This is a genomic window from Pseudomonas sp. 3MA1 (assembly GCF_029237275.1).
GTDB lineage: Bacteria > Pseudomonadota > Gammaproteobacteria > Pseudomonadales > Pseudomonadaceae > Aquipseudomonas > Aquipseudomonas fluorescens_AP.
This window is the reverse complement of record NZ_JAACFX010000010.1, coordinates 1-56,624: the sequence shown is the minus strand read 5'-3', so window position 1 is coordinate 56,624 and position 56,624 is coordinate 1. Positions and strand designations below refer to the sequence as shown.

General features: G+C 66.2%; 49 protein-coding genes and 1 pseudogene (1 of these 50 running past the window's edge). 29 read left to right on the top strand and 21 right to left on the bottom strand.

Annotated features, from left to right (window positions below; genetic code table 11):
- From chrA to GWQ44_RS24035, 7 genes are all read right to left on the bottom strand, one after another.
- Positions 1-271: the 5' end (the start) of a chromate efflux transporter gene (gene chrA, locus GWQ44_RS24065; protein ID WP_275928407.1), read on the bottom strand. Its footprint begins 923 nt before the window's first position; only the first 271 of its 1,194 coding nucleotides appear in the window; its start codon is at positions 269-271; its stop codon lies beyond the left edge, outside the window.
- Positions 271-762, bottom strand: a complete 492-nt coding sequence (locus tag GWQ44_RS24060) for a GNAT family N-acetyltransferase (protein WP_275928406.1) — start codon at positions 760-762, stop codon at positions 271-273. Before GWQ44_RS24060 ends, chrA begins: the two co-directional genes overlap by 1 nt.
- 158 nt (positions 763-920) lie before the next feature.
- Entirely contained in the window at positions 921-2,048 is a 1,128-nt protein-coding gene (gene zapE, locus GWQ44_RS24055; RefSeq protein WP_275928405.1) for a cell division protein ZapE, read from the bottom strand.
- Between the two features lie 158 nt (positions 2,049-2,206).
- Positions 2,207-2,536, bottom strand: a complete 330-nt coding sequence (locus GWQ44_RS24050) for a ketosteroid isomerase (RefSeq protein ID WP_016965205.1) — start codon at positions 2,534-2,536, stop codon at positions 2,207-2,209.
- 52 nt (positions 2,537-2,588) lie between these two features.
- Positions 2,589-3,305: a YafY family protein gene (locus GWQ44_RS24045; protein ID WP_103740470.1), complete on the bottom strand. Its 717-nt coding sequence runs from the start codon at positions 3,303-3,305 to the stop codon at positions 2,589-2,591.
- A gap of 92 nt (positions 3,306-3,397) precedes the next feature.
- On the bottom strand, positions 3,398-4,354 hold the full coding sequence (gene speB, locus GWQ44_RS24040) for an agmatinase (RefSeq protein WP_275928404.1): 957 nt from the start codon (positions 4,352-4,354) through the stop codon (positions 3,398-3,400).
- A gap of 10 nt (positions 4,355-4,364) precedes the next feature.
- Entirely contained in the window at positions 4,365-5,465 is a 1,101-nt protein-coding gene (locus GWQ44_RS24035) for a polyamine ABC transporter substrate-binding protein (protein WP_275928403.1), read from the bottom strand.
- Positions 5,466-5,565: 100 nt separating this feature from the next.
- On the opposite strand from GWQ44_RS24035, the gene GWQ44_RS24030 reads away from it, so the two are divergent.
- The 3 genes from GWQ44_RS24030 (at position 5,566) to GWQ44_RS24020 (ending at position 8,778) form a co-directional block, all read left to right on the top strand.
- Positions 5,566-6,459, top strand: a complete 894-nt coding sequence (locus tag GWQ44_RS24030) for a LysR family transcriptional regulator (RefSeq protein WP_047304548.1) — start codon at positions 5,566-5,568, stop codon at positions 6,457-6,459.
- 251 nt (positions 6,460-6,710) lie between these two features.
- Complete coding sequence (locus tag GWQ44_RS24025; RefSeq protein WP_179601528.1) at positions 6,711-8,150, top strand: nucleobase:cation symporter-2 family protein; 1,440 nt, start codon at positions 6,711-6,713, stop codon at positions 8,148-8,150.
- Between the two features lie 166 nt (positions 8,151-8,316).
- Positions 8,317-8,778, top strand: coding sequence for an LEA type 2 family protein (locus GWQ44_RS24020; protein WP_016965208.1), 462 nt, complete (start codon positions 8,317-8,319; stop codon positions 8,776-8,778).
- Positions 8,779-8,781: 3 nt separating this feature from the next.
- Here GWQ44_RS24020 and glsB read toward each other — a convergent pair whose 3' ends face one another.
- The gene (gene glsB, locus GWQ44_RS24015; protein ID WP_275928402.1) at positions 8,782-9,690 is read right to left on the bottom strand and encodes a glutaminase B; all 909 of its coding nucleotides are present in this window, start codon (positions 9,688-9,690) and stop codon (positions 8,782-8,784) included.
- 413 nt (positions 9,691-10,103) lie between these two features.
- On the opposite strand from glsB, the gene GWQ44_RS24010 reads away from it, so the two are divergent.
- The gene (locus GWQ44_RS24010) at positions 10,104-11,357 is read left to right on the top strand and encodes a ferredoxin reductase family protein (protein WP_275928401.1); all 1,254 of its coding nucleotides are present in this window, start codon (positions 10,104-10,106) and stop codon (positions 11,355-11,357) included.
- On the opposite strand, the gene GWQ44_RS24005 is transcribed toward GWQ44_RS24010, so the two are convergent.
- Positions 11,358-12,896 (bottom strand): MFS transporter, encoded by a 1,539-nt coding sequence (locus tag GWQ44_RS24005; RefSeq protein ID WP_275928400.1) that lies wholly within the window; start codon positions 12,894-12,896, stop codon positions 11,358-11,360.
- A 129-nt stretch (positions 12,897-13,025) separates the two neighbouring features.
- Here GWQ44_RS24005 and GWQ44_RS24000 point away from each other — a divergent pair, with 129 nt between their 5' ends.
- Entirely contained in the window at positions 13,026-13,934 is a 909-nt protein-coding gene (locus tag GWQ44_RS24000; protein WP_047304553.1) for a LysR family transcriptional regulator, read from the top strand.
- 5 nt (positions 13,935-13,939) lie between these two features.
- Positions 13,940-14,485 carry a GNAT family N-acetyltransferase gene (locus GWQ44_RS23995; protein ID WP_275928464.1) on the top strand — a complete coding sequence of 182 codons (546 nt, stop codon included), beginning with the start codon at positions 13,940-13,942 and terminating at the stop codon, positions 14,483-14,485.
- On the opposite strand, the gene GWQ44_RS23990 is transcribed toward GWQ44_RS23995, so the two are convergent.
- Positions 14,478-15,398 (bottom strand): carbon-nitrogen hydrolase family protein, encoded by a 921-nt coding sequence (locus GWQ44_RS23990; protein ID WP_103740452.1) that lies wholly within the window; start codon positions 15,396-15,398, stop codon positions 14,478-14,480. The two genes, GWQ44_RS23995 and GWQ44_RS23990, sit on opposite strands and share 8 nt — an antisense overlap.
- 84 nt (positions 15,399-15,482) lie before the next feature.
- Here GWQ44_RS23990 and GWQ44_RS23985 point away from each other — a divergent pair, with 84 nt between their 5' ends.
- A complete protein-coding gene (locus GWQ44_RS23985) occupies positions 15,483-16,418 on the top strand; it encodes a LysR family transcriptional regulator (protein WP_275928399.1) in 936 nt (311 codons plus the stop codon).
- Here the strand turns inward: GWQ44_RS23985 and GWQ44_RS23980 are convergent.
- Positions 16,390-16,644, bottom strand: a complete 255-nt coding sequence (locus GWQ44_RS23980) for a hypothetical protein (RefSeq protein ID WP_016962601.1) — start codon at positions 16,642-16,644, stop codon at positions 16,390-16,392. The genes GWQ44_RS23985 and GWQ44_RS23980 overlap by 29 nt on opposite strands.
- Positions 16,645-16,877: 233 nt before the next feature.
- Between GWQ44_RS23980 and GWQ44_RS23975 the strand changes: the two genes are divergently transcribed.
- On the top strand, positions 16,878-17,198 hold the full coding sequence (locus GWQ44_RS23975; RefSeq protein WP_016962600.1) for a DUF883 family protein: 321 nt from the start codon (positions 16,878-16,880) through the stop codon (positions 17,196-17,198).
- A 51-nt stretch (positions 17,199-17,249) separates the two neighbouring features.
- Here GWQ44_RS23975 and GWQ44_RS23970 read toward each other — a convergent pair whose 3' ends face one another.
- The gene (locus tag GWQ44_RS23970) at positions 17,250-18,287 is read right to left on the bottom strand and encodes an Ldh family oxidoreductase (protein ID WP_199011830.1); all 1,038 of its coding nucleotides are present in this window, start codon (positions 18,285-18,287) and stop codon (positions 17,250-17,252) included.
- A 265-nt stretch (positions 18,288-18,552) separates the two neighbouring features.
- Here GWQ44_RS23970 and GWQ44_RS23965 point away from each other — a divergent pair, with 265 nt between their 5' ends.
- On the top strand, positions 18,553-19,554 hold the full coding sequence (locus GWQ44_RS23965) for a FecR family protein (RefSeq protein ID WP_275928398.1): 1,002 nt from the start codon (positions 18,553-18,555) through the stop codon (positions 19,552-19,554).
- Positions 19,555-19,606: 52 nt separating this feature from the next.
- Here GWQ44_RS23965 and GWQ44_RS23960 read toward each other — a convergent pair whose 3' ends face one another.
- A complete protein-coding gene (locus tag GWQ44_RS23960; RefSeq protein ID WP_275928397.1) occupies positions 19,607-21,952 on the bottom strand; it encodes an acylase in 2,346 nt (781 codons plus the stop codon).
- A 297-nt stretch (positions 21,953-22,249) separates the two neighbouring features.
- Between GWQ44_RS23960 and GWQ44_RS23955 the strand changes: the two genes are divergently transcribed.
- On the top strand, positions 22,250-22,630 hold the full coding sequence (locus GWQ44_RS23955) for a fe2+ zn2+ uptake regulation protein (RefSeq protein ID WP_103740457.1): 381 nt from the start codon (positions 22,250-22,252) through the stop codon (positions 22,628-22,630).
- A 13-nt stretch (positions 22,631-22,643) separates the two neighbouring features.
- On the opposite strand, the gene GWQ44_RS23950 is transcribed toward GWQ44_RS23955, so the two are convergent.
- On the bottom strand, positions 22,644-22,832 hold the full coding sequence (locus GWQ44_RS23950; protein ID WP_042941707.1) for a hypothetical protein: 189 nt from the start codon (positions 22,830-22,832) through the stop codon (positions 22,644-22,646).
- A gap of 171 nt (positions 22,833-23,003) precedes the next feature.
- Between GWQ44_RS23950 and GWQ44_RS23945 the strand changes: the two genes are divergently transcribed.
- Positions 23,004-23,132: a hypothetical protein gene (locus GWQ44_RS23945; RefSeq protein WP_016966338.1), complete on the top strand. Its 129-nt coding sequence runs from the start codon at positions 23,004-23,006 to the stop codon at positions 23,130-23,132.
- 89 nt (positions 23,133-23,221) lie between these two features.
- Here the strand turns inward: GWQ44_RS23945 and GWQ44_RS23940 are convergent, their stop codons facing one another.
- Positions 23,222-24,136 carry a LysR family transcriptional regulator gene (locus tag GWQ44_RS23940; RefSeq protein WP_275928396.1) on the bottom strand — a complete coding sequence of 305 codons (915 nt, stop codon included), beginning with the start codon at positions 24,134-24,136 and terminating at the stop codon, positions 23,222-23,224.
- Between the two features lie 120 nt (positions 24,137-24,256).
- Here GWQ44_RS23940 and GWQ44_RS23935 point away from each other — a divergent pair, with 120 nt between their 5' ends.
- Entirely contained in the window at positions 24,257-25,252 is a 996-nt protein-coding gene (locus GWQ44_RS23935) for an aldo/keto reductase (protein ID WP_016963802.1), read from the top strand.
- A gap of 48 nt (positions 25,253-25,300) precedes the next feature.
- Here GWQ44_RS23935 and GWQ44_RS23930 read toward each other — a convergent pair whose 3' ends face one another.
- Entirely contained in the window at positions 25,301-25,834 is a 534-nt protein-coding gene (locus GWQ44_RS23930) for a hypothetical protein (RefSeq protein ID WP_275928395.1), read from the bottom strand.
- Positions 25,835-25,950: 116 nt separating this feature from the next.
- On the opposite strand from GWQ44_RS23930, the gene GWQ44_RS23925 reads away from it, so the two are divergent.
- The 3 genes from GWQ44_RS23925 (at position 25,951) to GWQ44_RS23915 (ending at position 28,825) form a co-directional block, all read left to right on the top strand.
- Positions 25,951-26,244 (top strand): hypothetical protein, encoded by a 294-nt coding sequence (locus tag GWQ44_RS23925; protein WP_275928394.1) that lies wholly within the window; start codon positions 25,951-25,953, stop codon positions 26,242-26,244.
- Between the two features lie 51 nt (positions 26,245-26,295).
- Positions 26,296-28,290, top strand: coding sequence for a methyl-accepting chemotaxis protein (locus GWQ44_RS23920; RefSeq protein WP_103740459.1), 1,995 nt, complete (start codon positions 26,296-26,298; stop codon positions 28,288-28,290).
- A 79-nt stretch (positions 28,291-28,369) separates the two neighbouring features.
- The gene (locus tag GWQ44_RS23915; RefSeq protein ID WP_275928393.1) at positions 28,370-28,825 is read left to right on the top strand and encodes an SRPBCC family protein; all 456 of its coding nucleotides are present in this window, start codon (positions 28,370-28,372) and stop codon (positions 28,823-28,825) included.
- On the opposite strand, the gene GWQ44_RS23910 is transcribed toward GWQ44_RS23915, so the two are convergent.
- The gene (locus tag GWQ44_RS23910; RefSeq protein ID WP_103740461.1) at positions 28,826-29,269 is read right to left on the bottom strand and encodes a nuclear transport factor 2 family protein; all 444 of its coding nucleotides are present in this window, start codon (positions 29,267-29,269) and stop codon (positions 28,826-28,828) included.
- Between the two features lie 319 nt (positions 29,270-29,588).
- Between GWQ44_RS23910 and GWQ44_RS23905 the strand changes: the two genes are divergently transcribed.
- From GWQ44_RS23905 to GWQ44_RS23855, 11 genes are all read left to right on the top strand, one after another.
- Positions 29,589-30,038 (top strand): DUF411 domain-containing protein, encoded by a 450-nt coding sequence (locus GWQ44_RS23905; RefSeq protein ID WP_016966717.1) that lies wholly within the window; start codon positions 29,589-29,591, stop codon positions 30,036-30,038.
- A complete protein-coding gene (locus GWQ44_RS23900) occupies positions 30,035-30,484 on the top strand; it encodes a YqaA family protein (RefSeq protein WP_016966718.1) in 450 nt (149 codons plus the stop codon). The genes GWQ44_RS23905 and GWQ44_RS23900 overlap by 4 nt, the downstream gene beginning before the upstream one ends.
- 166 nt (positions 30,485-30,650) lie before the next feature.
- Positions 30,651-31,604, top strand: coding sequence for a D-2-hydroxyacid dehydrogenase family protein (locus GWQ44_RS23895; RefSeq protein WP_016966719.1), 954 nt, complete (start codon positions 30,651-30,653; stop codon positions 31,602-31,604).
- A 442-nt stretch (positions 31,605-32,046) separates the two neighbouring features.
- On the top strand, positions 32,047-33,609 hold the full coding sequence (gene glgA, locus GWQ44_RS23890; RefSeq protein ID WP_016966720.1) for a glycogen synthase GlgA: 1,563 nt from the start codon (positions 32,047-32,049) through the stop codon (positions 33,607-33,609).
- Positions 33,610-33,622: 13 nt separating this feature from the next.
- Positions 33,623-35,413 carry a malto-oligosyltrehalose trehalohydrolase gene (gene treZ, locus GWQ44_RS23885; RefSeq protein WP_275928392.1) on the top strand — a complete coding sequence of 597 codons (1,791 nt, stop codon included), beginning with the start codon at positions 33,623-33,625 and terminating at the stop codon, positions 35,411-35,413.
- On the top strand, positions 35,410-37,491 hold the full coding sequence (gene malQ, locus GWQ44_RS23880) for a 4-alpha-glucanotransferase (RefSeq protein ID WP_275928391.1): 2,082 nt from the start codon (positions 35,410-35,412) through the stop codon (positions 37,489-37,491). Before treZ ends, malQ begins: the two co-directional genes overlap by 4 nt.
- Positions 37,488-40,271 (top strand): malto-oligosyltrehalose synthase, encoded by a 2,784-nt coding sequence (locus tag GWQ44_RS23875; RefSeq protein WP_275928390.1) that lies wholly within the window; start codon positions 37,488-37,490, stop codon positions 40,269-40,271. The genes malQ and GWQ44_RS23875 overlap by 4 nt, the downstream gene beginning before the upstream one ends.
- A gap of 21 nt (positions 40,272-40,292) precedes the next feature.
- Complete coding sequence (locus tag GWQ44_RS23870; protein ID WP_047304566.1) at positions 40,293-40,568, top strand: DUF2934 domain-containing protein; 276 nt, start codon at positions 40,293-40,295, stop codon at positions 40,566-40,568.
- 128 nt (positions 40,569-40,696) lie between these two features.
- Positions 40,697-42,847 carry a glycogen debranching protein GlgX gene (glgX, locus tag GWQ44_RS23865; protein ID WP_047304567.1) on the top strand — a complete coding sequence of 717 codons (2,151 nt, stop codon included), beginning with the start codon at positions 40,697-40,699 and terminating at the stop codon, positions 42,845-42,847.
- Between the two features lie 287 nt (positions 42,848-43,134).
- A complete protein-coding gene (locus tag GWQ44_RS23860; RefSeq protein WP_275928389.1) occupies positions 43,135-43,893 on the top strand; it encodes a PIG-L family deacetylase in 759 nt (252 codons plus the stop codon).
- 83 nt (positions 43,894-43,976) lie between these two features.
- Positions 43,977-44,756 carry an endonuclease/exonuclease/phosphatase family protein gene (locus GWQ44_RS23855; protein WP_047304568.1) on the top strand — a complete coding sequence of 260 codons (780 nt, stop codon included), beginning with the start codon at positions 43,977-43,979 and terminating at the stop codon, positions 44,754-44,756.
- 72 nt (positions 44,757-44,828) lie between these two features.
- On the opposite strand, the gene glgB is transcribed toward GWQ44_RS23855, so the two are convergent.
- From glgB to GWQ44_RS23840, 3 genes are all read right to left on the bottom strand, one after another.
- Positions 44,829-47,072 carry a 1,4-alpha-glucan branching protein GlgB gene (glgB, locus tag GWQ44_RS23850; protein WP_275928388.1) on the bottom strand — a complete coding sequence of 748 codons (2,244 nt, stop codon included), beginning with the start codon at positions 47,070-47,072 and terminating at the stop codon, positions 44,829-44,831.
- A complete protein-coding gene (gene treS, locus GWQ44_RS23845; protein ID WP_275928387.1) occupies positions 47,069-50,419 on the bottom strand; it encodes a maltose alpha-D-glucosyltransferase in 3,351 nt (1,116 codons plus the stop codon). The genes glgB and treS overlap by 4 nt, the downstream gene beginning before the upstream one ends.
- Positions 50,420-50,557: 138 nt before the next feature.
- Positions 50,558-52,555: an alpha-1,4-glucan--maltose-1-phosphate maltosyltransferase gene (locus GWQ44_RS23840; RefSeq protein WP_275928386.1), complete on the bottom strand. Its 1,998-nt coding sequence runs from the start codon at positions 52,553-52,555 to the stop codon at positions 50,558-50,560.
- Positions 52,556-52,758: 203 nt separating this feature from the next.
- Between GWQ44_RS23840 and GWQ44_RS23835 the strand changes: the two genes are divergently transcribed.
- The 3 genes from GWQ44_RS23835 (at position 52,759) to mapR (ending at position 56,191) form a co-directional block, all read left to right on the top strand.
- Positions 52,759-52,920 (top strand): hypothetical protein, encoded by a 162-nt coding sequence (locus GWQ44_RS23835; RefSeq protein WP_275928385.1) that lies wholly within the window; start codon positions 52,759-52,761, stop codon positions 52,918-52,920.
- Positions 52,921-53,207: 287 nt separating this feature from the next.
- Positions 53,208-54,623, top strand: a complete 1,416-nt coding sequence (gene ccoG / locus GWQ44_RS23830; RefSeq protein ID WP_275928384.1) for a cytochrome c oxidase accessory protein CcoG — start codon at positions 53,208-53,210, stop codon at positions 54,621-54,623.
- Between the two features lie 158 nt (positions 54,624-54,781).
- Positions 54,782-56,191, top strand: a complete 1,410-nt coding sequence (gene mapR / locus GWQ44_RS23825; protein WP_047304573.1) for a GntR family transcriptional regulator MpaR — start codon at positions 54,782-54,784, stop codon at positions 56,189-56,191.
- A gap of 324 nt (positions 56,192-56,515) precedes the next feature.
- Here mapR and GWQ44_RS23820 read toward each other — a convergent pair.
- Positions 56,516-56,624, bottom strand: a pseudogene (locus GWQ44_RS23820) (IS110 family transposase); the annotation flags it as partial.

Here is a 56,624-nt window from a genome sequence, read left to right as displayed (position 1 = left end):
AGGCACCCGGCAAGCCCGCCCGCGACAGCCCCAGGACAATCCCGACCTTGCTGCTGGCCGGTCCCGGCAGAAACTGGCACAGGGCAACCAGCTCGGCGTAGGCCGCCTCCCCCAGCCAGCGGCGGCGCTGGACGAACTCCTGACGGAAATACCCCAGATGCGCCACCGGCCCACCGAAGGACGTCAGCCCCAGGCGCAGGAACATCAGGAAAATCTGCCAGGGGCTGTCCCGGGTCGCGCTGGGGTCGGAGGCGGGGGTGAGATCGGCCATTACAAGGCTTTACTCCAGAACAGCATGCGGCCATGGGCCGGATCGAGCCTGGCATCGGTGAAACCGCAGGCCTGGTAGGCCGCCTGCGCCCGGGCATTGCCCTCCAGCACCTCGAGGGTGATCTTGCAGCAGCCCCGTTGCCGGGCGATGTCCTCGACCTTCTGCAGCATCCGATTGCTCAGGCCCTGGCCGCGAAAGCCGTCGAGCACCAGCACATCATGGACATTCACCAGGGGCCGACAGGCAAAGGTGGAAAAGCCTTCGAAGCAGTTCACCAGCCCCACCGGCTGGCCGCCGGCAAAGGCCAGCACACTGAACGCCTGAGGTCGCTTGGCCAGCTCCGCCGGCAGTTGCTGGAGCAGGTCCTGCGCCAGGGGGCGACCACCGCCCATGGGGTCCTCGGCATAGTGGTTGAGCAGTACACCTATGGCTTCGGCATGCACCGGATTGCTGTAACTGGCTTGCAGCACCACGACATCGGCAACGTCCATGTTCATCCTCGATCAAGGTATTGGAAGCGAGCGCTCAGGGCTCGGGCGGCCTGAATTGTAGGCCGATGGATTTGACCAAACGAAGAGAGCCCCGCCACTGGCGAGAGAAAAATCCTAAGCAATGGAAACCACTCGCATCAGGCGCAATCATTGCCCTTTCAAGCGCCTGGCTGCCGGGCAAAGCGCTGCAGCTGCATTTCCCGCAGGCGGCTGAGGGTGCGGCGGAAGGCAAACTCCAGGTAGCCCTCGGTGTACAGCTGCTCCATGGGCACCCGGGCCTCCAGGTACAGCGGCACTCCACGGTCGTAGCATTCGTCCACCAGGGCGATGAAGCGCCGCACGCTGTCGTCGTGGATCGACAGTTGCGGCAGCTCCCGATCTCCCGCCGCCACCCGCTGGGCCCCGTCTTCGGTGCCCCGGGCAATGCGCCCCGGACGTTGCCGGGCACTGAGATTGGGCACCTCGCTGAGGAGGATGGCGCTGTAGCGGTCGCACAGGGCCATGAAATCCATGGCCGAGAACGGCTGCTCGCAAAGGTCGGCAAAGCGGCACCAGATCACCGTCGCCGCCGCCTTGACCACCGATACCGTTCGATAGCCGATCAGCAGCGGCTCGCTGGACACCGCCTGCCCGGCACTCAACTGGCGAAACAGCGGTTCCAGGGCGCTGGGCTGGCCCTCGACACTCAGCCAGTAGCGCTGCGCGGCGGCGCCGGGGTGCAAGCGGTGGTCCTGCTCGCCGTCCACCGCCAGCACCTGCAGGTGCCGGCGGATGGCGTCGATGGCCGGCAGGAAGCGCTCGCGGTTGAAGCCATCGGCATACAACTGCTCGGGGGGCTGGTTGGAGGTACAGACCATGACCACCCCCTGTTCGAACATCACCTGGAACAGGCGCCCGAGAATGATCGCATCGCCGATATCGTTGACGTACAGCTCATCGAAACACAGCACCCGCACCTCTGCGGCAAGCTCCCGGGCCAGGGCCTGCAAGGGATCGGCGGTGCCGGTGAGCTGGAACGAGCGCTGGTGCACCCAGCCCATGAAGTGATGAAAATGCTGACGCCGGGCCGGCACCCTGAGGCTCTGGTGAAACTGATCCATGAGCCAGGTCTTGCCACGCCCGACCGCGCCCCACAAATAGACCCCCTGCACCGGCTTGCGCCCCTGATGCAGCGCCTCGTGACACTCTTGCAAGGCCTGCACCGCACGCGCCTGGGCCGGATCGGCGACAAAGCCGTCCTGCTCCAGGGCATGCCGGTAGGCGCTCATGGGCGAATCGAATGGCATGGGCCGCAGGCCTCCTGGCAAAGAGCCGCAGTATGCCACCACCTGCCGCTCCAGGCCTGATCCGTGGCCGCTGCGCCCGCGAGGTGGCCAGGGACCGCCAGATGTTACGGGCGTTCCCAGGCCCCTTGCGCCCTGCGCAGCCTGCGGCAGCGGCTAGATCAGCGCGAGATGTCCAGGCGCTCGATCCGGCCCTGGGCATCCAGGCGGAAGGTGTGGCGCAAGACCTGGGGGCTGCCGGGGAAATCACCGCACACCCGGCTGTCGAGCAAGATTTTCCCGGTGCGCCGCTGAACCCCGAGGACTTCCAGGCGACGCGCGCCCGCGCCCATCCAGCGGGCAATCTGCTGCGGGCCCACGCAGTGCTCACGCTCATCGAAAATCTGCGCCCGGGCGGTGAAGATCGACGCCGCCACGCTGCTGTCGCCGCGGTTGACCGCGGCGACATAAGCGACGATGGCCGGGGCCAGGGAAGGGTCTGTGGCCGACATGACAAAAGCTCCTTGCTGTTGAACGAGGACGCCATGCTAAAGCGCCCTTGCGTCATTTCCTGTCAGCAGTGAATCGGCCCTGATCGTCTCCCGCCAGGCACTTGCGCCAGGCCCGCAGCCAGTCGCTGCGCCGCCCCGGATACAACTGGCCCTGCTCCTGGGCCGCGGCGATGCGATCGGTGCGAAAGGTCCGGTAATCGCCCCGCAGCTCGCACCAGGCGACGATCACCCGGGCCTCATTGAGAAAGCCCAGGGCCAGCGGCCAGATCAGCCGCTGGCTGGGGTTGCGGTTGACGTCGGCATAGTCGATCAGCAGCTTGGCCTGATGGCGGATCGCCTGGCGGAACACGTTCAACGACACGCGGTTGTCGGGAAAGCCCCAGCCGGCGGGTCCCGGCAGCAAGGTCGGATTGCGCAGCGCATCCTGGGCCGCCGGAGCCAGCACGGCGGCGATCTTGGCCATGGCATCGGCGGCCGCCTTGCTCAACACCTCGTCACCGCGCTGATCGACATAGCGCAAGCCCAGGACCACGGCCTCGGTTTCATCGGCATTGAGCATCAAGGGCGGCAGGAACAGCCCGCTGCGCAACACATAGCCGATGCCGGCCTCGCCGTAGATCGGCGCGCCGAGGGAGGTCAGCTCGGCAATGTCGCGGTACAGGGTGCGCTCGGACACCTCCAGCTCCGCCGCCAGAGTGGCGGCGGTCACCGGACGGCTCTTGCCGCGCAGCATCTGCAACAGGGTGAGTAAACGGCTGGCTCGCGACACGCAGGTGCACTCCGGAAAAAACACCGGCGCAGAATATCAGAGCCTCCTGACAGTCAGTGTCAGGAGGCTTGCGAGGCGAGGCAGGCAAAGAATCAGAGATCGACCTTGTGCCGGGCGGCATACAAACAGAGCATCTCCATGGCCAGGGTCGCCCCCGCCAGGGAGGTGATCTCGGCATGGTCATAGGCCGGGGCCACTTCCACCAGGTCCATGCCCACCAGATTGATCCCCCGCAGCCCGCCAAGGATCTCCAGGGCCTGGGCGGTGCTCAAGCCACCACAGACCGGGGTGCCGGTGCCCGGGGCGAACGCCGGGTCCAGGCAGTCGATGTCAAAGGTCAGGTACACCGGGTGGTCACCGACCCGCTGACGAATTGCCGCGACGATCGCCTCGCAGCCAAGCTGGTGCACCTGGCGTGCGTCCAGCACCTTGAAGCCCTGGTGGTCGTCGTTGGTGGTGCGCAGGCCGATCTGCACCGAACGCGCCGGGTCCACCAGCCCTTCCCGGGCGGCATGCCAGAACATGGTGCCGTGGTCGATGCGTTGCCCCTCTTCGTCAGGCCAGGTGTCGCTGTGGGCGTCGAAGTGGATCAGCGCCAGCGGCCCGTGTTGCCGGTGGTGGGCCTTGAGCAGCGGGTAACTGATGAAGTGGTCGCCACCCAGGGTCAGCATCGCGCAACCGGCATCGAGAATACGCTGGGCATGGGCCTCGATACGTTCGGGCACCGATTGTGGGAGGCCTGGATCAAACCCACAGTCGCCGTAGTCGACCACCGCCAGATGATCGAACGGGTCAAAGGTCCAGGGCCAGTGGCGTTCCCAGGCGATCCCGGTCGAGGCCGCGCGAATGCCCCGCGGGCCAAAGCGCGCGCCGGGCCGGTTGCTGGTGGCGGTGTCAAACGGCACGCCACTGACCACCAGGTCGACGCCGCGCAAGTCACGGCTGTAGCGCCGGCGCATGAAACTGGTGATACCGGCGTAAGTGGCTTCGGCCGCAGTGCCGTACAGGCTGTCGCGGGTCAGCGCCTGGTCGTTGTCAGCGATATCCATGGGTGTCTCCTCAGGGTTGGCGGCTACGGAACGTGGTCCAGATACGCGTGCGTTGACGCATATCCTTGAGGCTCATGCTGCGGTCGGCATACAGCCGGGCACGCATGTCGGGCCCCGGGTACAGGTTGGGGTCGTTGCGAATCGCCGCGTCCACCAGGGGCGTGGCCGCCTGGTTGGCATTGGCAAAAAACAGGGTGTTGCTCAAGGCCGCCACCGATTCAGGGCGCAGCATGAACTCGATGAAGGCCCGGGCCGCCTTGGGGTGCGGCGCATCCTTGGGGATCGCCAAGTTGTCTTGCCAGATCAGGGTGCCGTCCCGAGGGATGCGATAGGCCACCTCAAACGCCTTGCCGGCCTTGCGCGCCTGGTCCGCGGCCATGCTGGCGTCGCCGTTGTAGGTCAGTGCCAGGCACAGGCTGCCGTTGGCCAGGTCATTGAGCTGTCGGCCACTGGCCACATAGCGCACCGAAGGCTGCAACTGGCGCAGCAGCGTCTCGACTGCGGCCAGGTCAGCCGGGGCGCTGCTGTAGGGGTCCTTGCCGAGGTAGTGCAAGGCCAGGCCGATGACCTCCTGGGGCGAGTCGAGCAAGGCGATCCCGCAGTCTTTCAGGCGCTCGGCATATTCGGGTTTGAACAGCAGGTCCAGGCTGTCCAGCGGTGCGTCGGGCAGCCGCTGGCGCAGCGCCTGGACGTTCACCGCCAGCCCCAGGGTGCCCCAGGTGTAGGGCACGCCGTAACGATTGCCGGGGTCCACCACGGCCAGCTTGGCCAGCAGGTCCGGGTCAAGGTTGGCGTAACCCTTGAGGCCGGCAGGGTCTATTTCCTGCAGCGCGCCCGACGCCAGCCCGCGGGCCAGGACACTGGAGGACGGCACCACCAGGTCATAGCCACTGCGGCCGGTCAGCAGCTTGGTTTCCAGCACCTCCGAGGTATCAAAGATGTCGTAACGCACCTGGATGCCGGTCTGCTCGGTAAAGCGCTGCAAGGTCTGCGGCGCCACGTAGTCCGCCCAGCTGTAGAGGTTGAGCACCGGCTCTTCGGCCCACGCCTGCGGGGCCAGGACCAGCGCCGGTAATACCAAAGGAACGCACAAGCCAAACAATGAACGCATGACAGGCACCTGCTCAAGGAAGTAGCGGCAGCTTGCCCGGATCGCTACATTAGAAAAATTCCACGTTTGTTACGCTGACATGCGCCCGAGGTAATGTTTGATGTTGGGTCAATTGCACGATCTGGACCTGCAGCTGTTGCGGCTGTTCGTCACTGTGGTGGAATGCGGCGGCTTCAGCGCCGCCCAGGGCGAGCTGGGCCTGAGCCAATCAAGCATCAGTCAGCAGATGGCCCGCCTGGAAACCCGTCTCGGCTATCGCCTGTGCAGCCGTGGCAAGGCCGGCTTCAAACTCACGCCCAAGGGCGAACAGCTGCTGAGCGCCACCCGCCCGCTGTTCGACTCCATCGAGCTGTTCCGCCACCAGTCCAACGGCGTGGCCGGGCGCTTGATCGGCGAGGTGCGCCTGGGGCTGTCCGAGGCCCTGGATCGCTCGGTGCTGGAAAAGGTCGCCCAGGCCATCCACGACTTTCGCCAGCGTGATGAGTCCGTGCGCATCGAGTTGTTGAGCGCCATGCCCGGGGATATGGAACGCCTGCTGTTGCAACAGCGCCTGGACCTGGCCATCGGTTATTTTTCCCAGGTCCAGCGCGCCTTCGACTACCGCCGGCTGTTCAGCGAAACCCAACACCTGTACTGCGCCGTTGGCCACCCGCTGTTCGAAGCCAGCGAGCCGGACCTGGGCGCCCTGTCCGAGGCCGACCGGGTCGACCACCCCTATCGTTTCCTCGGGCCGGACGAGCCGTTCCAGGGCCAGCGCTGCTCGGCCCGGGCCGAACAGGTGGAAGGCACCCTGGCCTTCATTCTTTCCGGACAGCATGTCGGCTACCTGCCCAGTCATTTCGCCCGCAGTTGGGAGCAAGCCGGCCAACTCAAGCCACTGGGCGCGCCACAATTGAGTTTCGAGGTGGACTTCTACCTCGCCCGGCACCGCGCCCAGGTGCCGGGCGAGGCCCAGCAAGCCTTTGAAGACGACCTGCTGCGAGCCTTTGCCTGAGGGTGAAACCGCCACAAACGCCTTAGGCTCCGAAGCATCGGGGCCCGGCGGCGGACGCCGGGTCAACTGCGAAGTTAGCTTTTTCCTCCGGCCCGCCCTTCTGACCGCGGCACCTTTCTGGCATCCTGCGCCTCCTTTTTTCTGACCGGGTGCGCAAGTCTTGTCCATGCCATGGCTCTGCGGCCCAAGTCCCGTCCACTTTCCGACGTGTGCCCCCGTTGTTTTCACACGTCACTGGCAGGCCTTTTCCCATGACCGCACCTGATCGCTCCCCGCCCCGCTACAAATCCGACCTGATCTACGGCCTCAACGACCGTCCGCATTTCAGCGCGGCGATCTTCGCCGCCCTGCAACATGTGCTGGCCAGCTTCGTCGGCATCATCAGCCCGACCCTGATCTTCGGCGGCGTGCTGGGGCTGGAAAGCGAGCTGCCGTACCTGATCAGCATGGCGCTGTTCGTCTCCGGCCTGGGCACCTTCGTCCAGGCCCGGCGCCTGGGGCCCATTGGCTCCGGCCTGCTGTGCGTGCAGGGCACCAGCTTTTCCTTTATCAGCGTGCTGCTCAGCGCCGGGTTCATGGTCAAGGGCCGGGGCGGCAGCACCGACGACATTCTCTCGACCATCTTCGGCATCTGCTTTGTCGCGGCCTTTATCGAGATGTTCCTCAGCCAGTTCATCGGCAAGCTGCGCAAGCTGATCACCCCGGTGGTCACCGGCACCATCATTACCCTGATGGGCCTGTCGCTGATCAAGGTGGCGGTCACCGACATGGCCGGTGGCTACGGCGCCAGCGACCTGGGCGCGGCGAGCAACCTGGGCCTGGCGGCGCTGGTGCTGCTGACCATCGTGGTGCTCAACCGCTTCAACCACCCGATGCTGCGCCTGGGCTCGATCGTCATCGGCCTGACCCTGGGCTTTGTGGTGGCCTGGATGCTCGGCCGGGTGGACATGGCCGCCCTGCCCGAGGTGCCGCTGGTGAGCGTACCGGTGCCGTTCAAGTACGGCTTCTCCTTCGACCTGATCGCCTTCATTCCGCTGGCGGTGATCTTCCTGATTTCGCCCCTGGAAGCGGCCGGCGACCTGACCGCCAACTCGATGATTTCCCAGCAGCCGGTCAAGGGCCCGCTGTACATCAAGCGCATCAAGTCCGGGCTGCTGGCGGACGGTTTCAACTCGGCGGTGGCGGCTGTGTTCAACAGCCTGCCGATGGTGACCTTTGCCCAGAACAACGGGGTGATCCAGCTGACCGGCGTGGCCAGCCGCTACGTGGCCTACTTCATCGCCGGGCTGCTGGTGCTGCTGGGCCTGTTCCCGGTGATCGGCGCGGTGCTGCAACTGATGCCCAAGCCGGTGCTGGGCGGCGCCACCCTGATCATGTTCGGCACCGTGGCCGTGGCCGGGATCAAGATCCTCGCCGAAGCCGGGCTGCACCGGCGCAACGTGCTGATCGTGGCCATTTCCCTGGGCATGGGCCTGGGGGTGGCGGCGGTGCCGGAAGTGCTGCGCGAGCTGCCCAAGGCGCTGCACAACATCTTCGAGTCGCCGATCACCGTGGGTGCTTTCTGCGCGATCTTCCTCAATATCTTCCTGCCGGAGGAGTTCCTTGAGCTGGAAGAAGATGAGTTCGATCCGGAAGCGGCGACCCTCAAGGTCATGCAGGACCCGGACATGAGCGGCAAAGCGAACTCCTGAGGCTCGCGGGCGTCTATGCTGCGTGCGCTGGTGACCGGCCCTCGGCCTTGAGGTAGGTCGAGGGTTGGCCAGGCAAGGCCCTGCGGGCCTTGTCGCAGCCTCGCTGGCTCGGCAGCGGCCACAAGGTGCCGGGCAACCCTTCATTTCCCTTGCCGACAGGTATGCCATGCGTAGATTGATCGCCTTGACCCTGGTACTGCTCAGCCTCAGCGCCTGTGCGCTGTTGCCCAACCGCGACCCGCTGGCGATCAACGTGGTGGGCATCGAGCCGCTGCCGAGCCAGGACCTGGAAATGCGCTTCGCAGTGAAACTGCGCCTGCAGAACCCCAACGAAAGCCCCATCGACTACAACGGCGTGGCCCTGGACCTGGAAGTCAACGGCCGCCCGCTGGCCTCCGGGGTCAGCGACCAGCAAGGGCATATCGGCCGCTACTCGGAAGACATCCTGGTGATCCCGGTCAGCGTCTCGGCCTTCTCGGTGCTGCGCCAGACCCTGGGCCTGAGCCAGACCCAGAGCCTGGACAACCTGCCCTACGTGCTGCGCGGCAAGCTGGCCGGCGGCTTGTTCGGCACCCAGCGCTTTATCGATCGCGGGCAGATCAGCCTGAACAACCCGGGCGCCTGGTAAGCCCTAGAACACTGACCAGCCGATACGTTGGCTAAGCAGCTCCAGGGCCGCCATGCCCACCAGCGAGTTGCCAGCGGCGTTGAGTTCCGGCGACCACACGCAGACCGTGAACTGCCCCGGCACCACCGCCACAATTCCCCCGCCCACCCCGCTCTTGCCCGGCAGGCCGACCCGATAGGCGAAGTTGCCGGCCTCGTCGTACAGGCCGCTGGTGGCCATGATCGAGTTGACCTGCTGGGTCTGGCGCCGGGTGAGAATCTGCTCCCCGCTGTGCTTGCAGAAGCCGTCGTTGGCCAGGAAGCAGAACGCCCGGGCCAGATCGACGCAGCTCATGCGCAGCGCGCAATGACTGAAATAGTTGCGCAGCACCGCCTCGACATCGTTATGGAAGTTGCCGAAGGACTGCATCAGGTAGGCCATGGCCGCATTGCGGGCCCGGTGCTGATATTCCGACTCCGCCACCCGGCCATCCACCAGCACCTGATGGTTGCCCGACAAGCGCCGGACGAAATCGCGCATGGACAAGGCCGGCGCGGCGAAGCGCGACTGGTTGATGTCGCAGATCACCAGGGCCCCGGCGTTGATAAAGGGATTGCGCGGACGGCCGCGCTCGAACTCCAGCTGCACCAGGGAGTTGAAGGGTTGTCCCGAGGGCTCGTGGCCCAGGCGTTCCCAGATCGCTTCGCCGGAATGGCCGATGGCCTGCACCAGGCTGAAGACCTTGGAAATACTTTGCACCGAGAATGGCGTGTCCCCGTCACCGGCGCTGAACACCTGGCCATCGTTGCCGTATACGGCAATCCCCAGCTGGTTGGCTGGCACATCGGCCAGGGCCGGAATGTAGTTGGCGACCCGGCCTTGGCCGATCAGGGGGCGGACTTCATCGAGAATCTGGTTCAACAGGGCTTGCATGTTCAGGCTCATCATCACGGGCCCCGGTACGGCTGCGGGGCTATGGCTGCTAGACGCACGCCAGGGCCTGCGCAGCACACCCAAGTGCACATCTGCGCTACCAGCCGCGCCAACGCCATCCGTAGGAGCCAGCCGCATCCATGCCGTGCACAGGGAATCGAAATGCAATTGAGATTCGATCATTTTCGTCAATCGCAAAATACCGAATCGGTGACCCGCATCAGCTTGAATTAAGGTTCAGGCGCTAGAATGGCCTCCGGTTACGCGCGAACAAAGCTGTCATATCCTGCTATGCCCCAGCGCCACACCACTCCACGCATCGCGCCTTTTGGCGTTGCCCCCATGACCACGGGGCCTGTGCGGCAATCGATGTTCATGCCATGACGGCATTTCCTGAGCGGAGTCATGCACCCTTGAAAACCTGGCACACGATAATCGGCGTTCTGCTGATCACCACCTTCACCCTCCTGCTGGAGATTCCTTCAAACACCTGGCTGACCTCCGCCACCCTGAGCATGATCCTGGGCAGCACGGCCCTGGCCTACATGGCCCTGTCCTGCCTGCTGGCGGCCCGCTGGGGTTTTGTCGAACGCCTGTTCGGTGGCCTCGACCGGGTCTACGAGGTGCATAAATGGCTGGGGATCTGGGCCTTGGCGTTCGCCAGCTATCACCTGGTGTTCAAGGCCAACCTGGACGAATGGAACAGCGTGCCGATCCTCGAACTGTCCAAATACTGGACCCGCCTGGTGCGCCAGTTGAGCTATGTGGCCCTGGGCCTGATCGTGCTCCTGGCGCTGAACCGCAACATTCCCTACAGCCAGTGGCGCTGGTGGCACAAGCTGTCCGGGCCGCTGTTCCTGATCGTCATCCTGCACGGCGTGAGCTTCAAGTCGCCGATCACCCTGGACTCGCCATCGGGCCTGTGGCTGGGCGCGCTGTGCGTCCTCGGGGTGCTGGGCGCCCTGTACAAACTGCTGCTCTACCCGTTCGTGGCCAAGGCCGGCGAATACCAGGTGAGCGCGGTCCGGGTGGAGAAGAACTCCCTGCACCTGGAACTGCGCCCCCTGGGCCGTGGTTTTCCGTTCAAGGCCGGGCAGTTCGCTTTTCTGTCGATGCAGGAAAAGGGCCTGCGCGAGCCGCACCCCTTCACCATCGCCAGCGCCCAGGCCGAGGATGGGCGCATCGAATTCGTGATCCGCGCCCTCGGCGACTACACCCAACGGCTGCGCAAACAGGTCAAGGTCGGCATGCGCGCTGACCTCTACGCGCCTTATGGCCGCTTCAAGCGACCCCAGGAAGCGGCCCGGGAAATCTGGATCGGTGGTGGCGTGGGCATCTCGCCGTTCATTTCCTGGTTGCAGGACGCGGCCGCCGGAGAGTTCGACAAGGCCACCCTGGTGTATTGCTACAACCCGTCCCGGGCCTTTCCCAGCGTCGACACCCTGCAAGGCATGGCCCAGGCCCGCGGCGTGGACTTCGTCGCCAACAGCGGCGGCACCGAGTCCCTGGCCCAGACCCTCAAACGCACGGCCACGGAAACCGACCCGCAGCAGATCCAGATCAGCTTCTGCGGACCCAAGGGCCTGCTGGCCCAGGTACGGGAGCTGATGAATGAGCACCGGATTCCCGAAGCCAACCTGCACTACGAGTTCTTCGAGTTCCGCTGATCAGTTTCCGAGGCGGTGCGGGTGGCGCGGCTCATGCAGCGCCACCTTGACCACCAGGGCCGCCAGCAGGGTGATGAGCATCAGCACCTGCAACAGCTGGCTGAAGGCCTGGGAGTAAAGGTGCAGCAACGCCTCCCGGGACAAGGTCGGCAAGGCCCCGGCACTGGCCGCCAGATCGCCACCGGCCAACTGCCGGGCCGCCAGCGCCAGGGATTCCCCCGGCGTCGTCTGAGGCCCAAGAGCGTGCTGCAACAGCCCCGCCAGCAACGCCACCACCAGGGCCAGGGCAATGCCCTCGCCCGCCACCCGGGTGGTACTGAAGATGCCACTGGCCATGCCGGCCCGCTCCTTGGGCACCACGCTCACCGACAGCCCATCCATCAAGCCCCAGGGCAATCCGCTGCCCAGGCCGATCACCAGCAATGGCCAGGCGCGCTGGACAGCCGCCTGCCCCGGCTCGATCCGACTGAGCCAGAACAGCCCGCCGGCGGCCACCAGCAACCCCAGGCTCGACAGGTTGCCGGCGCTGAACCAGCGGTTGAGCCAGCCCGCGGCAAAGGGCACCACCAGCATAGGGGCCGACAGGGCCATCATCAGGATTCCGGCGTCGATCTCGCTGTAGCCTTCGACACCGATAAAGCGGATCGGCAGCAGGATCAGCAGCACCACGTAGCAGTAGCAGGTGGCGATGGGCAGCACTTGCACCCCGACAAAACGCGGGTAGCGAAACAGCGACAGATCAAGCATCGGTCGCGCCGCCCGCCGCTCCATGACAATGAACAGCCCCAGCGCCAGCAGCGCCCCCGCCAGCAACGCCAGGACCCATGGACTGCTCCAACCGCTTTGCGGCGCTTGCAGGATGCCCCAGGTCAGCAGCACCAGGGCCAGGGTGAAACTCAAGGTGCCGGGCCAGTCCACGCCGCGGGCCTCGGGATCCCTGGACTCCTGCATGCGCGGTACGCCAAAGGCCAGGGACAGCCCCCCGATCAGCGCGCCGGAGACGAAGATCGCACGCCAGCCGCTGTGTTCCACCAAGACCCCGGCGAGGATCGGGCCAAAGGCCAGGCCGACGCCAAAGGTGGTGCCCAGCAAGCTGAAGGCCCGAGTCCGCGTCGGGCCGTCGAAGGCCTGGGCCAGGGCCGCCGAACCACCGGCCAGGGCCGCAGCGCCGGCCAGCCCCTGGACCCCGCGCAACAGGTTGAGCCACAGCAGCGACGGCACGAACACCAGGGCCAGGGAACTCAGGCCGAACAGCGCCACCCCCAGGCTGAACAGGCGCTTGCGACCGTACTCGTCGGCCAGGGTGCCGGCGGCCATCAACACACTGCCAAAGGTCAGCATGAAGGCGTTGGTGGTCCAGCTCAGGGCCAGCGGGCTGCCCCCCAGTTCACGGGCGATGGCCGGGGTCGCCACGGCCACGCCGACAAAGGTCAGGGGCAGCATCAGCGCCGCCAGGCACACCGCTGCCAATACACCGTAGGCACCCCGTTCGCGGGTGCGGGCCGGCAGCCCCAGGGACAGGTCGAGTTCAGGATTCACGGACACCTCTGCACGCCCTGGCAATCAGGGCCGATGGAAGAAAAACCCAGGATAGGCAGGCCGCAATCGATAAAAAACAGGGCATTATTCCGCTCTTTACCGACAAAAACGCTGCAATCGAGGTGCACCATGGACAACCTGAACGGCCTGCACGTGTTTGTCTGCGTGGTCCAGAGCGGCAGCCTGGTGGCCGCCGGCGAGCGCCTGGGGCTGTCCGCCTCGGCCGTGGGCAAGGCGTTGTCGCGCCTGGAACAACGGCTCGGCGTGCGCCTGCTCAACCGCAGCACCCGGCGCCTCAGCCTGACCGACGAAGGCACGCTGTTCTACGAACGCGGCCAGCGCATCGTCGATCAGGTACAGGAAGCCGAGGCCGAACTGGCGCGACTCAGCGATGCGCCCCGGGGGCGCTTGCGGGTCAGCCTGCCGGCCATCGGCTACCGCATGCTGCTGCCGATCCTCCCCGCGTTCTCCGCGCGCTACCCGGACATCGAACTGGACCTGGATTTCAACGACCGGCTGATCGACGTCATCGCCGAAGGGGTGGATGCGGTGATCCGCAGCGGCGAGTTGCCGGATTCCCAGCTCAAGTCCCGCAGCCTCGGGCCCTTCGGCTTCGTGCTGGTGGGCGCGCCCGGCTACTTCGCCCGCCGCGGCACGCCCCAGAGCCCCAGGGACCTGGAGCACCACGCCTGCCTGCGCTACAAGTTTCCCGGCGGCACCCAGCTGCAACAGTGGCGCCTGCACCTGGCCGACAGCGCCGCGCCGCTGGTGCTGGGCAGCGCCTTGACCAGCAACAACCTGGAGTCGCTGATCCATGCCGCGACCCAGGGCCTGGGCATCGCCTACGTACCGGATTTCGTGGTCGGTGGCGCCCTGGCCGACGGCAGCCTGGTGTCGGTGCTGGACGACTACCAGCAAGAGCGCGGCAAGTTCTCTATCCTCTGGCCCAATAGCCGGCACCTGCTGCCCAAGCTGCGGGTGTTCGTCGACTTTCTCGGCGAGCACCTGCTGCTCGGCAAGCCGCACAAGGAGTCCTGATCATGATTGGCAGCCTGCCCACCCTGCACACCGAGCGGCTATTGCTGCGGCCCCTGGAACTGGCGGACGCCGAGCCCATCCAGCAACTGTTTCCACACTGGGAGGTGGTGCGCTACCTCAACGCTCTGGTGCCCTGGCCCTACCCGGCCGACGGCGCCTTGAGCTTCGTGCGGGACCTGGCGCTGCCGGCGATGGCCCGGGGCACGGAATGGCACTGGACCCTGCGCCTGCGCAGCAACCCCGGGCAGATGATCGGCAGCATCAGCCTGATGGACGAAGCCGATAACCACCGCGGCTTCTGGCTGGCTCCGGCGTGGCAGGGCCAGGGCTACATGAGCGAGGCCTGCGAGGCGGTGGACCACTATTGGTTCGAGGTACTGCAACGGCCCTTGATGCGCGTGCCCAAGGCGGCGCCGAACCAGGGTTCGCGGCGGATTTCCGAGCGTGGCGGCATGCGCCTGATCCGCTCGGAAGAAGGCGAGTTCGTCAGCGGGCGCTTCCCCGTGGACCTGTGGGAAATCACCCGCGAGGAATGGCGCCGGCTCAGGTAAAGCGCACCCCGGGACGGGGGCGCTGGTCCACGCTCAGTTCAAATACATCCGGGCGCGCGTAGTGGCCGACCACGTCGTAGTCATAGCGCGCCCGCACCAGATCGGCGGTGTCGATCTCGGCGCTGATCAGCCCGGCACGGCCCACCAGCGGCCCGGCCAGCACATCGCCCATGGGCCCGACGATCACGCTGCCGCCAGCAATCAACGGCCGCTGCGCCGGCCAGTTGGCAATCTCCAGCCCCAGTTCCTCCGGCGAGGCCTGCACCTGACAGGCACTGACCACGAAGCAGCGACCTTCATGGGCAATGTGGCGCATGCTCACTTGCCACATTTCCCGCTCGTCCACCGTCGGCGCGCACCAGACTTCGATGCCCTGGGCATACATCGCGGTGCGCAGCAGCGGCATCATGTTTTCCCAGCAGATCACCGCGCCAAGCCGGCCGACCTGGGTGTCCAGCACCGGCAGGGTCGAGCCGTCGCCCTTGCCCCAGATCAGCCGCTCGGTGCCGGTGGGCATCAATTTGCGGTGCTTGCCCACCAGCCCCGCCTGCGGGTCGAAATACAGCGCCGTGCAATACAAGGTACTGCCGCTGCGCTCGATCACCCCCAGCACCAGGTTGGCCCCAGTCCGCGCCGACAGCCCGGCCAGGGCTTCGGTTTCGGCCCCGGGGACGTCGATGGCATTGGCAAAGTAGCGGGCGAACGCCTCGCGCCCTTCCGGCAGGCGATAGCCCAGCTGGGTGCCGAAGCCTTCCCCCTTGGGGTAGCCCCCGAGCAGCGCTTCGGGCATCACCACCAGTTGCGCACCGGCCTCGATGATGGCGGCTTGGTAAGACAGGATCTGCTCCAGGGTGGCCGCCTTGCCTTCAGGCAGGGCACCGATTTGCAGGGCAGCGACGATGGACTTGGGCATGACGTGTTTCCTCGAAGGATCAGGTGTTGCGCATTCTGCGGGCGCCGCCGATCATCGATAAACCCCAACTCAGTGCTTAATGATATGAACCAGATGAATATCGCCAGCGTCGATCTCAACCTGCTCAAGGCCTTCGAAGCCTTGCATGACGAGTCCAGCGCCAGCCGCGCCGCCCTGCGCCTGGGGGTCACCCAATCGGCGATGAGCGCGGCCTTGCGCCGGCTGCGGGAGCTGTATGGCGACCCGCTGTTCGTGCGCACCGGGCGCGGGCTGGCACCGACCCTCAAGGCCAATCAGTTGAAGCCGGTGGTCAGCGATGCCCTGAACAAATGCCGCCAGAGCCTGGCCATGGTCGCCCCGGACACCGGCGATTATCAGGGGCGCTCGGTGACGCTCGGGCTGTCGGATGATTTCGAGATTGCCTATGGCCGGCAGATGATCGAGGCCGTGGCCCGGCGGGCGCCCAAGCTGCGGCTGATTTTCCGCCAGACCCACAGCCAGATCGTCGCCGAGGCGCTGTTGCAGCGCAGTGTCGACCTGGCCATCAGTGCCGGCGGTTTTGCCGAACGCCTGCTCAGCCGCCAGGTGCTGGGGGAAGGGGCTTACCTGTGCCTGGCCGACCCGGCCAGCCTGGCTCCCGGGCAGCAAGGCATCAGCCTTGAAGAGTTCGTTGCGCGTGAGCACCTGCTGGTGTCGTCCCAAGGCTTTATCGGCATCACCGATGAAGGCCTGGCGAACCTGGGCCTCAGTCGCCGGGTGTGCGCCTCGACCACGCACTTTGCGGCGCTGCCCTTTCTGCTCAAGGGCAGCCAGGCGGTGGCGACCATTCCCGACCATGCCGCCCGGCGCATCGCCGAGCTCACCGGCCTGCAACTGCTGCCCTGCCCCGTTGCGCTGCCGCGTTATCCAATCGAGCTGGGCTGGCGCACCAGCCCGCAGACCGATCCGCTGCTGGTGAAGGTGCGCGAGGCGATCGTCGAGAGTTTCGCCCTTACTTGTTCGCCGCCATCAGGCGATTGACTTCGCTGCGCACCATGTTGGAGAACTCCGGCGGCGACATGCCGTCGAGTTCGGCACGGACCCACTCGGCCCACTTGCCCTTGCGCTTGCCGCGCTCGCCGAACAACCGCGCGGCCTCGCCCTTGGCCTTGCCCAGGTTGCTCTGCCACAGTTCGAACAGACGGGACTTCTCGTCCTCGATGGCGGCGCGTTCGGCCAGGGGCTTGTTAGCCAGATTGAAACTCATGGGAAATTCCTGCTGCGTAAAATAGGCGACATCTTACACTGTAGGGGCTGACGGGTTTACCCCGGGCTGGCGAGCAAGGGGCAAAATGGCTGCAACTTTTGCCCCGGCACCGGACTCCATTGCAGGTACCCGATCACTGCAGCCGCTGCCGCAGACTGCAATCGGCTTGAGCTGGCCTGGTGCTGCACAAGGCGCTCATGCACCACCGTTCACATTGTCCAAGGAAAAACTTCATGCCTCGTAAATCAGCCGCGCAAGCGGAAAACGATCAAATCAAGGATCAGGCCTTCAGCGAGTTGCAGGCGCTGATCGAAGAATCGGAAAAACTGCTCAAGGGCAGCGCCACCCTGGTGGGCGAAGAAGGTGAAAGCCTGCGCCGGCAGGTGAGCCTCAAGCTCAAGCAGGCGCTGGATTCGGTGAGCCATGTGCGCGAACGCAGCAAGCCGGTGGTGGATGCCACCGAGCAGTACATCGGTGGCCATCCGTGGCAGACCGTGGCCATCTCTGCCGGTGTCGGGCTGGTGGTCGGTCTGTTGCTCGGCCGTCGTTCCTGACCGCCCTGCAGGCCGGGCACCTCGCCGGCCCGGCCTGCATTTCAGTGTTCTTCAGCCCCGCGCCAGATCCCGCAAGCGCTGCAGTTGCGCAGCGTCGATGGCAATCCCTTGTTGCAGCGAACGCTCGCGCTGCTGATGCCGGCGCTCCCCGGGCAGACGCTTGAGCCCCACCGCGTGCATCTGCCGCACCAGTTCCTGGCTGCGCTCGGCGAAGCTCTGTCCGGCGGCCTTGCTCGGATCGATGACGATCAGCAACTGCCCGGTCCAGGGCGTCTTGGCCCCGGGATGCTTGGACCAGTCGAACTCGAAAGAAAAATGGCCGCCCGTCAGCGCCGCCGCGAGCAGTTCCACCATCATCGACAGCGCCGAGCCCTTGTGCCCGCCAAAGGGCAGCAGCGCCCCGCCTTCGAGGATCGCCTTGGGGTCCTGGGTCGGCTGCCCCAGGCTGTCGACGCCAATGCCCAAAGGAAGGCGCTTGCCCTCGCGCGCGGCAATCTGCACATCGCCATGGGCGATGGCGCTGGTGGCCAGGTCGAAGACAATCGGCTGGCCCTGGGCCTGGGGCGCGGCGAAGGCGATCGGGTTGGTGCCGAACAATGGCCGGTCGGCCCCGTGGGGCACCACGCAGGTCATGCTGTTGACCACGCTCAAGGCCACCAGCCCTTGTTCGGCAAAGGGTTCGACATCCGGCCAGAGTGCGGCGAAATGGTGCGAGTTGCGGATCGCCAGGACGGCAATCCCGGCCTCGCGGGCCTTGTGCACCAGCAGCTCGCGGGCCGCCGCCAGGGCCGGCTGGGCAAACCCGTTGCCGGCATCGACCCGGACAAAGGCGGCGGCCACGTCTTCCACCACCGGTTGCGCCTGGCCATTGACCCAGCCACTGGCCAGGGTCGAGACGTAGCCGGGAATACGGAACACGCCGTGACTGTGGGCGCCGTCACGCTCGGCGCCGGCGCAGTTCTCGGCCAGGCAACGGGCGACGTCGGCGCGACAGCCGTGGCCCAGGAAAATCGTCTCCAGCAACTGCACCAGCGCCGGGAAAGACAGGTATTCAGAGGGGGTATCAACAACCGGGGACGAGGCAGACATCTGAAGCTCCAGAGTAATTATTGGAGGGGGCAACAGCGCGTGACCCGCGATTAAACAACGCCGAGCCGCAACCCTGTCAACCACCGCCTGCAGCTTGCAGGGAAGGTGCCAGGATCCCCCGTTGCGGCGGTATCCGCAGCCCTGTCCCCAGCGCGCCAAGGGCCGTCGCGGATGAAAATAACCCGAGGTTACTGGGCAATCGCCATCATGGTTGTTCTCCAAGGCTTGTCGCGAAGGGTAGAATGCGCGAAATCAGGAAGAGTCAATGAGCCAACAGATCCTCTCAGAAGCCGAGTACGACGCCATTACCCAGGCTGCGGCGCAATGGTGCATGCGCCTGCACGAAGCAGACTGCAGCGATGCCGAACGCCTGGCCTTTCAGCAATGGCATGATGCCGACCCACTGCACGCTTTCGAATACCAGGCCATGCGGGAAATCTGGGAAGTGGCCGATCAGCTGCCGCCCTCCGCCCTGTCGACCCCGGCGCCCCAGCCTGCGCCACGGCGCAGTTGGCAGCGTTACGGCGTGGCCGCGGCCATTGCCCTGTGCGCCCTGCCCCTGGCCGCCTATAGCGGCTGGGAACTGGGCTGGCTGCCCTCGTCCTACGAACGCTTCGAAGCCGGCGACAGCCTGCGCAGCGTGACCCTGGCCGATGGCAGCCAGGTCGAGCTGAACCTGGGCAGCGCCCTGACCTACAGCAACTACAAGGACCAGCGCCGGGTCACCCTGAACAAGGGCGAGGCGTTCTTCAAGGTCAGCCACGACAGCGCCCACCCTTTCGTGGTCAAGGCCGCCCGCGGCCAGATCAAGGTCACCGGCACCCAGTTCAATGTGTGGATGTATGAAGACCAGGTGCGGGTCACCCTGCTGCAGGGCTCGGTGCTGGTCAACAGCAACACCGCCCAGCCTGGCGAGGGCTTCCGCCTGGAGCGCGGCATGCAGGCCCGCTACCAGGAAGGCGACTACGCGCCGCAGATCAGCCAGACCTACAGCAACGACAGTTCCCTGGCCTGGCGCAGCGGCAAGCTGGTGCTGGACAACCTGTCCCTCAGCGAGGCCCTGCCACTGATCAATCGCTATCTGGATACCCCGGTGCAACTGGCCGACAGCCAGACCGGCAGCATCCGTGTCGGCGGCATCTACAACACCCGGGAGGTCAAGAGCCTGCTGGCCTCGCTGCCCAAGGTGCTGCCGGTCTACCTGACGCGCAATCACCAAGGCAACCCGGTGATCAACTCGTTGCCCCAGTCCCCGCCAAAAAGCTGAAGGCCGCCCCGTTGCGGGGGCGGCCTCGATTCACTTCAACCTCTGACACCCACTACTTGGCCAACGGCTGCGAATCCTGTCGCGGCTCCTCGATCAGTTGCGACTGATACTGGCCATCGGCGCGGATCTGCGCCTCGGTAAAGGGCAGCACCTGCCACTGATGACGGGCGAACGCCTCGGTCTGGTCGCGAAAATGCGCCGAGGCCGGATCGCTGGACAGGGAGAACGCCAGCAACCCCAGGGCCCGCGGGCCCTGCTCGTCGAAGCTGACCACATTCAGGTAGCTGGTGCCGCTGACCACCTCGCGCTTGCCGTCCGCCCCCGGCACGCTCTGGATGGCGTTGTACACCCCCAGGCTTTCCGGACCGCCGGGCACCGGGGTCGGCCGTCCGCCCTGGCTCACCTGCTGGATATCGCCCCAACGCACATCGGCGCCCAGCCCGGCCTGCTCCACCTGCTGCGCCGAGGCCAGCATTGCCTCGCGCAGGGCCTGGGCCACTGGCGGACGACTGATGGCCAGTCCACGGGGCGTGTGCTGCGGGTCCTTGGGATCGAAGGCTACGCGCCAGATATCGGGACTCTGCAACAGCGGCTGCATGATGCCCTGGAAGTGCACGAACCCCAGGCCCGCCTGCAATCCGGCGCTGCGGTCCCAGGACTTGAGGCTGGCGCACAGCGCGGCCAGTCGCTGGGCGTCGGGCCCCAGGTCCTGCGCGCAGAATTGCAGCAGGTCCGGCATCACCTGCCCGGCCAGGTACACCTGATCGTCCGTGACCATGTGCTGCAGATCGCTGACCTGGGCCTTGGGCATCCGGCTCAAGCGCTCCAGGGCAAAACGCGCGCGCAGCTTCAGCGGCACGTCCTGCTGGCTGATCACCGGCGAGAAACCCCGCAGCGGCGCCGCCGGGTTGACCATCCAGGCCGAGTCATTGGAATGCTGCAGGTAGTCGTTGCGCGCCAGCTGCGGCAACTGGCTGGCGGCGAAGATCCCCGGCTGCGCCGCGGCCGGATCGATGTCCCAGGCACAGGCGCTGCGCGAGCCATCCAGAACGATGACCCGGGTCCCGGCCCGCGGGTCACTGCACTGCGCCAGCTTGGCCTGGGTCACGTTGGGCACCACCGACTGGTTCATGTACAGCGCACGGCCCTGGTCATCCACCGCCAGGGTGTTGACCCAGGGAATGCCCTGCAACCGGTGCACGCTGTCTTGCAGATCGCTGACGCTACCGGCCTGGTTCATCGCGTACCACTGGGCCAGCACCCGGCTGTTGTCGAGGTTGGCGTCGCGCAGGCTGTAGGCGTACTGGCGGTCCCAGTCCAACTCCCCCGGCCATTGCACGATGGGGCCAAACACCGAGCTGTAGAGGGTCCGCGACTGGGGTTGCAAGCGGCCGTCCGCGCCCTTGCCCTGCACCGTCACCACCTGACGCTGCAATGGCAGCGAGCGACCGTCCAGCAGGTAGCGGGTCGGGTCCTTGGGGTCCAGTTGCAGGCGGTACAGGGTGAAGTGCTTGGAGGTATCCACGGTGTGGGTCCAGGCCAGGTGCTGGTTGAAGCCGATATTGATCAGCGGCAGACCGGGCAAGGCCGCGCCCATCACATCCAGTTGGCCGGGAATGGTCAGGTGCATCTGATAGAAGCGCATGCCGCCGATCCAGGGAAAATGCGGATTAGCCAGCAGCAGGCCGCGACCGTTGAACGAACGCTCGCCGCCAATCGCCACGGCGTTGCTGCCCCGATCCAGGGCAAACCCCTGTTGCCGGGTCGCCGCCAGTTGCCACTGCTTGCCACTCAGCGCCGCCTGGGCAGGGGCTCCCGGGGGCGTGGCCGCGGCCAGGGCTTCGGCGAACTGGCCGGCGCCACCCTCGACCAGCAGGCGCCGGGTCAGCTTCACCAGATCGGCGCTGGTCAGCGGCCGCACCCAATCGCCCTGACACTGCTCCGGCAAGCCCTGAGCGCGGCGCTCGAGCAACTGGCGGTTGAAGCCTTCGACATAGCCCTGCATGCGCTCGCGCAGCGCCGGAGTCTGCGCCTGCCAGAAAGCCGCCACCGCCTCGGGGGTATTCAGCCAGCTGAAAAACACATCGCTGGCCAGGTTGTCGCGCTGCTCCAGGGTCTGGCCCTCGGGACCGAAATACCGCGAGCGCTCGGCGTTGACCGTCAGCACTTCATTGGCCATCAGGCACAGATTGTCCTGGGCATAGGCGTAACCGATGCCATAGCCCAGGCCACGCTCGTCGGCGGCACGGATATGTGGCACACCAAAGCTGGTGCGGCGGATCTCGGCCTGGACCGGGCCGGGCTGGGGCTGTGGATGGGCCTGGGCCTGAACGCCACCAGCGAGGCTCAGCAACACGGCGGCAAGGGCAACATGCGGGAACTGCCTGGAAATGATCACACCGACTCCTGATACAAAAAAATACAACCAGGACTGGTGCGCAGGCGGGGTTGGGCAATGCCGCCAGTCTGGGAATCCAGCCGCGCGCGGATCAACCGGCGCCTGCCTGCCCATAAAGACGAAGACCGGAAAAAAAATTTACTGCCACAGCGGCGGCCACTGCGGCCATGACATGTCAGTGACTCGATACTGACAATTTTTCTACATCCAGGGCCTCATGATTGGGCACGCTCGCTCGTCTAGTACTAGAGCACCCATCATTCTTTTCCTGATCAGGCTCTGATAAGGAGTTCTTGCATGTACAACCCGCAACTGCCAATGGATGGCACCACCGTGAACAACCCGCCCTCGCTGAATGCCGGCGCCGGCGTCTTCGGCCGCAGCGCCGAGCGCAACAGCAACGAACGCATCAAGCAACTGCTCAAGAGCTTTGGCCTGCGCACCAGCCTGATTCGCCTGAAAGTCATCGACGCCCTGCTCACCGCCGCCCAGAGCGAGCGCTCCCTGGGCGTGCGCGGCATCCACAGCCAATTGCTGGAACTGGACATACCGCTGTCGTTTCTCAGTGTTCGGGAAGTGTTGAAACGCCTGTGCAGCGAGGGCGTGCTGACCCTCAATGCGGACAAGAGCTACAGCCTGCACCAGCGGGCCGCAGCGGTGCTCGACGGCCTCTCCTGAGGCCGCCGGCGGCTCAGGGCTTGACCTTGCGCCGCATCACGCCATTGATCACCACCACGACCACCGCCACGCCAATGGCGATGTACTGAAACAGTTTTTCGCTGATGACGCCGTGGTTCTGCAGGTAGGAAAGGCCAAGCATGATCCCCAGTACCACCAGGGAAATCAGAATCGAGTATTTCAAGCGTTGTGACTGGGTCATTGCGGGGTCCTGAAGCTGTAAATGTATCCGCTGTGTATCAAGGTCGATGCCAAGCACCTACCAGGTTTTGGGGATGGGCCGGGGAAATCGGGGTCACATGGTACAGGCGCCAAGGAGATTTGGCTTCCTTGCCGGCCTGTTGCGTTTTCCGTGCCCCTTGAGGATTGATCAATGTTCCGTCGAATCACACTGCTGATTCCCCTGCTGGCCATCCTGGCCCTGTCTGGTTGCATCATCATGCCCCGCGATGGCGGCCATCACCGTTACTACGACGGCGGTCCCGGCTACTACCACCGCTGAGGCGTGCGGCCAAGCCATCGGCCGCAACCCATCACCCACCAGCAACGCCCGCCCCGTCGCGGGCGTTCTGCTGTCAGGGCCCGGCGCTTTCAGGGGCGCGAGGTCAGATTGCCGGGGCGAGCGAACAGCTCCACCAACCAGTCGACCAGCACCCGCACCCGGGTCGACAGATGGCGCTGGGGCGGATACAGCGCGGTCAGGGGCAGCGTCGGCGCCGGGCAGTCCTGCAGCACCTCCTGCAGGAGGCCGGCGTGCAACTGCCGGGCAACGTTGTAGTACGGGGTCTGCACCAGCCCGTAACCGGCCTCGCAGGCCGCCAGGTAACCGTCGGCGCTGTTGACCGCCACCTGCTTGGGCAACTGCAGCTGGCGCAACTGGCCATCGACGAAGAACTCCAGGCCGTAGCGCTTGCCGCTGACGCTGGAGAAGTACTCCACCATCTGATGCCCCGGCAGATCCGCCAGGGACCGTGGAATCCCCCGCTGGCGCAGGTAGCCGGGACTGGCGCACGTCACCTGCTGCAATTGCACCAGCGGCCGCGCCACCAGGCTGTCGTCCAGCGTCGGGCCGCCACGCAAGGCGCAATCGACGCCTTCGCGGATCAGGTCCACCGGACGGTCATTGAGGCCGATCTCCAGCTCGATCAACGGGTAGCGGGCAGAGAACTCCGGCAAGGCCGGAATCACCATCAGGCGACCAATGCCCACCGGCATGTCGATGCGCAACAGCCCCCGGGGATGGTGCCGGGTCAGGGAAAACGCCGCCTCGGTTTCCTCCAGATCCGCCAGCAGCTGCAGGCAGCGCCGGTAATAGGCGGCGCCATCCAGGGTCGGACTGACCTGGCGGGTGGTGCGGTGCAGCAGTTGCACCCCCAGGTGGGCTTCCAGTTGCTTGATCAGGATGGTCACCGAGGCCCGGGGCATTTGCAGGTCGTCGGCGGCCCGGGCAAAGCCGCCGAGCTCGACAATTCGGGTGAAGACGCGCATGGCGTTGAAACGATCCATGGAATACCGGCTCGCGATTATTTAGAAAATACCAATAGTGATAGCGTTTTTAGCCTGTTTATCGGTTTTTTGTCGAGTAGCAAACTGCACGCTCTTCCCCACTCACCGGAATAATCAGCGATGCACACACGACAATTGGGTCACAACGGTCCGCAAGTTTCCGCCATCGGCCTGGGCTGCATGGGCATGAGCGACTTCTACACCCCCGACAGCGATCCCCGGGAAGCCATCGCCACCCTGCACCGCGCCCTGGAACTAGGGATCAACCTGTTGGACACCGCCGACATGTATGGCCCCCACAGCAACGAAGAACTGATCGGCCAGGCGATTCGCGGCAAGCGCCAGCAAGTGTTCCTGGCCAGCAAGTTCGGCATCGTCCGCGATCCGGGCGACGCCACGGCCCGCGGCGTCAACGGCCGCCCGGAATACGTGCGCGCCTCCATCGACGGCAGCCTGCGCCGCCTCGGCGTGGACACCCTGGACCTGTATTACCTGCACCGGGTCGATCCGCAAGTGGCCATCGAGGAAACCGTCGGCGCCATGGCCGAGCTGGTCCAGGCCGGCAAGGTGCGCTACCTGGGTCTGAGCGAAGCTTCGGCAGCGACCCTGGAACGGGCGCACAAGGTGCACCCCATCAGCGCCCTGCAAAGCGAATATTCGTTGTGGAGCCGTGATCAGGAAGACAACGGCTGTCTTGCAGCCTGCCAACGCCTGGGGATTGCCTTCGTGCCCTACAGCCCCCTGGGCCGGGGGTTTCTCACCGGCGCCCTGCAAAGCCCGGACGATTTCGCCGCTGACGACTACCGGCGCCAGAGCCCGCGTTTTCAGGGGCAGAACTTCCAGCGCAACCTGCAACTGGTGCAACAGGTGCAGCAACTGGCGGCGGACAAACAGGTCAGTGCCGGGCAACTGGCCCTGGCCTGGGTGCTGGCACAGGGCGACTACCTGATTCCGATTCCCGGAACCAAGCAACGGCGCTATCTGGAGGAAAACCTGGGGGCGCTGGAGGTGCGCTTGACTGCGCAGGAGCTGGCGTCGCTGGAGCAGATCTTCAGCCCGGGCAACACGGCGGGCAATCGTTATCCCGAAGAGGTCATGGCGCTGCTGACGCGCTGAAGCACGCGGTTTGCGCGCTCGCCGGGCGAGCGCGCAAGCATCCGCTCATCAGGCTTTGGCGGAAACGTTCTTGTCGGTCACCGTGGTGCCGTTGCCCTTGCCGTAGTTCTGCAGGCTCTGCAGCACGTAGATGGCCTTCTTGTACTCGGGCACCAGGTAGTTGGCGTACTTGTTGCCCTTGATGTTGTTGTTCTGGATGTCATCGAGCTTCATGGCGAAGTATTCCAGCGCATTGAAGGGCTCGTCCGGGTTCTTCGGAATGCCGAAGCGGTCGAACTTGTCGCCGGCGTTGAGCAGATTCAGCGCGGTGACATCGGAAATCAGGCCGTTGTTCTTCAAAAAGGTGCTCATGCCGCCCAGGGACTTGGTGGTCACGTTGGTCGGATCAAAGCCCTTGATCTGCTTGTGCAGTTTCAACTGGTCCATCTTGCGGATGTCCAGCACCGTGGGGTTGCTGCCCACCAGGCTCAACATCTGCCGCACCTTGGCGCTCTGCGAAACCGGTTTGGAGGAACTGCCACCGCCGTCCTGCACCAACAGACCCGCCTTGCTGGTCCAGCCTCCAACGTATCCGATTGCCATGCTGACACTCCTGTAGTCCGGCTTGCCGATCCCCCTGTTTCGCCTATCGACCGCCAGAGCCTGAAAGCTCTGATGAGGGTCCTGAAACTGGGTGGAAGCCGTGTTGAATCATCTGAATGGGCGCCAGTATCAACGCCGGGGGAGCCCGGCAACAACGCTTTATTTTCACAATTTACAATTTTTGTACAAACTCGACACATTTCACCCAAAGGCTTGATTTACAGGGCGGGTGGAGAGTTACCCCTGCTCGAACCGTCATCTTTTCCTGGTTTTATAGCGCCTTTGCGCCCCCCCCCAGCCCGGTGCCTTTGCGTACCCGTGCCGAGAAGTTTTTTTCACCTCCGGCAACTTTTTTGCACGATCGTACTAAAGAGCTGAAAACCCGCGCCGACATCCTGTGGATGCCCTGACACGGCTCACCACCCCCGAATAATAAAAAACGCTCGGTAAGGACAGGTCCCATGCCCGCTTTGCGCACCATTCAAGCCCGCTACACGCTGTTTCTGGTCCTGTTCATTGTCTTGATGCTGGTACTCACCGTCGTGGGCATCAGTCAGTTGGTCGCGCCCAAGCTGCGCCATACCGAAGAACAGGTGGCCCTGAACCGCATCGCCGAAGTGGCGGAACGCATCCAGGGCGAACTGAACAAGGTCCAGGCCCAGCAGCGCAGCATCACCCAGACCATTCCCCTGCTCGACAGCGACAGCATCGACAAGGTCCTGCCGGGGCTGGTGGACCAGTACGGCGAGCAGAAAGTCTTCGGTGGCGGCATCTGGCCCCTGCCGGGCCAGCGCACTCCGGGCCGCAACAAGCACAGCACCTTCTGGCACCGCGACGCCTCCGGCAAGCTGGTGGTCAACACCTTCTGGAACAGCGACCCGGCCCCCAACTACTACGACCAGTCCTGGTACAAGGGCGGCATGCAGACCGCTCCCGGCCAGTGCGCCTGGGCCGCGGCCTACAAGGACGACGCCAGCGCCGAGCCGCGGACCAACTGCGCCATGGCCATCCGCCGCGACGGCCAGCCCTGGGGCGTGGCCACCATCGACGTGACCCTGGGCTTTTTCAATGACCTGGTGGCCCGCCAGGAGCAGGAACTCAATGCGCAGATGCTGATCGTCGAGGCCGACGGCAAGATCATCAGCAACAGCTCACGCATCAGTGGCCCGATCGTCCTCAAGAACATTCGCGAGCTGGCCGCCGCCTCGCCCTTCGCCGCCCAGGTCCAGGCCGCGCTGGGGCAGCGCGACAAGGGCGCCCAGCGCATCGAATTCGATAACGCCGGGGTGCCCAGTACCTTCTTCATGCGCGCCATCGAAGGCACCCCCTGGTTCCTCGCCAGCACCCTGCCCACCCAGCTGATCACCGCCCAGCGCGACGATGTCCTGAGCACCCTGAGCCTGTTGCAGATCCCCATGGTGATCCTGCTGGTGCTGTTGCAGGTCTATGCGATCCGCCAACTGGTGCAGCGGATGAAGATCCTCAAGGGCAACATCGATGCCCTGGCCACCGGTGACGCCGACCTGACCCGACGCATCGTGATCCGCGCCGAGGACGAGCTTGGCGCCATCGGCCATTCGGTCAACCGCTTCATCCAGTACCTGCAGCAGATGATCGGCGACGTGACCCAGGCCACCGACGCCATGGCCGGCAGCCTGGCGCAGTTGCAACAAAGCTCGGCCCACAGCCAGCAGATTCTCCTGCGTCACGCCTCGGAAACCGATCAGACCGTGACCGCCATCACGCAGATGAGCAGCACCGCCGACAGCGTCGCGGCCAACGCCGCGCAGACCGCGGACTTCACCCGCCGCGCCAACGAGCATGCCGAGCACTCGCGAGTGGTGGTGGGCCAGGCCTCCGGCAGCGTGATCGCCCTGATCGACGAAGTGGCCGATGCCACCCACAAGGTCGAAGCCATGCAGGCCGACGCCCAGCGCATCACCGAAATCCTCGGGGTGATCGGCGACATCGCCGGGCAGACCAACCTGCTGGCCCTCAACGCCGCCATCGAAGCGGCCCGGGCCGGAGAACAAGGGCGCGGCTTCGCGGTGGTCGCCGACGAAGTCCGGGCGCTGGCGGCGCGGACCCAGGACAGCACCTCGCAGATCAACGAAATGCTCGGCCGCCTGAGCCAGGGCGTCAGTTCTTCGGTCAGCGCCATGGAAAACACCCAGGCCAGTTGCCAGTCGGCGGCGGACGCCACGGCGCGGGTCAACAGCGGCCTCGATCAGATGGCCGACTCGGTGAGCCAGATCAACAGCCTCAGCACCCAGATCGCCACCGCCGCCGAACAGCAGAGCGCGGTGACCGAGGAGATCAACCGCAGCATGGTGAGCATCCGACACATGGTCGAGGAGCTGGTAGAGAGCGCCCGGGCTGGCGAAAGCAACACCCAGAGCCTGCTGCAAGCCAACGCCCAGGTCAGCCACCTGATGGGCCGCTTCAAAGTCCGCTGAACGGTCACCCGCCGTCGCTGGCAGCCCCGGGCGGCGGGACTATATTGGTGGCTCAGGTCACAAGGAAGTGGGGTGCGTCATGGGCCAGCGGCAAATACATCTATTGCAGGAGCAGATCCGCCACGAGCTGTATATCCGGGCCGGTATCGACACCGTCTACTACTACGTGACCCAGCCGGACCGCTGGCCGGAGTGGCACCCTTGCAGCCTGCGCGCCGACACCGGGCTCGGCGGCTCGCTGCCGGCCGGCCATCGCTTCAGTGAAACCATGGACCTGCTGGGGGTGCAGATCCCCATGAGCTACCGGGTGCTGGTCGCGCAGTTTCCCAAGGAATTCAAGGCCGTGTTCAGCTCCGCCGCGCTGGATGGCTCGATTCACTACCAGTTGAGCAAACAGGGGGACGGTACGCTCTTGCAGCGCACCCTGGCGTTCTCCAGCGACCTGCATCTGAGCGGCCTGCGCCCGCGCATGGAGCAGCTGTCGGCCCAGGCCCTGGGCAATCTCAAGCAACGCCTGGAAGCCGCGGCCAGCTGATCAGAAGGCGCCGTTGGCATTGGCGGCCTTGTCCGGCAACACCTGGCTGGCGTCCCAATGCTCGACGATCTTGCCCTGCTCCAGGCGATAGATATCGATGATCGACTTGACCACCCCCGGCTCGCGGCCGGTGTTGCGCACCTGCACGATCACATAGTCGCCATCGACGAACAGGCGCTTGATCTCGCTGCGCGATTGCGGGTAGTGCAGCTTGAGAAACTCGATAAAAGTCCTGAATCCCTCGATGCCGTCCGCCACGGCCGGATTGTGCTGAATGTAGTGCGCGCCCAGGTAGGGTCGGGCAGCGGCGAAGTCCTTGTCGTTCAGCGCCAGTTGATAGAACGCCAGCACGTTGCGCCGGTTCTCCTGCTCCTGGGCGCTGTACCCGGCCAGCGCCGGAGTGGCCAATAACAGCAGGAGCAACAATGTCAGGTAGGGTTTCATGGAGCCTCGCCGGTGTGCTGCGGGCCATGCGTTCGGCCCTGTACAAGATTGTCCGCCCTGGCCGCCCGCCACCTGACAGATCTGTCATCCAGGCCTCAGGTTGCTGACAGCCAGCGCCGCTTAGGCTGTGCCAAACCCACGGGACTCTATCGGCATGCCGGGCCCGCCCACAAGCCAGCGGGGCATCAAGCCCCGGACCGGTGGAACCCGGGCAGCGGCTTTGTATCACTTTGATACATACAGGCGCGCCAGAAACCGCGAAAAACCGCAAAAATGCGCGGCCCCTGGCAATGGCCGGCGAATCCACACGAGATATTTCATGAAACACACTCTGCGTCTGGCGGCCCTGTCCGCCCTGTTCCTCACGTCCCTGGCCCAGGCCGCCGGCAGCCTCGACATCGATGTCCACCGGGACGCCAACTGCGGCTGCTGCAAGAAGTGGATCGAGCATTTGCAGGCCAACGGCTTCAACGTCCGCGATCATGTCGAAGCCGACATGAGCCCGGTCAAGCAGCGCCTGGGCGTGGCACCGCGCCTGCGCTCCTGCCACACCGCGGTGATCGACGGCAAGTTCGTCGAGGGCCACGTACCGGCCGAACAGGTGCTGGCCCTGCGCAAGCGCGACGACCTGCTGGGCATCGCCGCCCCCGGCATGCCCATGGGCTCGCCCGGCATGGAGATGGACGGCATGGGCGCCGACGCCTTCCAGGTCATCGGCCTGACCCGTGACGGTAAGGATGTGGTGGTTGCACACTACCCGGCCCGTTGATTCTCGGCGCCTACCTCGGCCTGTTCCTCGCGGCCTTCGCCGCCGCCACCCTGCTGCCCCTGCAATCGGAAGCGCTGCTGGTGGGCCTGCTGCATAACAGCCAACTGAGCGTGCTCGGGCTATGGCTGGTGGCGACCCTGGGCAATGTGCTGGGCTCCCTGGTCAACTGGTGGCTGGGGCGCCGTCTGCAACATTACAAGGATCGCCGCTGGTTCCCAGTCAGCCCACGGCACCTGGAGCGGGCCCGCCGGCACTATCAGCGCTACGGCCACTGGTCGCTGCTGCTGAGCTGGATGCCACTGATCGGCGACCCGCTGACCCTGGTGGCCGGCGTAATGGGCGAGCCACTCAAGCGTTTCCTGCTGCTGGTGAGCCTGGCCAAGGGCGCCCGCTACGCCGTATTGCTGTGGCTGACCCTGGGCTGGCTGGCCAGCCCGGGCACTTGACGGCCAGCCCCTAGCGGCCTGGCCATCCGCCTCCCGGAACCGGCTTGCCGACAGGCCGGCGCCAATGAATATCCGCGTGCGCATGGCCACAAATCTGCGCCATGATCGGCAACCTCAGCAGGCCCCGCCGGGCCGCTTGATCCCTCCCCGAATCAGGAGCCCGAACATGACGCTGCAGATTGCGGTAATCGACGATTGGCAAGACGTGGCCCGCGAGGTGGTGGACTGGTCGGTGCTGCAGGGCATCGGCCAGGTCAGCTTCCTGCATGACTACCCCGGCGACCGCGAGCTTCTGGTGCAGCGCCTGCTGCCGTTCCAGGTGATCTGCGTGATGCGCGAGCGCACGCTGTTCGACGCCGCTCTGCTGCAACGCCTGCCCCGACTCAAGTTGCTGCTGACCGGCGGCATGCGCAACGCCGCCATCGACCTGGAGGCCGCCAAGGCCCTGGGGATCCAGGTCTGCGGCAGTGACAGCTACCGGCAGGCCGCCCCGGAACTGACCTGGGCCCTGCTCATGGCCCTGACCCGCAACCTGCTCAACGAAGCCAATGCCCTGCGCGCCGGTCACTGGCAACAGGGCCTGGGCGGCGACCTGCACGGCAAGACCCTGGGCCTGCTCGGCCTGGGCAACATCGGCCAGCGGGTGGCGCAGTTCGGTCAGGTGTTCGGCATGCGGGTGATCGCCTGGAGCCAGAACCTCAGCGCCGAACGCGCGGCCGCCGCGGGGGTGACCCTCGTCGGCAAGCAGGCCCTGTTCGAACAGGCCGATGTGCTCTCGGTGCACCTGGTGCTCAGTGAACGCAGCCGCCACCTGGTGGACGCCCAGGCCCTAGCCTGGATGAAGCCCGACGCGCTGCTGGTCAACACCGCCCGGGGGCCGATCGTCGACGAAGCGGCGTTGATCGCCGCCCTGGAACAGGGCCGGCTGGCCGGCGCTGCCCTCGATGTGTTCGCCGAAGAACCCTTGCCCGCCGAGCATCCGTTCCGGCGTCTGCCCAATGTCCTGGCCACGCCCCATATCGGTTATGTCAGTCGACAGAACTACCGAGTGTTCTTCAGCCAGATGATCGAGGACCTGCAGGCCTGGCACGCCGGCCGGCCCATCCGCCTGCTCAACTGACCCGCCTCCCCTGCCCATTATCGGGCAAGGCGCCCCAGGCCCTGCACCAGCCGCAGGCAGGGCCTCGGCGTTTTCGCACCGCTAGCGCAGCGGCCACGCTCGCCGACGGTGCAGCCACGACCTTTCGTCGGCAGACGTCCATGCTCGCGCCAGCCCTCCGGAGGAAAACCCGGGGGGCCACGGCGACGCTCTAGGTTCTGTCCTAGACTGAAATTCGCCCCGTGACCGGTCGGTCACTTTGACACTGAAAAAGTCGAAACTTTTCGCTTCGGCCCAGGGTCAGGTTAAAGGTAGGGTCGCTGCCACTGGTGCATTCCTTGCAACGGCTCCTCCACCCTTTCTGCTTCAGCGCTCGAGCAGCTCAGGCTGATCGATGTGTGGCGCGTTTGCGTCCGGCCACAGGAATTGGCCGCCAGCACTTCAATAAAAACCGGAGAGACCTATGATCAGCGCCGTATTGAATACTCAGGGAGAGCATCCTCAACCGCAGGCCGGCGAACGCGCCGCCCAGCCGACTTCGGGGAGCAAGACGGTGCTGCCGCTGGCCCGGCACAATCCCAACCGCAAGCGGGTGCTGTTCGTCACTTCGGAAATCGCCGACCTGGTCAAGACCGGCGGCCTGGGCGATGTCTCCGCCGCCCTGCCCCGGGCCATGGCCCACCTGCACGATGTACGGGTGCTGATCCCCGGCTACCCCCAGGTGCTGCACAGCGAGAACCCGATCCACATCATCGGCGAGCTGGGCGGCCACGCGGCGCTGCCGGCGTGCAAGATCGGGCGCATGGACATGCCCGACGGCCTAGTGATCTACGTGCTGATCTGCCCGGAACTCTATGAGCGCGAAGGCACGCCCTACGGCGCCAACAATGGCCGCGACTGGCCCGACAACCACATTCGCTTCGCCCGCCTGGGACTGGCCGCCGCCGATATCGCCGCCAACCTGGCGCAGATCCACTGGTGCCCCGATCTGGTGCACGCCCACGACTGGCCCGCCGGTCTGGCCCCGGCCTACATGCACTGGCGCGGACAACGCACGCCGACCCTGTTCACCATCCACAACCTGGCCTACCAGGGCGTGGTCAGCCTGGCCTCCTGCCCGGAGCTGGGCATTCCCGAACACGCCCTGCAGCAGGAAGGCATGGAGTTCTACGGCAAGCTGTCGTTCCTCAAGGCCGGCATGGCCTACGCCAGCCACATCACCACGGTCAGCGCCACCTATGCCCAGGAAATCACCACCCCGGCCTTCGGTTGCGGGCTGGACGGCTTCCTCGCCAGCAAGACCCAGCAGGGTCTGCTCAGCGGCATTCCCAACGGCATCGACGAGAGCTGGGATGCCGCCACCGACAGCCATCTGTTCCGCCCGTTCAGCATCGGCGACTGGGAAGGCAAGGCGGCCAATGCCGCCTATGTGCGGCAGATGTTCGGCCTCGACCCCAGCAGCGGCCCGCTGTTCGCCGTGGTTTCGCGGCTGGTCTACCAGAAGGGCCTGGACCTCACCGAGGCGGTGGCCGAGTTCATCGTGCAAGCCGGTGGCCAGATCGCCATCATCGGTCGTGGCGAACCGGAAGAGGAACAATCCATGCGCGCCCTGGCCCAGCGCTTCCCCGGGCGCATCGGGGTGCATATCGGCTTCAACGAAACCGACGCCCGACGCATGTTCGCCGGCAGCGACTTCCTGCTCATGCCGTCACGCTACGAGCCCTGTGGCCTGAGCCAGATGTACGCCCAGCGCTTCGGCTCGCTGCCGGTGGCGCGCAACACCGGCGGGCTGGCGGACACCATCGACAATGGCGTCACCGGGTTCCTGTTCGACGAATCCACGGTCCCCAGCTACCAGCAGGCCCTGGCCCGGGCGTTCAAGGTGTTCGCCTACCCGGCACTGCTCAACGCCATGCGCTGCCGGGCCATGGCGGCACCGTTCAACTGGTGCAAGGCGGTGGAGCCCTACGCCGAGCTCTATGAGCAACTGGTGGCCAAATCCCTGGGGCAGGCCGTGAGGCCGTAAGGGGCCGGGGCCGATGTCACGCCATCACTCGGCGCGCCACGGCGCGCGTGTTCTGGACGCGGCGCGCACCCGCTTCGCCCTCTGGGCCCCGGATGCGCGCAGCGTCAGCCTGGAACTCGACCAGGGCCAGTCGCTGCCCATGCAGCCCCAGGCCGATGGCTGGTTCGAGCTCGAGGCGCCCTGCCCCCCGGGCAGCCGCTACCGCTTCAAGATCGACCAGCAACTGCTGGTGCCGGACCCGGCGTCCCGGGCCCAGGACGGCGACCTCAACGGCCCGAGCCTGGTGGTCGCCGCCGATGCCTATCAATGGCAGCACCCCACCTGGGCCGGCCGGCCCTGGCACGAAGCGGTGATCTACGAGCTGCATGTGGGCGTCATGGGTGGCTACCAGGCGGTGCAACAGGCCTTGCCGGGCCTGGTGGAGCTGGGGGTGACCGCCATCGAGCTGATGCCCCTGGCGGAGTTCCCCGGCGCGCGCAACTGGGGTTACGACGGGGTGCTGCCCTACGCGCCGGAAGCCTCCTACGGTCCGCCCGAAGCGCTCAAGGCGCTGATCGACTGCGCCCACGGCCTGGGCCTGGCGGTCATTCTCGACGTGGTCTACAACCACTTCGGCCCCGACGGCAACTACCTGCCGCACTACGCCAAGGGCTTCTTTCGCCAGGACCTGCACACCCCCTGGGGCGCGGCCATCGACTTTCGCCGCCGCCCGGTCCGCGACTTCTTTATCGACAACGCCCTGATGTGGCTCCTGGACTACCGCTTCGACGGCTTGCGCCTGGATGCGGTGCACGCCATCGACGACCCGGACTTTCTCCTCGAACTGGCCCGGCGGGTGCGCCAGGCCGTGCCCCCCGGGCGCCATGTGTGGCTCAACCTGGAGAACGAACGCAATCAGGCCAGCCTGCTGCAACAGGGCTTCGACGCCCAGTGGAACGATGACGGCCACAACGCCCTGCACGTGCTGCTGACCGGCGAAACCGAAGCCTATTACGCCGACTTCGCCGACGACCCGACCGCGCAGCTGGCGCGCTGCCTGAGCCAGGGCTTCGCCTTCCAGGGCCATGCCGACCGCCACGGCAAGGTCCGCGGCGAACCCAGCGGCCATCTGCCCCCCAGCGCCTTCGTGCTGTTTCTGCAGAACCACGACCAGATCGGCAACCGGGCCTTTGGCGAGCGCCTCAACCAGCTGGCGGCGCCCCAGGCCCTGCACGCCGCGACGGCGCTGTTGCTGCTGTCACCGATGATTCCGCTGCTGTTCATGGGCGACGAGGTCGCCGCCCAGGAGCCCTTCCTGTTCTTCACCAGTCACCAGGGGCCGCTGGCCGAGGCGGTGCGCGAGGGCCGGCGCAACGAGTTCGCCGCCTTCGGCGCCTTTGCCGATGCCCACCAGCGCCAGCGCATCCCCGATCCCAATGCCCTGTCGACCTTCCAGGCCTCGCGCCCGCAGCCCGACTCCGACCAGGGCGCCGCGACCCGGGCGCTGTACCGCAGCCTGCTGCAGATCCGCCATCGCCAGTTAATCCCGCGCCTGCCCGCAGCCCGGGCCCTGGACACCCGGGTACTGGCCGAGGGCGCCCTCAGCGCGCGCTGGCGCCTGGGCGATGGCAGCCGCCTGCGCATCGACCTCAATCTGAGCCCGCACCGGGTCGAGCTGGCCCCCGAGCCCGCGGGGCAACTCTGGTTCGAACACCCACCCCGCAGCCTCGACCACTGGCGCCAGGGCTGGCTGCCGGCCTACAGCGTGGTGGTGCAGCTGGACGACATACACGCCCCGACAGCCCCTGATGGAGAACGCCGATGAGCGATGCGCAACTGGAACTGCTGGCCAGCCGCGCCGGCCTGGCCGTGGATTGGGTCGATGCCAACGGCCGGGCGCAAAGGGTCGAGCCCCGGGTCCTGCGGGCAGTGCTGGCGGGCCTGGGCCACCCTGCCGACAACGACCAGGAAATCCAGCACAGCCTGCGGCAATTGCAGGCACTGCAACAGAGTCGGCACCTGCCGCCGCTGCTCACCGCCGATGTCGGCCAGGGGCTGGACCTGTCCCGCTACTTTGCGGCGCAGACGCTCTGCGCCATCCATCTGGAAGACGGCAGCCAGCTGTCCCTGGCCCTGGATGAGGCCGGCGTGCTGCCCGGGGTGCTGCCCCTGGGCTACCACGGGATACAGGTGGGCGACGAACACTTCGTCCTCGCCGTGGCCCCCGAACGCTGCTACAGCGTGGCCGACGCCGTGGACCAGGCCACGCCCCGCGCCTGGGGCCTGGCGGTACAGCTGTATGCCCTGCGGCGTCCCGGGGATGGCGGCTTTGGCGACACCCAGGCCCTGGAAGACCTGGCCCGCCAGGCCGCCGAGCGCGGCGCCGACGCCCTGGCCATCAGCCCGCTGCACGCCATGTTCGCCGCCGATCCCCAGCGCTACAGCCCCTATTCGCCCTCCAGCCGGCTGTTTCTCAACAGCCTGTATGCGGCGCCGGCGGCCATTCTCGGCGACCGGGCCTGGCGCAACGCCATCCAATCCTCGGGCCTCGGCGAACAGCTGCAGGCCCTGGAGCATCAGCCGCTGATCGACTGGCCCCAGGCCGCCAAGGCCAAGCAGCAGGCCTTGCGCGCCCTGTACGAGGGTTTCTGTCACGGCCAGCATCCGCTGCACGAGGACTTCGCCAGCTATCGCCGGGCCGCCGGCGAAGCCCTGGAAAACCACTGCCGCTTCGAAGCCATCCAGGCCCAGCGAGCGGCCCGTGGCGAGGACCTGGACTGGCGCCACTGGCCAGAACAGTGGCGCAACCCGGCCAGCCCGGCCCTGGCCCGGTTTGCCGAGGAGCACGCCGAGGAAATCGGTTTTCACGCCTTCTGCCAGTGGCTGATCGCCCGCAGCCTGGAACGAGCCCAGAGCGCGGCCCGCGGCGGCGGCATGGGCATCGGCCTGATCGCCGACCTGGCGGTAGGCGCCGACGGTGGCGGCAGTCAGGCCTGGAGCCGCCAGGAACAGCTGCTGGCGTCCCTGACCGTGGGCGCGCCACCGGACGTACTCAATCGCCAGGGCCAGGGCTGGGGCATCTGCGCCTTCTCCCCCGAGGGTCTGCAGCGCCATGGCTTTCGTGCCTTCATCGAAATGCTGCGGGCCAACTTCGCCCACGCCGGCGGCCTGCGCATCGACCATGTGATGGGCCTGCAACGCCTGTGGGTGATGCCCCTGGGCGCGCCACCCAGCGACGGCGCCTACCTCAATTACCCGGTGGACGACCTGCTGCGCCTGCTGACCCTGGAGTCCCATCGGCATCAGGCCATTGTCCTCGGCGAAGACCTGGGCACGGTGCCCGACGGCCTGCGCGACAAGCTGGCCGCCCGGGCCATGCTCGGCATGCGCGTGCTGCTGTTCGAACAGGACCACGGCTGCCACTTCAAGCCGATCCTCGACTGGCCGGACAACGCCCTGGCCACCACCAGCACCCACGACCTGCCGACCCTCACGGGCTGGTGGCAGGGCCGCGACATCGACTGGAACCTGCGCCTGGGCCTGGTGGACGAACACGGCGCCCGGCAATGGGCCGAACACCGCCAGCGCGAGCGTGACGGCCTGCGCCAGGCCCTGGCCCGGGACCCGCAGAACTTTCGCCGGGACTGCCAGGAAACCGAGCAGGTGATCGACGCTGCCGTGCGCTTTCTCGGCCATACCCGGGCGCCGCTGGTGCTGCTGCCCCTGGAGGACGCCCTGGGCATCGACGAACAGGCCAACCTGCCCGGCACCCTCGACAGCCACCCCAACTGGCGCCGGCGCCTGGCCAGCGCGAGCCGCCGCCTGCTGGAGGACAGCGACGCCGCCCGGCGCCTGGAACTGCTGGCCTGCGCCCGCCAGCAAGCCTTTGAGCGTGACCGATGAGCCCCTGCCTGCCGCCGCTGCGGGCCAGCCTGCGCCTGCAGTTCCACCGGGGTTTCAGCCTCGACCACGCCGTGCCCCTGGTGCCCTACTTCGCGCGCCTGGGCATCAGCCACCTCTATGCCTCGCCGCTGCTGTGCGCCCGGGCGGGATCGATGCACGGCTACGACGTGGTGGACCCGACCCGGGTCAACCCGGAACTGGGCGGCGAAGCGGCCCTCAGGCGCCTGGTGAGCGCCTTGCGCGCCCATGGCATGGGCCTGATCCTCGACATCGTCTCCAACCACATGGCGGTGGGCGGCAGCGACAACCCCTGGTGGCTGGACCTGTTGCAGTGGGGGCGCCTGAGCCCCTATGGCGAATTCTTCGATATCCAGTGGCACTCCCCCGACCCGCTGATGCACGGCCAGCTGTTGCTGCCCTTTCTGGCCAGTGACTACGGCGTGGCGCTGCAGCAAGGCAGCCTGCCCTTGCTGCTGGACGAGGATCTGGCGGGCTTCCATGTGCAGCACCACGCGCATCGCTTCCCCATCTGCCCCGCCGATTACGGCGAGCTGCTGCGGATCGACCCGACCCGGGCACCGGCGGCCGCGGCCGAGCTCAAGGCCCTGGCCGACGCCTTCGACGCCCTGCGCTCGGATGCCGCTGCCCACGCCCGGGCCCGGCCCCTGCAACAGGCCCTGGCGCGCCTGCTGCAACAGCCGGCGCTGCGCCAAGCGCTCACCCGGCGGTTGCAAGACTACGACGGGCGCCAGCCCGAAGGCCTGGAGCGCCTGCATCAGTTGCTGGAGCGCCAGAGCTACCGGCTGGCCAGCTGGCGCACCGCCGCCGACGACATCAACTGGCGGCGCTTCTTCGACGTCAACGAGCTGGGCGGCCTGCGGGTCGAGCGCCCGGCGGTGTTCGAAGCCACCCACGCCAAGATCTTCCAGCTGATCGAGGACCAACTGGTGGACGGCCTGCGCATCGACCATATCGACGGCCTGGCCGATCCCCGGGCCTACTGCCGCAAGCTGCGGCGCCGAGTCCAGCGCCTGCGCCCGGGCCAGCACCTGCCGATCTACGTCGAAAAGATCCTCGGCGCCGGAGAAAGCCTGGCCCGCGACTGGGGCGTGGACGGCAGCACCGGCTACGAATTCATGAACCAGCTGTCGCTGCTGCAGCAGGCCGCCACCGGCCAGCCACTGCTGGCCGAACTGTGGAGCCGGCACAGCCAGCGGCCGGCGCAGTTTGCCCAGGAAGCGCAGTTGGCCCGTCAGCAAGTCCTCAATGGCTCTTTGGCCAGCGACTTTGAAAGCGTGGCCCAGGCCCTGCTGCAAGTGGCGCGCCTGGACCTGATGAGCCGCGACCTGACCCTGGGCGCCATTCGCCGGGCCCTGCAGGAGCTGATCGTGCACTTTCCGGTGTATCGCACCTACATCAGCGCCCGGGGCCGTGGCCCCCAGGACCAGCGGGTGTTCCAGCAGGCCATGCAGGGCGCCCGCGACAGCCTGGGCGAAGCCGACTGGCCGGTGCTCGATTACCTGGAGCGCTGGCTCGGCGGCCAGGGCTGGCGGCAGCAGCCGGCGGGCCGCCCACGCAAACTGCTGCGCCACGCCGGCGTGCGCTTCCAGCAACTGACCTCGCCGACGGCGGCCAAGGCGGTGGAGGACACCGCCTTCTATCGCTCGGCGGTGCTCCTGGCGCGCAATGACGTGGGCTTCAATACCGAGCAGTTCAGCGCTGCGCCGGCGGCCTTCCACAGCGCCTGCGAACAGCGCCTGGAGCAGTTCCCCGACAACCTGCTGACCAGCGCCACCCACGACCACAAGCGCGGCGAGGACAGTCGCGCGCGCCTGGCGGTGCTCAGCGAGCGCGCGGCCTGGTACGTGCGCCAGGTGCAGGCCTGGCGGCCGCTGGCCGAGCCCTTGCGCCAAGGCCGCGCCGCCCCCTCGGCGGCGGATGAACTGATCCTCTACCAGACCCTCCTGGGCAGCTGGCCCCTGGACCTGTCGGCCGATGATCAACCGGCCCTGGCCGACTACGCCCGGCGGATCGGCCAGTGGCAGCTCAAGGCCCTGCGCGAAGCCAAGCTGCACAGCAGCTGGGCCGCGCCGAACCTGGAGTACGAAGAGGCCGTGCAAGGCTTTATCGAGCGCCTGCTGTGCGCGCCCGAGGGCCTGCCCTTGCGCCGCTCGATCGCCGACGCGGTGAACGCCATCGCCCCCGCCGGCGCCCTCAACAGCCTGGCGCAAACTTTGCTGCGCATGACGGTGCCGGGGGTGCCGGACCTGTATCAGGGCAACGAGTTCTGGGACTTCAGCCTGGTGGATCCGGACAACCGCCGGCCAGTGGACTACGAGGCGCGGGAACAAGCACTCGACCGCCTGGGCGAGCCCCGCCAGTGGCTGGCCAGTTGGCGCGACGGGGGCATCAAGCAAGGCCTGATTGCCCGGACCCTGGGCCTGCGCCGCCAGTACCCGGAGCTGTTCCGGCGTGGCCGCTACCGGGCCTTGCCGGTGCTCGGCCAGGAGGCCGGACGGGTCCTGGCCTTCATGCGTGAATACCAGGAGCAACGGCTGCTGGTGATCGTGCCGATCCGGGCCGCCGCGCTGCTGGAAGACAGCGCAGTGCCTAAGGTCGATGCACAACGATGGGGCGATACCCGGGTGCAACTACCGTTCACCGCCTCGCGCCGCAAACTGAATGGACTTTTTTCAAGCGCCGCAGTCACACCCCATGAGCAATTGCTGATCAGTGCCGTGTTGCAAGACTTTGCGCTCAACCTTTTGATTCAACATTGAAGCCAGCCCAGGAGCATTGCGATGAGTACCGACGACAAACGCATTCGTGAATTCGCCTATCAGATCTGGGAATCGGAAGGCAAACCCCAGGGCCAGGAGGCCCGGCACTGGGACATGGCGCGCAAGCTGGCCGAAGCCGAAGCCCTGGCGCCGCCGCCTCCGGCCAAGGTCGCCAAGCCCAAGGCCCGGACCGCCGCCAAACCCAAGGCCAAGCCGGCCGCCGCCGTGGTCCTGCCTCCGGGCGAAAAGCCGGCGGCGAAGAAACCCCGGGCCCCGCGCAAGCCGCCCGCCCACTGACGCCATTCCCCACCCGTTGATCGCCGTCGAGCCGTGGCGCGTGTGGGCGCCACCCGGGGTTCCTGCGCCCGGAAAAAGTCGCGGGAGCACGGGTATCAGACCCTTTCATCAGACCTGCAGGAGCAACCATGAGCCGATCCAAGCAGACTCCCGAGCACGAAGCCTCGCGCATCCGTGAAGGCCTGCCCTTCCCCCTGGGCGCCACCTGGGATGGCCTGGGGGTGAACTTCGCGCTGTTCTCGGCCAATGCCACACGGGTCGAACTGTGCCTGTTCGACGCCGCCGGCGAAGTGGAACTGGAGCGCATCGAACTTCCCGAATACACCGATGAGATCTTCCACGGCTACCTGCCCGATGCCCACCCAGGGCTGATCTACGGCTACCGGGTGCACGGCCCCTACGACCCGGTCAACGGCCATCGCTTCAACCCCAACAAACTGCTGATCGACCCTTATGCCAAGCAGTTGGTGGGGGAACTGAAATGGTCCGAGGCGCTGTTCGGCTACACCATCGGTCACCCGGACGCCGACCTGAGTTTCGATGAGCGCGACAGCGCGCCCTTCGTGCCCAAGTGCAAGGTCATCGACCCGGCCCACACCTGGGGCCACGACCAGCAGATCAAGGTGCCCTGGGACAAGACCATCATCTACGAGACTCATGTGCGCGGCTTCACCATGCGCCATCCGGCGGTGCCGGAGCACCTGCGGGGCAGCTTTGCCGGGCTGATGGTCGACGACGTGCTGGAGCACATCCGCAAGCTGGGGGTGTCGTCGGTGGAGCTGCTGCCGATCCACGCCTTCGTCAACGATCAGCACCTGCTGCACAAGGGCATGACCAACTACTGGGGCTACAACAGCATCGCCTTCTTCGCCCCGGACCCGCGCTACCTGGCCAGCGGCAAGATCGCCGAATTCAAGGAAATGGTCGCGCACCTGCACGAGGCCGGGCTGGAGGTGCTGCTGGACGTGGTCTACAACCACACCGCCGAAGGCAACGAACAAGGCCCGACCCTGTCCATGCGCGGCATCGACAACGCCTCCTACTACCGCCTGATGCCCGACGACAAGCGTTTCTACATCAACGATTCGGGCACCGGCAACACCCTGGACCTGAGTCATCCGTGCGTGCTGCAGATGGTCACCGACTCCCTGCGCTACTGGGCTACGGAGATGCACGTGGACGGTTTCCGCTTCGACCTGGCGACCATCCTCGGCCGTTACCACGATGGTTTCGACGAGCGCCACAGCTTCCTCGTGGCCTGCCGCCAGGACCCGGTGCTGCGCCAGGTGAAGCTGATCGCCGAACCCTGGGACTGCGGCCCCGGCGGCTACCAGGTGGGCCGCTTTCCGCCGGGCTGGGTGGAATGGAACGATCGTTTTCGCGACACCGTGCGCGCCTTCTGGAAAGGCGACGACGGCCAGCTGGCGGACTTTGCCGGGCGCATGACCGCCTCCGGCGAGATGTTCAACCAGCGCGGCCGCCGCCCCTACGCGTCGGTCAACTTCGTCACCGCCCACGACGGTTTCACCCTGCGCGACCTGGTGTCCTACAACGACAAGCACAACCAGGCCAACGACGAGAACAACCAGGACGGCAGCGACAACAACCTGTCCTGGAACCACGGCGTCGAAGGCCCCACCGACGACCCCGAGATCAACGCCCTGCGCTTGCGCCAGATGCGCAACTTCTTCGCCACCCTGCTGCTGGCCCAGGGCACGCCGATGCTGGTGGCCGGCGACGAATTCGCCCGCACCCAGCACGGCAACAACAACGCCTACTGCCAGGACAGCGAGATCGGCTGGGTCAACTGGGCGCTGGACGCCGACGGCAAGGCGCTGCTCAAGTTCGTCAAGCGCCTGATCAAACTGCGCCTGAACTACCCGATCCTGCGTCGCGGACGCTTCCTGGTGGGCAGCTACAACGAGGACCTCGGGGTCAAGGACGTCACCTGGCTGGCCCCGGACGGCAACGAGATGAGCACCGAACAATGGCAAGACCCCCACGGCCGCTGCCTGGGCATGCTGCTGGACGGCCGCGCCCAGGAAACCGGGATCCTGCGCCCCGGGGCCGACGCCACGGTGCTGCTGGTGGTCAACGCCCATCACGACATCGTCAATTTCCGCCTGCCCGAGGTGCCGGCCGGCGAGTTCTGGAGCTGCATGCTCGACACCCACCAGCCGGCGGTCCGCGGCCAGGAGCGTTTCGCCTTCGGCCACGAGTACTCGGTGACCGGGCGTTCCCTGCTGCTGTTCGAGCTGCAACACGAACACCAGGAGTGATCCGCGCCCAGGCTTGCCGGGTGTTCGTCAGAAGCTCGGGCCCGGCGAGAAAATCCGACTACCCTGAGAAACGGGCCGCCGTCGACAAATTCACATGGATCCCCTGTGTCGGCGACCTTGAGCTGAGTATGATTGCGCTCGGCTCACGGTGGGCCAAAGGTTGGCCACACCGGTACTTCACGCTGAGGCGGATGCCATGGAATCAGCGTGCGGCGAACCCAGGGGCGCCACTCGACGGCTGTTCAGCCACCCGAGCCGCGCCCCGGCAAACAAGGACGTGATACCCCATGAAAGCCATACCCGCAGTAGACAACAGCTGGCCCAGCCAGATATGGAACAGCGCCCGCCAACTGGCCGATGTCCCGGCCATCAACCTGAGCAATCTGGTTCCACCGGGCTCACGGGCGGTGATCGTCGCCCCCCATCCCGGTGACGAGGTGGTCGCCAGCGGCGGACTGCTGCAAGTGCTGGCCCACCACGGCCACCCCTTGCAGTTGATCTCCATCAGCGACGGCAGCGCCAGCCACCCGGGTTCGGAACGCTGGCCCAAGCGCCGCCTCAGTGTCTTCCGCCCCCAGGAAAGCGCCGAGGCCCTGCGGCGCCTGGGCTTGCCGCTGCACAGCCTGAAGTGGATTCGCGGCGGCTTTGCCGACAACGCCCTGAGCGAGCGCGAGCAGCAACTGGTGCCTTTCATCAGCCGCTACCTGCGCGACAGCGATGTGGTGTTCAGCACCTGGCGCGCCGACGGCAACCTCGATCACGAGGCGGTCGGCCGGGCGACCGCCAAGGCCGCGGCCCAGGTCGGCGCGCGCTTTTACGAAATTCCGCTGTGGGCCTGGCACTGGTCGCCCCGGGAGGAGCACCGGATCCCCTGGCAACGGGCGCGCAAACTGCGCCTGGACACCTGGACCGTGGCCCGCAAGCGGCATGCCGCCCACGCCTACGCCAGCCAGCTGCAGGGCGAGCCGGAGATCGGCCTGCAGCCTTCGCTGTCGCCGGTGCTGCTGGAGCGCATGCGCCTGCCCTACGAGATCATCCTGATGTAGACCGGGGCCGTTGCACATTCAGCTGAACGCGAGCGCCTGCCGTCAGTCCCATCAGTAACCGCCACGGATTCACAGGAGCCCGCGTGAGCAGCGATCGCCCCCTTCAGCCCGACCCGCCGAGCATCCAGCGCCTGCGGGTGCTGACCGTCAACACTCACAAGGGCTTCACCGCCCTCAATCGGCGTTTCATTCTTCCGGAGCTGCGCGAGGCGGTGCGCAGCACCCGCGCCGATCTGGTGTTTCTGCAGGAAGTGCTGGGGGAGCATGAGCGCCACGCCTCACGCCTGCACAACTGGCCCGAGCAGTCGCAATACGAGTTTCTCGCCGACAGCATGTGGAGCGACTACGCCTACGGGCGCAATGCGGTGTACCCCGACGGCCACCACGGCAATGCCCTGCTGTCGAAATTCCCCATCCGCCAGTACCGCAACCTTGACGTCTCGATCACCGGCCCCGAGCGCCGGGGCCTGCTGCACTGCGTACTGGAGGTGCCGGGCCACGCCGAAGTGCATGCCATCTGCGTGCACCTGAGCCTGCTGGAAAGCCACCGGCAACAGCAGTTGGCCCTGCTGTGCCAGTTGCTCGAATCCCTGCCCGCCGAGGCGCCGGTGATCATCGCCGGCGACTTCAACGACTGGCAGATGCACGGCAACGCCACCCTGGGGCGACGGGACGACCTGCACGAAGCCTTCGAGCGCCATCACGGGCGTCCAGCCAAGACCTACCCAGCGCGCTGGCCATTGCTGCGCCTGGACCGCATCTACCTGCGCAACGCCAGCAGCCATCGACCGCAGATCCTCGGCAACAAACCCTGGACCCACCTCTCCGACCACCTGCCCCTGGCGGTGGAAGTGCACCTCTAGCCGGGGCCGCGGGCCGGCCAGCGAAGGCCTGCGCGGTGGCCGCAGCAGGCTCAGCGCACGGCAAGCCGAGGACTAAGGGATAGCGCCGCTGTCGGGGCGCAGCACCAGCACCGCCAGGGGCGGCAGGTTGAGCACCAGGGACAGGGCCTGGCCATGACTGCCCTGCTCCTGGCTGAAGGCCTCGCCGCCGTTGCCGTAGTTGGACCCGGCATACAGCTGCGAATCGCTGTTGAGCAGTTCGCTCCAGCGCCCGGCCAGGGGCACGCCGACCCGGTAGGCCGGGCGCGGCACCGGGGTGAAGTTGGCCACCACCAGCAACGGCTCGCCGCTGCGGCTCCAGCGCAGCCAGGCATACACGCTGTTGATCGCGTCATCGCCAATCAGCCATTGGAAGCCCTGGGGCACGTCGTCCTGGTCATGCAGCGCCGGGTACTGGCGATACAGCTGGTTGAGGTCGCTCACCAGCTTTTGCACCCCGCGGTGCTCGGGGTACTGCAGCAGGTACCAGTCCAGCTGCTGATCGTGGTTCCACTCGCGCCACTGGCCGAACTCGCAGCCCATGAACAGCAGCTTCTTGCCCGGATGGGTCCACATGAAGCTCAGGTAGGCCCGCAGGTTGGCGAACTTCTGCCAGCGGTCGCCGGGCATCTTGTCGATCAGCGAATGCTTGCCGTGCACCACCTCGTCATGGGAGATCGGCAGGATGAAGCGTTCGGACCAGGCGTACACCAGGCCGAAACTCAGCTCGTTGTGATGATGGCCGCGGTACACCGGATCCTGCTGGATGTAGTGCAACGAATCGTGCATCCAGCCCATGTTCCATTTGTAGGCAAAGCCCAGGCCGCCCTGGTCGGTGGGTCGGCTGACCCCGGGCCAGGCGGTGGACTCCTCGGCGATCACCAGGGCGCCCGGGGCTTCCAGGGCCACCACGTCGTTGAGGTGGCGCAGAAAGTCGATGGCCTCCAGGTTCTCGCGACCGCCATGGCGGTTGGGCACCCATTGCCCGGCCTTGCGCGAATAGTCGCGATAGAGCATCGAGGCCACGGCGTCCACCCGCAGGCCGTCGACATGGAAATGCTTGAGCCAGTGCAGCGCCGAAGCCAGCATGAAACCGTGCACTTCGGTGCGCCCGAGGTTGTAGATCAGGGTGTCCCAGTCCTGATGGAAGCCTTCCAGGGGGTTGCCGTATTCATACAGCGCGGTGCCGTCGAACTGCGCCAGGCCGTGGGCGTCGGTGGGAAAATGCGCCGGCACCCAATCGAGAATCACCCCGAGCTGGGCCCGGTGGCAGGCATCGACAAAGGCGGCAAAATCCCGCGGGCTGCCATAGCGGGCGCTGGGGGCGAACTGCGACAGCGGCTGGTAGCCCCAGGAGCCGCCAAAGGGATGCTCCATGATCGGCATCAGTTCGATATGGGTGAAGCCCAGGTCCTTGACGTAGGGAATCAGGCGCTCGGCCAGTTCGGCCCAGCTGTACTGGCGGGCCACCTCCCCCAGATCGTCCACCTCGCACTGCCAGGAGCCGGCGTGTAGCTCGTAGATCGACAGCGCCGCGTCGGGCCGCTGCAACTGGCCGCGTTGCGCCATCCACGCCTGGTCCTGCCAGTTGAAATCCAGCGGTTCGGCGACCCGCGAGGCGGTATCCGGCGGCAGTTGCGTGGCCAGGGCCATGGGATCGGCCTTGAGCGGCAGGATGCCCTGGGGCCCGAGAATCTCGTACTTGTAGGCCTCGCCGGGCTGCAACCGCGGGATGAACAGTTCCCAGACCCCGGACGGATGACGCAGGCGCATCGGGTGGCGGCGCCCGTCCCAAACATTGAAATCCCCGACCACCGAGACGCGCCGGGCATTGGGCGCCCAGACCGCGAAGCGCACCCCGGCGACGCCGTCGACGCAAGTCACCTGGGCGCCCAGGCAAGCACTCAGATCGCGGTGATTGCCTTCGGCGAACAGGTACAGGTCCATGTCCCCCAGCAACGGGCCGAAGCTGTAGGGATCCTCGCTGATCTGTTCGCCACCGGCCCACTGCACTCGCAAAAGATAGGCCTGGCAGGTGTCGAAATGCCCGACAAACAGCCCCGGCGCCTCGACGGCCTGCAGGCTGCCCAGCACCTGCTGCTGGTCCCGGTCCAGCACCTGCACGCTCAGCGCCCCGGGCACAAAGGCGCGGATGAACTGGCCGCCCGCGCCGTCCCCGTGGGGACCGAGAATGGCGAACGGGTCGTGATGTTCCGCCCGTACCAGGGCGTCGATGGCCTTGGCCGGGGGCAGCAATGCCGCTGTGGGCTTTCCCTGTTCCTTGTTCGAGACACTCATGACTGCTCTCCACCACGCTCAAGTTCGGAAAAAGCTTGCAGCTCACTCAACAACCGCACCAGGCCGTGCAAGGGCACGTGCAACCAGGTGGGTCGGTTTTGCGCTTCATAGGCCAACTCATAGGCGGCCTTCTCCAGGCTGAACAGGGCCAGGGCGGCGTCCGCGGCGCCGGGTTCCTGCCAGCCATGGGCAAGCGTAGCCGTCGCCAGCCGATACGCCTGGACAAAGGCCTGCCGCGCTTGGTCGAGGTAACGCCGCAGCACCCGCTCCCGCGCCGCCGCGGCCGCAGGCGAGGCATCGACCACCGGCGCCTCGCGGGCCATGGCCGCGGCATAGTCGAAGGAACGCAGCACCCCGCTGACGTCCTTGTACGGGCTGTGCTTGCCCCGGCGCTCGGCCAGGGACCGCGCCGGCTCGCCCTCGAAGTCGATCAGGTAGGCATCGCCCTGGACCACCAGCACCTGGCCCAGATGCAGATCGCCGTGAACCCGGATGCGCAGGCCACCCACCAGCTGATTGGCCAGTTGCTGGATATGACCGAGGATCTGCGCCTTGTGCTGCAACAATCGACTCACCCATTGCCGGTCCTGCGTGCTCAGTTGGCCTTGATGCTGCTTGAGCAACTGCAACCCCCGTTCCAGTTGCCCGGCCACCTGCCGATTCCAGGCCTGGGTGTCCTTGCGGGTGCTCACTTGCGGTGCAAAGTCCGGGCCGCTGCCCGGGGCCGCCAGCAACCGGTGCATTTCGCCCAGGCGCTGGCCCAGCAGCCCGGCGAACTCGCGCAGTTCGCCAAGGGCGTTGTAATGCTGCTCCTGCTCGGACATGGCGTCCGCCAGCTCATCGTGGATGGCCCGTTGCAGCGTGTTCTGCGTCCACTCCCAGGCGTCGCCCTGATTGCTCAGGTAGCCCTGGGCGATCATCAGCAGGTGGTCCTCGCCCTGGGCATCGCGACGCAACACCGCACCCAGCAGGGGCGAGATATGGGCAAAGCCCGCGGCGGTGAGGAAGGCGCCCATTTCCAGTTCTGGGTGCACCCCGGCGGACACCCGGCGCAGCAGCTTGAGCACCAGCCTGCCGCCGACCACCACCGAACTGTTGGACTGCTCCGCCGACAGGTAGCGCACCTCGGACTCGGCCCCCAGGCCCAGCCCGTCCAGGGCCAGGCTGCCCTCGAAGCGGATCTGCCCGGCCTCGCACTCCAGCCGGGTACGGGCCTGCAGGGCCTGGAGCACGTCGCGCACGAAACTGTCGAGAACGAAGGCATCGGTGATCAGCCCGACCTGGCGCCCGCGACGCACCCGGGCCATCGCCAGTTGCTGGGCCAAGGCACTGCCGGACGGTTCTTCGCCGAGCAGGCCGAAAGGCAACTGATAGCGCTCGGACTGGCCGTCGCGGCTGACCTCGATCTCGCTCAGCAGCACCGGATGCCGAGGATCACCAAAGCGCACGGCATAGGCGATATGCGGCGCTTGCAGGGCGCTGTCCTTGCCGGCGAACCAGCGGCGCTTGGGCAGCCAGAGGGGCAGCACCTCGTGCTCCAAGGTGGTGCGCGACGGCGCTTCGAGCAATTCTTCGAGGCGCTTTTTCAGGACCAGGGTGCGAAAGTCCGGCAGGCTCTGCGCCGGTTCCACGTGCCAGCTGGGCATCTGCTGCTCGGCGGCCAGGACGAACCAGTAGAAACCGTAGGGCGCCAGGGTCAGCAGAAAGTGCAACTGGCCGATGGGCGGGAAAGCATTGCCGCCGAGCATTTCCACCGGGACCCTGCCGGCGAAGGCCGACAGGTCCAGTTCCGCGGCCTGGGCACTGCGCGAGACGTTGGCCACGCACAGGATGATTTCCTGATGGCCGTCGGCGTCGGTGTATTCCCGGGTGTAGGCCAGGATCCGCCGGTTGCTCGGCGACAGCATCTTCAGGCTGCCGCGGCCAAAAGCCTTGGATTGCTTGCGCACCGCCAGCATGCGCCGGGTCCAGTTGAGCAGGGAGTGAGGGTCGCCGGACTGGGTCTCGACATTGACCGACTGATAGCCATACAGCGGGTCCATGATCGGCGGCAGCACCAGGCGGGCCGGGTCCGCGCGGGAAAAGCCACCGTTACGGTCGATGGACCACTGCATCGGCGTGCGCACGCCATCACGGTCCCCCAGGTAGATGTTGTCGCCCATGCCGATCTCGTCGCCGTAATACAGGGTCGGGGTGCCGGGCATCGACAGCAGCAGGCTGTTGAGCAGCTCGATGCGCCGCCGGTCGCGTTCCATCAGCGGCGCCAGGCGCCGACGAATGCCCAGGTTGATCCGCGCCCGGCGGTCAGCGGCGTAGTAGTTCCACAGGTAGTCGCGCTCCTTGTCGGTGACCATTTCCAGGGTCAGCTCATCGTGGTTGCGCAGAAAGATCGCCCACTGGCAATGGGCCGGGATCTCCGGGGTCTGGCGCAGGATATCGCTGATCGGGAAGCGATCCTCCTGGGCCAGGGCCATATACATGCGCGGCATCAGCGGGAAGTGGAAGGCCATGTGGCACTCGTCGCCGTCGGCGCCATTGGTTGACTGACCAAAGTACAGCTGGGTGTCTTCCGGCCACTGGTTGGCCTCGGCCAGGAGCATGCGGTCCGGGTAGTGGGCGTCGATCTCGGCGCGAATGCGCTTGAGCACGTCGTGGGTCTCGGGCAGGTTCTCGTTGTGGGTGCCATCGCGCTCGATCAGGTAGGGAATGGCGTCCAGGCGCAGGCCGTCGATGCCCATGTCCAGCCAGTAGCGCATCACCGAGAGCACCGCCTTCATCACCTGGGGGTTGTCGAAGTTGAGGTCCGGCTGGTGGGAATAGAAGCGGTGCCAGAAGTACTGGCCGGCCACCGGGTCCCAGGTCCAGTTGGACGTTTCGGTATCGAGGAAGATGATCCGGGTGCCGGCGTATTTCTGGTCGTCGTCGGACCATACATAGAAATTGCGCGCCGCCGAGCCCGGTTTGGCCTTGCGCGCTCGCTGGAACCAGGGGTGCTGGTCCGAGGTGTGGTTGATCACCAGCTCGCTGATCACCCGCAGCTCGCGCTTGTGGGCCTCGGCGATAAAGCGCCGGACGTCGGCCAGGGTGCCGTAGTCGGGGCTGACCCCGCGGTATTCGGCGATGTCATAGCCATCGTCGCGCCGAGGCGAGGGGTAGAACGGCAACAGCCAGAGGGTGTTGACCCCCAGGTCCTTGATGTAGTCGAGCTTGGCGATCAGCCCCGGAAAATCGCCGATTCCGTCGTTGTTGGAATCGAAAAAGGACTTCACATGCACCTGATAGATCACCGCGTCCTTGTACCAGAGCGGGTCCTTGATAAAGGTCGCTGAGCGGGGTTTCTTGGCCATGTCGGACTCCTGAAAAAATTCAATTCGTAGCGGCGCACCCGGCGATGCGCCACGACCACCGCAGGCGCTGGCTTGCCAGCGAAGGCGGCGGCCAGCCCGGCGCAAGGCTCAGGGGCCTCTTCGCCGGCAAGCCGGCTCCTACAGGGGGCTGATGCGCCAGATGCCGAAGGGTTGCGCCGGTTCCAGGCGCATGAACTGGGTCTTGCCGTACCAGGTCCAGCGGTGGCCGTTCATCAGGTCTTCACCCTGGGTCGGGGCGTCGTCGGGCAGGCCCATTTCCCACAGCGGCAGCTCGAAATGGGCCTCCTGCGGGTTGAACGGATCGAGGCTGACCGCCACCAGCACGAAGTTGCCGCCGTCGCTGCTGCGCTTGCCGAAATACAGGATCTGGTCGTTCCAGGCGTTGTACAGCTTGAGCCCCAGGTGACTGTGCAGCGCCGGGTTCTGCCGGCGGATGCGGTTGAGCTGGGCGATCTCGGCAATGATGTTGCCCGGGGCGCTGAAGTCCCGGGGGCGGATCTGGTATTTCTCCGAATCCAGGTATTCCTCCTTGCCCGGCAGCGGTGCCGATTCACACAGTTCAAACCCGGAGTACAGGCCCCACAGCCCCGAGCCCATGCTGGCCAGCACCGCGCGGATCAGAAATCCCGGGCGCCCCGAGTCATGCAGAAACGCCGGATTGATGTCCGGGGTGTTGACGAAGAAGTTCGGCCGGAAACACTCGCGCCACGGCGACTGGTTGAGCTCGCTGAAGTAGCTGGCCAGTTCGCTCTTGGTGTTGCGCCAGGTGAAGTAGGTGTAGCTCTGGGAGTAACCGATCTTGCCCAGGCGCGCCATCATCGCCGGGGTGGTGAAGGCTTCGGCGAGGAAGATCACCTCCGGGTGCCGGCCGCGCACCTCGGCGATCAGCCACTGCCAGAACGGCAGCGGCTTGGTGTGGGGGTTGTCCACGCGAAACAGCTTGACCCCCTCCTCGACCCAGCCGAGGACGATGTCGCGCAACTCCAGCCACAGGCTGGGGATGGCCTCGGCGGCATAGAAGTCGACATTGACGATGTCCTGGTACTTCTTCGGCGGGTTCTCGGCGTATTTGATGGTGCCGTCCGGGCGCCAGTTGAACCAGCCCGGATGCTGGGTCAGCCAGGGGTGGTCCTGGGAACACTGGATGGCGAAGTCCAGGGCGATTTCCAGGCCATGGTCGGCGGCGGCGGCCACCAGCCGGCGAAAGTCCTCCAGGCTGCCCAGTTGCGGATGGATGGCCTCGTGGCCGCCCTCCTCGCTGCCAATCGCGTATGGGCTGCCGGGATCGTCCGGGGCCGCCGTCAACGAGTTGTTGCGGCCCTTGCGGTGGCGGCGGCCGATGGGATGGATCGGCGGGAAGTACAGCACGTCGAAGCCCATGTCATGGATCATCGACAGCCGCCCATGGACATCGTCGAAGGTGCCGTGGCGCTGGGGATCATCGGTGATCGAGCGGGGAAACAGCTCGTACCAGCTGGCAAATTGCGCGCGCTCGCGCTCCACATCCACCGGGTACTCGGGGCTCAGGCTCAGGTAGGGACGGTGATCGGCCTCGGCCATCAGCCGGGCGCTGTGCTCAGCGAGAAACAACGCCACCTGCTCGGCCTCCAGCAAGCCGGCCAGTTGCTGCCGCAACTCCAGCAATTGCTCGCGCAACGCCCCCTCGCTGCGTTCGGCGGCCTGCTGCACCTGATTGCGCCCCTCCTGCAGTTCCAGGCTCACCGGCACCCCGGCCTGGTGCTTTTTCTGCAGTTCGTGACAGAAGCTGGCGAACTGATCGATCCAGGCTTCGATGCAGAAGCGGTAGCAGCCCACGGCCGGCACCGGGAAACGCCCCAGCCAGGCGTCGTTGCCCTGATCCTCCAGAGCCTGGCTGTACCAGCGCTCCTGGCACTCGTTGCGCCAGCGCAGGTGCACCGCCAGTTGATCGTGGCCGTCGGTGAAGACCTTGCACGTCACCTCGACCTCCTGCCCCGCCACCGCCTTGACCGCGAACTGCCCGCCATCGAGCACCGGGCGGGTGTTCTCGATGGCGATCCGCGGCAGCAGCAAGGCCTGGGACAAGGGCAGCGACGACGGCTGGTCGTGCTGTTCTGTCGGTTTCTCTGCAGTCATCGAGCATCACCCCTCTTACACGTCCAAGACGCTCTGGTTGTGGAGCCGGCAGCCCCCGGTGAATCCGTGCACCTAGTGTCCGAGCCACAGGCCGCGGCGAAAGTTCAGCGCGATTGCCCGGCCAGGCGACGGGAATCAATTCCGCCCGGGCAGGGTCCACCGCAAGAGCCCGTGCATCGACAAGCACAAAGGAGGCCATAGCGATGAATATCCCGATCCCGGCAGAAACCCCCGACCCGAACCTCGACCAGCCGCCCCTGCCCCCCAGCGATCCGCCGGTGCCCGAGCAGGAACCGCCCGCCACCCCCGCGCCGCCCAAGGGCGACCCGCCCGTCACTCGGCCGCCGCTGGAGCTCCAAGCATAGCCAGCGGCCCCGCTACGCCGGCGGACGCTGCCGGCGGTCGGCGTCATCTGCACGCCACCGAAGGTGATTCGGTGATTTGCCTGACCTGGATCAGGGCCTCTGGCACAGGCCTGTGCCAGAGGCCCTTGCGGCCATCCCCGGGGGTGCTGGAGGGGGTGCAGCAAGTTGTCGCAGGGGCCCGGAAAAGCTCATCTGATACGGTTTTTTATCAAATACCTGAGTCTGTTATGCAAACAGATCCGTGGTCATAGTTGCGCGGCCTGATGGAGGCTGATGAGCGAACGACCATGAGCGAAAGAATCCCCGTCCGATTAGTAGAGACCTTCGAACCTTCACAACCCAAACAGATGAAGTCGAAGACCACCGACAAACACGTTTACACCCGCAGCTTCACCGGTTTGTTCCGTACCCTGCGCATGACCGGCGCGGGTTTTCTGTTCCTGCTGTTCTTCGGCACGGTGTGGTTGAACTGGGGCGGCCGCCAGGCGGTGCTCTGGGACCTGGCCGAGAGCAAGTTCCACATTTTTGGCGCGACCTTCTGGCCCCAGGACTTCATTCTGCTCTCGGCGCTGCTGATCATCTGCGCCTTCGGCCTGTTCGCCATCACGGTGTTCGCCGGCCGGGTCTGGTGCGGCTACACCTGCCCGCAAAGCTCGTGGACCTGGCTGTTCATGTGGTGCGAAAAGGTCACCGAGGGCGAGCGCAACCAGCGCATCAAGCTGCAAGCCGCGCCCTGGGGCCTGAACAAGCTGGCGCGCCGGGCCATGAAGCACACCCTGTGGCTGGGCATCAGCCTGCTCACCGGCCTGACCTTCGTCGGCTACTTCACCCCGATCCGCCCCTTGGCCCACGAACTGCTGACCCTGCAGATCGGCGGCCTGAGCCTGTTCTGGGTGCTGTTCTTCGCCGCGGCCACCTACATCAACGCCGGCTGGCTGCGCGAAGCGGTGTGCATGCACATGTGTCCCTATGCCCGCTTCCAGAGCGTGATGTTCGACAAGGACACCCTGACCATCTCCTACAACCCGGTGCGCGGCGAAAACCGTGGCCCGCGCAAGCGCGATGTGAAGCCTGCCGACGTCGGCCTGGGCGACTGCATCGACTGCCAGCTGTGCGTGCAGGTCTGCCCCACCGGCATCGACATCCGCGACGGCCTGCAGATGGAGTGCATCGGCTGCGCGGCGTGCATCGACGCCTGCGACTCGATCATGGACAAGATGGGCTATGCCCGGGGGCTGATCGCCTACACCTCCGAACACGAGCTGCAAGGGGGCAAGACCCACCTGCTGCGGCCGCGCCTGGTGGGCTACAGCGCGGTGCTGCTGGTGATGATCGGCGCCCTGGTGCTGGCCCTGGTGCAACGGCCGATGGTGTCCCTGGACGTGAGCAAGGACCGTGGCCTGTTCCGCGAGAACGCCATGGGCCAGATCGAGAACATCTACAGCCTGAAGATCATCAACAAGACCCAGGAACGGCAGAACTACCGCCTGGCCTTGGTGGACGGCGATGGCTTCGAACTGCAGGGCAAGACCGAACTGAGCCTGGCCCCCGGGGAAATCACCGACCTGCCGGTCTCGGTGGCCATGACCCAGGACCGTGCGCAAAGCAGCTCCCAGGCCATCAGCTTCAAGGTCGCCGACAGCGATGACCCAAGCGTCTATGCCGTGGCCAAGAGTCGTTTTGTCGCGCCGATCAACCGCTGAGCCTCTAGAATGCCGTGGCCGGGGAGCCTGCTGGCTTCCCCGGACCACGGGAACGCTGTACTCGACGCCGCCATGGGCCCGCCCTGGCCGTCGAGTCCCCCGACTCCCTCGCCACCGAACGCCTAGACCCGATGACCAGACTGGATCTTGCCCCGCAGATGAAACGCTACGAAAAATTCGCCGATGACATCGCCGAACTGATCCGCTCCGGGGTCCTGGGCCCGGGCCAGCGCGTGCCTTCGGTGCGCTACGCCAGCCAGACCTACGGGGTCAGCCCGTCGACGGTGTTCCAGGCCTACTACCTGCTGGAGCGCCGCGGCCTGATCCGCGCCCGTCCGCGTTCCGGCTACTTCGTCAACGCCCACGCGCCGAGCCCGTTCTCCGAGCCGGTGATCAGCAGCGAAGTCAATGAATCCACCGAAGTCGATGTCAGCGAACTGGTGTTCTCGGTGCTCGACTCGATCAAGGACCCGAGCACCGTGCCCTTCGGCTCGGCGTTTCCCAGCCCGACCCTGTTCCCCCTGCAACGCCTGTCCCGCTCCCTGGCCAGCGCCAGCCGCGAGATGGACCCGCGGGTAGTGGTCACCGACATGTCCCCGGGCAACCCGCAACTGCGCCGGCAGATCGCCCTGCGCTACATGGTGGCCGGGCTGATGCTGCCCATGGAGGAGCTGCTGATCACCAACGGCGCCCTGGAGGCCCTGAACCTGTGCCTGCAAGCGGTGACCGAACCCGGCGACCTGGTGGCGATCGAGGCCCCGGCCTTCTACGCCAGCCTGCAAGTGCTGGAACGGCTCAAGCTCAAGGCGGTGGAAATTCCCGTGCACCCGCGGGACGGCATCGACCTCGGGGTCCTGGCCCAGACCCTGGAACGCCACCCGATCAAGGCCTGCTGGTGCATGACCAGCTTCCAGAACCCCATGGGCGCGAGCATGCCCGAGGCCAAGAAGCAGGAACTGGTGGAACTGCTGCGCCAGCATCAAGTGCCACTGATCGAAGACGACGTCTACGCCGAGCTGTACTACGGCCAGCAGGCGCCGAAACCGGCCAAGGCCTTCGACACCGAGGGCCTGGTGATGCACTGCGGCTCCTTCGCCAAGAGCCTGGCCCCCGGCTACCGCATCGGCTGGGTCGCGGCCGGGCGTTATGCGCAGAAGATCGAACGGCTCAAACTCATGACCTCGCTGTGCGCCTCGATGCCGGCCCAGGCGGCGATTGCCGACTACCTGCAGCACGGCGGCTACGACCGTCACCTGCGCAAACTGCGCTACGCCCTGGAAGAACAGCAGAGCGCCATGCTGGCGGCGATTGCCCGCTACTTCCCGGCCCAGACCCGGGTCAGCCAGCCGGCGGGTGGCTACTTCCTGTGGCTGGAACTGCCGCCGCAGATGGACTCTCTGAAACTGTTCCAGATGGCCCTGGCCCAAGGCATCAGCATCGCCCCCGGGCCGATCTTTTCCCCGACCCAGCGCTTTCGCAACTGCATCCGCCTGAACTACGGCAGTCCCTGGAACGACGCCGCGGAACAGGCCATGGAAACCCTGGGCCGCATCATCCGCTCCTTCTGACCACAACCGCCCCACCCACACTGTAGGAGCCGGCTCGCCGGCGAAGAGGCCCGCAAGACATGCGTCGCCCTGGCGGACGTCTTCGCTGGCAAGCCAGCTCCTACAGGGGGGCGGTGCACACCGATCCATCTCCAGGCCGGCCGGCAGGCCGCCGTCAGATTTTGCTTTTGCTTTTGATCTTCCTGCCCCTTTAGACACGGTGGCCGAACGCAGGCATTGAGCCGTGGGTAACCCGGCAGGACGCCGGGTTAGCCGCACTGGGCCATGGATGGCCCATTGCGGCGGCCCACGGATCAATGCCGGAGTGAGCAACCGTGTCGAACTTCAAGCCATTTCAGCGAAGTGTTTCTGATCGCGGATCATGGCATTCAGAATCGTCAGCAGCTTTCTCATGCAGGCAACCAAGGCCACTTTCTTGCTCTTCCCAGCAGCC

What these genes read in the sequence shown, in the direction of transcription:
- GWQ44_RS24060 (WP_275928406.1), bottom strand. Translation starts at nt 762, where the DNA reads ATGGACGTTGCCGATGTCGTGGTGCTGCAAGCCAGTTACAGCAATCCG.
- zapE (WP_275928405.1), bottom strand. Translation starts at nt 2,048, where the DNA reads ATGCCATTCGATTCGCCCATGAGCGCCTACCGGCATGCCCTGGAGCAG.
- GWQ44_RS24050 (WP_016965205.1), bottom strand. Translation starts at nt 2,536, where the DNA reads ATGTCGGCCACAGACCCTTCCCTGGCCCCGGCCATCGTCGCTTATGTC.
- speB (WP_275928404.1), bottom strand. Translation starts at nt 4,354, where the DNA reads ATGGATATCGCTGACAACGACCAGGCGCTGACCCGCGACAGCCTGTAC.
- GWQ44_RS24035 (WP_275928403.1), bottom strand. Translation starts at nt 5,465, where the DNA reads ATGCGTTCATTGTTTGGCTTGTGCGTTCCTTTGGTATTACCGGCGCTG.
- GWQ44_RS24030 (WP_047304548.1), top strand. Translation starts at nt 5,566, where the DNA reads ATGTTGGGTCAATTGCACGATCTGGACCTGCAGCTGTTGCGGCTGTTC.
- GWQ44_RS24025 (WP_179601528.1), top strand. Translation starts at nt 6,711, where the DNA reads ATGACCGCACCTGATCGCTCCCCGCCCCGCTACAAATCCGACCTGATC.
- GWQ44_RS24020 (WP_016965208.1), top strand. Translation starts at nt 8,317, where the DNA reads ATGCGTAGATTGATCGCCTTGACCCTGGTACTGCTCAGCCTCAGCGCC.
- glsB (WP_275928402.1), bottom strand. Translation starts at nt 9,690, where the DNA reads ATGCAAGCCCTGTTGAACCAGATTCTCGATGAAGTCCGCCCCCTGATC.
- GWQ44_RS24000 (WP_047304553.1), top strand. Translation starts at nt 13,026, where the DNA reads ATGGACAACCTGAACGGCCTGCACGTGTTTGTCTGCGTGGTCCAGAGC.
- GWQ44_RS23990 (WP_103740452.1), bottom strand. Translation starts at nt 15,398, where the DNA reads ATGCCCAAGTCCATCGTCGCTGCCCTGCAAATCGGTGCCCTGCCTGAA.
- GWQ44_RS23985 (WP_275928399.1), top strand. Translation starts at nt 15,483, where the DNA reads ATGAACCAGATGAATATCGCCAGCGTCGATCTCAACCTGCTCAAGGCC.
- GWQ44_RS23980 (WP_016962601.1), bottom strand. Translation starts at nt 16,644, where the DNA reads ATGAGTTTCAATCTGGCTAACAAGCCCCTGGCCGAACGCGCCGCCATC.
- GWQ44_RS23975 (WP_016962600.1), top strand. Translation starts at nt 16,878, where the DNA reads ATGCCTCGTAAATCAGCCGCGCAAGCGGAAAACGATCAAATCAAGGAT.
- GWQ44_RS23970 (WP_199011830.1), bottom strand. Translation starts at nt 18,287, where the DNA reads ATGTCTGCCTCGTCCCCGGTTGTTGATACCCCCTCTGAATACCTGTCT.
- GWQ44_RS23965 (WP_275928398.1), top strand. Translation starts at nt 18,553, where the DNA reads ATGAGCCAACAGATCCTCTCAGAAGCCGAGTACGACGCCATTACCCAG.
- GWQ44_RS23955 (WP_103740457.1), top strand. Translation starts at nt 22,250, where the DNA reads ATGTACAACCCGCAACTGCCAATGGATGGCACCACCGTGAACAACCCG.
- GWQ44_RS23950 (WP_042941707.1), bottom strand. Translation starts at nt 22,832, where the DNA reads ATGACCCAGTCACAACGCTTGAAATACTCGATTCTGATTTCCCTGGTG.
- GWQ44_RS23945 (WP_016966338.1), top strand. Translation starts at nt 23,004, where the DNA reads ATGTTCCGTCGAATCACACTGCTGATTCCCCTGCTGGCCATCCTGGCC.
- GWQ44_RS23940 (WP_275928396.1), bottom strand. Translation starts at nt 24,136, where the DNA reads ATGGATCGTTTCAACGCCATGCGCGTCTTCACCCGAATTGTCGAGCTC.
- GWQ44_RS23935 (WP_016963802.1), top strand. Translation starts at nt 24,257, where the DNA reads ATGCACACACGACAATTGGGTCACAACGGTCCGCAAGTTTCCGCCATC.
- GWQ44_RS23930 (WP_275928395.1), bottom strand. Translation starts at nt 25,834, where the DNA reads ATGGCAATCGGATACGTTGGAGGCTGGACCAGCAAGGCGGGTCTGTTG.
- GWQ44_RS23925 (WP_275928394.1), top strand. Translation starts at nt 25,951, where the DNA reads ATGGGCGCCAGTATCAACGCCGGGGGAGCCCGGCAACAACGCTTTATT.
- GWQ44_RS23920 (WP_103740459.1), top strand. Translation starts at nt 26,296, where the DNA reads ATGCCCGCTTTGCGCACCATTCAAGCCCGCTACACGCTGTTTCTGGTC.
- GWQ44_RS23915 (WP_275928393.1), top strand. Translation starts at nt 28,370, where the DNA reads ATGGGCCAGCGGCAAATACATCTATTGCAGGAGCAGATCCGCCACGAG.
- GWQ44_RS23910 (WP_103740461.1), bottom strand. Translation starts at nt 29,269, where the DNA reads ATGAAACCCTACCTGACATTGTTGCTCCTGCTGTTATTGGCCACTCCG.
- GWQ44_RS23905 (WP_016966717.1), top strand. Translation starts at nt 29,589, where the DNA reads ATGAAACACACTCTGCGTCTGGCGGCCCTGTCCGCCCTGTTCCTCACG.
- GWQ44_RS23895 (WP_016966719.1), top strand. Translation starts at nt 30,651, where the DNA reads ATGACGCTGCAGATTGCGGTAATCGACGATTGGCAAGACGTGGCCCGC.
- glgA (WP_016966720.1), top strand. Translation starts at nt 32,047, where the DNA reads ATGATCAGCGCCGTATTGAATACTCAGGGAGAGCATCCTCAACCGCAG.
- treZ (WP_275928392.1), top strand. Translation starts at nt 33,623, where the DNA reads ATGTCACGCCATCACTCGGCGCGCCACGGCGCGCGTGTTCTGGACGCG.
- malQ (WP_275928391.1), top strand. Translation starts at nt 35,410, where the DNA reads ATGAGCGATGCGCAACTGGAACTGCTGGCCAGCCGCGCCGGCCTGGCC.
- GWQ44_RS23875 (WP_275928390.1), top strand. Translation starts at nt 37,488, where the DNA reads ATGAGCCCCTGCCTGCCGCCGCTGCGGGCCAGCCTGCGCCTGCAGTTC.
- GWQ44_RS23870 (WP_047304566.1), top strand. Translation starts at nt 40,293, where the DNA reads ATGAGTACCGACGACAAACGCATTCGTGAATTCGCCTATCAGATCTGG.
- glgX (WP_047304567.1), top strand. Translation starts at nt 40,697, where the DNA reads ATGAGCCGATCCAAGCAGACTCCCGAGCACGAAGCCTCGCGCATCCGT.
- GWQ44_RS23860 (WP_275928389.1), top strand. Translation starts at nt 43,135, where the DNA reads ATGAAAGCCATACCCGCAGTAGACAACAGCTGGCCCAGCCAGATATGG.
- glgB (WP_275928388.1), bottom strand. Translation starts at nt 47,072, where the DNA reads ATGAGTGTCTCGAACAAGGAACAGGGAAAGCCCACAGCGGCATTGCTG.
- treS (WP_275928387.1), bottom strand. Translation starts at nt 50,419, where the DNA reads ATGGCCAAGAAACCCCGCTCAGCGACCTTTATCAAGGACCCGCTCTGG.
- GWQ44_RS23840 (WP_275928386.1), bottom strand. Translation starts at nt 52,555, where the DNA reads ATGACTGCAGAGAAACCGACAGAACAGCACGACCAGCCGTCGTCGCTG.
- GWQ44_RS23835 (WP_275928385.1), top strand. Translation starts at nt 52,759, where the DNA reads ATGAATATCCCGATCCCGGCAGAAACCCCCGACCCGAACCTCGACCAG.
- ccoG (WP_275928384.1), top strand. Translation starts at nt 53,208, where the DNA reads ATGAGCGAAAGAATCCCCGTCCGATTAGTAGAGACCTTCGAACCTTCA.
- mapR (WP_047304573.1), top strand. Translation starts at nt 54,782, where the DNA reads ATGAAACGCTACGAAAAATTCGCCGATGACATCGCCGAACTGATCCGC.